General features: G+C 45.0%; 50 protein-coding genes and 1 other annotated feature (2 of these 51 cut by a window edge). Of the genes, 32 read left to right on the forward strand and 18 right to left on the reverse strand.

Annotated elements, in window-relative coordinates; genetic code table 11:
- Nucleotides 1-1,275, forward strand: the 3' portion of a protein-coding gene (gene brnQ / locus L3V31_RS16355; RefSeq protein WP_237317440.1) for a branched-chain amino acid transport system II carrier protein. The gene continues 36 nt to the left of window position 1, outside the view; 1,275 of the gene's 1,311 nt are visible here — the last part of the coding sequence; its start codon lies beyond the left edge, outside the window; the stop codon is at nt 1,273-1,275.
- An 81-nt stretch (nt 1,276-1,356) separates the two neighbouring features.
- Here the strand turns inward: brnQ and fldB are convergent, their stop codons facing one another.
- Entirely contained in the window at nt 1,357-1,875 is a 519-nt protein-coding gene (gene fldB, locus L3V31_RS16360; protein WP_237317442.1) for a flavodoxin FldB, read from the reverse strand.
- Nucleotides 1,876-2,043: 168 nt separating this feature from the next.
- Between fldB and xerD the strand changes: the two genes are divergently transcribed.
- From xerD to L3V31_RS16395, 7 genes are all read left to right on the forward strand, one after another.
- Complete coding sequence (gene xerD / locus L3V31_RS16365; RefSeq protein ID WP_237317444.1) at nt 2,044-2,961, forward strand: site-specific tyrosine recombinase XerD; 918 nt, start codon at nt 2,044-2,046, stop codon at nt 2,959-2,961.
- Between the two features lie 58 nt (nt 2,962-3,019).
- The gene (gene dsbC / locus L3V31_RS16370; RefSeq protein ID WP_237317445.1) at nt 3,020-3,808 is read left to right on the forward strand and encodes a bifunctional protein-disulfide isomerase/oxidoreductase DsbC; all 789 of its coding nucleotides are present in this window, start codon (nt 3,020-3,022) and stop codon (nt 3,806-3,808) included.
- Nucleotides 3,809-3,852: 44 nt separating this feature from the next.
- Entirely contained in the window at nt 3,853-5,592 is a 1,740-nt protein-coding gene (recJ, locus tag L3V31_RS16375) for a single-stranded-DNA-specific exonuclease RecJ (RefSeq protein ID WP_237317448.1), read from the forward strand.
- 161 nt (nt 5,593-5,753) lie between these two features.
- A protein-coding gene (gene prfB / locus L3V31_RS16380; RefSeq protein ID WP_237317450.1) for a peptide chain release factor 2 occupies nt 5,754-6,852 on the forward strand; the annotation gives its coding sequence in 2 pieces (ribosomal slippage) (nt 5,754-5,828 and nt 5,830-6,852; 1,098 coding nt in all).
- A 42-nt stretch (nt 6,853-6,894) separates the two neighbouring features.
- Entirely contained in the window at nt 6,895-8,427 is a 1,533-nt protein-coding gene (gene lysS, locus L3V31_RS16385; protein ID WP_237317452.1) for a lysine--tRNA ligase, read from the forward strand.
- Between the two features lie 244 nt (nt 8,428-8,671).
- Entirely contained in the window at nt 8,672-10,006 is a 1,335-nt protein-coding gene (gene vpsR / locus L3V31_RS16390) for a cyclic-di-GMP-binding transcriptional regulator VpsR (RefSeq protein ID WP_237317454.1), read from the forward strand.
- Between the two features lie 524 nt (nt 10,007-10,530).
- Complete coding sequence (locus L3V31_RS16395) at nt 10,531-10,782, forward strand: DUF1127 domain-containing protein (RefSeq protein WP_237317456.1); 252 nt, start codon at nt 10,531-10,533, stop codon at nt 10,780-10,782.
- A gap of 132 nt (nt 10,783-10,914) precedes the next feature.
- On the opposite strand, the gene L3V31_RS16400 is transcribed toward L3V31_RS16395, so the two are convergent.
- The gene (locus L3V31_RS16400) at nt 10,915-11,949 is read right to left on the reverse strand and encodes an NADP(H)-dependent aldo-keto reductase (protein WP_237317459.1); all 1,035 of its coding nucleotides are present in this window, start codon (nt 11,947-11,949) and stop codon (nt 10,915-10,917) included.
- A gap of 153 nt (nt 11,950-12,102) precedes the next feature.
- Here L3V31_RS16400 and L3V31_RS16405 point away from each other — a divergent pair, with 153 nt between their 5' ends.
- Nucleotides 12,103-12,414, forward strand: a complete 312-nt coding sequence (locus tag L3V31_RS16405) for a DUF6482 family protein (protein WP_237317460.1) — start codon at nt 12,103-12,105, stop codon at nt 12,412-12,414.
- Nucleotides 12,415-12,430: 16 nt separating this feature from the next.
- Here L3V31_RS16405 and mutH read toward each other — a convergent pair whose 3' ends face one another.
- Nucleotides 12,431-13,111 (reverse strand): DNA mismatch repair endonuclease MutH, encoded by a 681-nt coding sequence (mutH, locus tag L3V31_RS16410; RefSeq protein ID WP_237317462.1) that lies wholly within the window; start codon nt 13,109-13,111, stop codon nt 12,431-12,433.
- 618 nt (nt 13,112-13,729) lie between these two features.
- Between mutH and rppH the strand changes: the two genes are divergently transcribed.
- Genes rppH through L3V31_RS16435 form a run of 5 tightly spaced genes read left to right on the forward strand, consistent with a single transcriptional unit; the run spans nt 13,730 to nt 19,023 of the window.
- Nucleotides 13,730-14,251, forward strand: a complete 522-nt coding sequence (gene rppH / locus L3V31_RS16415) for an RNA pyrophosphohydrolase (RefSeq protein WP_005381953.1) — start codon at nt 13,730-13,732, stop codon at nt 14,249-14,251.
- A gap of 2 nt (nt 14,252-14,253) precedes the next feature.
- Entirely contained in the window at nt 14,254-16,500 is a 2,247-nt protein-coding gene (ptsP, locus tag L3V31_RS16420) for a phosphoenolpyruvate--protein phosphotransferase (protein ID WP_237317465.1), read from the forward strand.
- Between the two features lie 9 nt (nt 16,501-16,509).
- Nucleotides 16,510-17,301, forward strand: a complete 792-nt coding sequence (locus L3V31_RS16425) for a sulfite exporter TauE/SafE family protein (protein ID WP_237317467.1) — start codon at nt 16,510-16,512, stop codon at nt 17,299-17,301.
- 39 nt (nt 17,302-17,340) lie between these two features.
- Nucleotides 17,341-18,162, forward strand: a complete 822-nt coding sequence (lgt, locus tag L3V31_RS16430; protein WP_237317469.1) for a prolipoprotein diacylglyceryl transferase — start codon at nt 17,341-17,343, stop codon at nt 18,160-18,162.
- 9 nt (nt 18,163-18,171) lie between these two features.
- Nucleotides 18,172-19,023: a thymidylate synthase gene (locus L3V31_RS16435; protein ID WP_237317470.1), complete on the forward strand. Its 852-nt coding sequence runs from the start codon at nt 18,172-18,174 to the stop codon at nt 19,021-19,023.
- A gap of 63 nt (nt 19,024-19,086) precedes the next feature.
- On the opposite strand, the gene L3V31_RS16440 is transcribed toward L3V31_RS16435, so the two are convergent.
- A complete protein-coding gene (locus L3V31_RS16440; RefSeq protein WP_237317532.1) occupies nt 19,087-20,244 on the reverse strand; it encodes a flavohemoglobin expression-modulating QEGLA motif protein in 1,158 nt (385 codons plus the stop codon).
- A 188-nt stretch (nt 20,245-20,432) separates the two neighbouring features.
- The gene (locus tag L3V31_RS16445; RefSeq protein ID WP_346014860.1) at nt 20,433-21,581 is read right to left on the reverse strand and encodes a Na/Pi symporter; all 1,149 of its coding nucleotides are present in this window, start codon (nt 21,579-21,581) and stop codon (nt 20,433-20,435) included.
- A gap of 379 nt (nt 21,582-21,960) precedes the next feature.
- On the opposite strand from L3V31_RS16445, the gene nhaR reads away from it, so the two are divergent.
- The gene (nhaR, locus tag L3V31_RS16450; RefSeq protein WP_237317472.1) at nt 21,961-22,851 is read left to right on the forward strand and encodes a transcriptional activator NhaR; all 891 of its coding nucleotides are present in this window, start codon (nt 21,961-21,963) and stop codon (nt 22,849-22,851) included.
- Between the two features lie 296 nt (nt 22,852-23,147).
- Complete coding sequence (locus L3V31_RS16455) at nt 23,148-23,444, forward strand: metalloregulator ArsR/SmtB family transcription factor (protein WP_237317474.1); 297 nt, start codon at nt 23,148-23,150, stop codon at nt 23,442-23,444.
- 198 nt (nt 23,445-23,642) lie between these two features.
- Here the strand turns inward: L3V31_RS16455 and rpsT are convergent, their stop codons facing one another.
- Nucleotides 23,643-23,903, reverse strand: a complete 261-nt coding sequence (gene rpsT, locus L3V31_RS16460; RefSeq protein WP_014230864.1) for a 30S ribosomal protein S20 — start codon at nt 23,901-23,903, stop codon at nt 23,643-23,645.
- A 294-nt stretch (nt 23,904-24,197) separates the two neighbouring features.
- Between rpsT and murJ the strand changes: the two genes are divergently transcribed.
- From murJ to ispH, 6 genes are all read left to right on the forward strand, one after another.
- Nucleotides 24,198-25,760, forward strand: a complete 1,563-nt coding sequence (murJ, locus tag L3V31_RS16465) for a murein biosynthesis integral membrane protein MurJ (protein WP_237317476.1) — start codon at nt 24,198-24,200, stop codon at nt 25,758-25,760.
- Between the two features lie 70 nt (nt 25,761-25,830).
- Nucleotides 25,831-26,766: a bifunctional riboflavin kinase/FAD synthetase gene (gene ribF, locus L3V31_RS16470; RefSeq protein WP_237317478.1), complete on the forward strand. Its 936-nt coding sequence runs from the start codon at nt 25,831-25,833 to the stop codon at nt 26,764-26,766.
- Nucleotides 26,767-26,830: 64 nt separating this feature from the next.
- Nucleotides 26,831-29,674 (forward strand): isoleucine--tRNA ligase, encoded by a 2,844-nt coding sequence (gene ileS, locus L3V31_RS16475; protein ID WP_237317480.1) that lies wholly within the window; start codon nt 26,831-26,833, stop codon nt 29,672-29,674.
- A gap of 217 nt (nt 29,675-29,891) precedes the next feature.
- Nucleotides 29,892-30,392 (forward strand): signal peptidase II, encoded by a 501-nt coding sequence (lspA, locus tag L3V31_RS16480; protein WP_237317481.1) that lies wholly within the window; start codon nt 29,892-29,894, stop codon nt 30,390-30,392.
- Between the two features lie 195 nt (nt 30,393-30,587).
- Nucleotides 30,588-31,019, forward strand: a complete 432-nt coding sequence (gene fkpB / locus L3V31_RS16485; RefSeq protein ID WP_237317483.1) for an FKBP-type peptidyl-prolyl cis-trans isomerase — start codon at nt 30,588-30,590, stop codon at nt 31,017-31,019.
- A gap of 24 nt (nt 31,020-31,043) precedes the next feature.
- Nucleotides 31,044-32,009: a 4-hydroxy-3-methylbut-2-enyl diphosphate reductase gene (ispH, locus tag L3V31_RS16490; RefSeq protein WP_237317485.1), complete on the forward strand. Its 966-nt coding sequence runs from the start codon at nt 31,044-31,046 to the stop codon at nt 32,007-32,009.
- 288 nt (nt 32,010-32,297) lie between these two features.
- Here the strand turns inward: ispH and btsR are convergent, their stop codons facing one another.
- The 3 genes from btsR to L3V31_RS16505 all read right to left on the reverse strand — a co-directional run bounded on the left by btsR (nt 32,298) and on the right by L3V31_RS16505 (nt 36,361).
- Nucleotides 32,298-33,026, reverse strand: coding sequence for a two-component system response regulator BtsR (gene btsR / locus L3V31_RS16495; protein WP_237317487.1), 729 nt, complete (start codon nt 33,024-33,026; stop codon nt 32,298-32,300).
- Nucleotides 33,027-33,058: 32 nt separating this feature from the next.
- Nucleotides 33,059-34,729, reverse strand: a complete 1,671-nt coding sequence (locus L3V31_RS16500) for a sensor histidine kinase (RefSeq protein WP_237317489.1) — start codon at nt 34,727-34,729, stop codon at nt 33,059-33,061.
- A gap of 147 nt (nt 34,730-34,876) precedes the next feature.
- Nucleotides 34,877-36,361 carry a carbon starvation protein A gene (locus L3V31_RS16505; RefSeq protein WP_237317491.1) on the reverse strand — a complete coding sequence of 495 codons (1,485 nt, stop codon included), beginning with the start codon at nt 36,359-36,361 and terminating at the stop codon, nt 34,877-34,879.
- Nucleotides 36,362-36,692: 331 nt separating this feature from the next.
- Between L3V31_RS16505 and L3V31_RS16510 the strand changes: the two genes are divergently transcribed.
- Together L3V31_RS16510 and L3V31_RS16515 are read left to right on the forward strand one after the other, a co-directional pair.
- Nucleotides 36,693-37,034, forward strand: a complete 342-nt coding sequence (locus L3V31_RS16510; RefSeq protein ID WP_237317493.1) for a DUF2799 domain-containing protein — start codon at nt 36,693-36,695, stop codon at nt 37,032-37,034.
- A 110-nt stretch (nt 37,035-37,144) separates the two neighbouring features.
- Nucleotides 37,145-37,474: a hypothetical protein gene (locus L3V31_RS16515; protein WP_346014861.1), complete on the forward strand. Its 330-nt coding sequence runs from the start codon at nt 37,145-37,147 to the stop codon at nt 37,472-37,474.
- A 55-nt stretch (nt 37,475-37,529) separates the two neighbouring features.
- Here L3V31_RS16515 and murQ read toward each other — a convergent pair whose 3' ends face one another.
- Together murQ and L3V31_RS16525 are read right to left on the reverse strand one after the other, a co-directional pair.
- Nucleotides 37,530-38,456, reverse strand: coding sequence for an N-acetylmuramic acid 6-phosphate etherase (gene murQ / locus L3V31_RS16520; RefSeq protein ID WP_237317536.1), 927 nt, complete (start codon nt 38,454-38,456; stop codon nt 37,530-37,532).
- 16 nt (nt 38,457-38,472) lie between these two features.
- A complete protein-coding gene (locus L3V31_RS16525; protein WP_237317496.1) occupies nt 38,473-39,585 on the reverse strand; it encodes an anhydro-N-acetylmuramic acid kinase in 1,113 nt (370 codons plus the stop codon).
- Between the two features lie 89 nt (nt 39,586-39,674).
- Here L3V31_RS16525 and nagZ point away from each other — a divergent pair, with 89 nt between their 5' ends.
- The 3 genes from nagZ to tyrA all read left to right on the forward strand — a co-directional run bounded on the left by nagZ (nt 39,675) and on the right by tyrA (nt 43,105).
- The gene (nagZ, locus tag L3V31_RS16530) at nt 39,675-40,658 is read left to right on the forward strand and encodes a beta-N-acetylhexosaminidase (RefSeq protein ID WP_237317498.1); all 984 of its coding nucleotides are present in this window, start codon (nt 39,675-39,677) and stop codon (nt 40,656-40,658) included.
- Nucleotides 40,659-40,878: 220 nt separating this feature from the next.
- Entirely contained in the window at nt 40,879-41,952 is a 1,074-nt protein-coding gene (locus tag L3V31_RS16535; protein WP_237317500.1) for a 3-deoxy-7-phosphoheptulonate synthase, read from the forward strand.
- Between the two features lie 25 nt (nt 41,953-41,977).
- Nucleotides 41,978-43,105 (forward strand): bifunctional chorismate mutase/prephenate dehydrogenase, encoded by a 1,128-nt coding sequence (gene tyrA / locus L3V31_RS16540; RefSeq protein WP_237317502.1) that lies wholly within the window; start codon nt 41,978-41,980, stop codon nt 43,103-43,105.
- Between the two features lie 53 nt (nt 43,106-43,158).
- On the opposite strand, the gene L3V31_RS16545 is transcribed toward tyrA, so the two are convergent.
- Nucleotides 43,159-44,160, reverse strand: coding sequence for a M23 family metallopeptidase (locus L3V31_RS16545; protein ID WP_237317505.1), 1,002 nt, complete (start codon nt 44,158-44,160; stop codon nt 43,159-43,161).
- Between the two features lie 418 nt (nt 44,161-44,578).
- Nucleotides 44,579-46,246: an energy-dependent translational throttle protein EttA gene (gene ettA, locus L3V31_RS16550; RefSeq protein WP_237317506.1), complete on the reverse strand. Its 1,668-nt coding sequence runs from the start codon at nt 46,244-46,246 to the stop codon at nt 44,579-44,581.
- A gap of 442 nt (nt 46,247-46,688) precedes the next feature.
- On the opposite strand from ettA, the gene sltY reads away from it, so the two are divergent.
- Together sltY and trpR are read left to right on the forward strand one after the other, a co-directional pair.
- Entirely contained in the window at nt 46,689-48,626 is a 1,938-nt protein-coding gene (gene sltY, locus L3V31_RS16555; protein WP_237317508.1) for a murein transglycosylase, read from the forward strand.
- A 13-nt stretch (nt 48,627-48,639) separates the two neighbouring features.
- Complete coding sequence (gene trpR / locus L3V31_RS16560) at nt 48,640-48,942, forward strand: trp operon repressor (protein WP_237317510.1); 303 nt, start codon at nt 48,640-48,642, stop codon at nt 48,940-48,942.
- 68 nt (nt 48,943-49,010) lie between these two features.
- On the opposite strand, the gene yjjX is transcribed toward trpR, so the two are convergent.
- The 5 genes from yjjX to L3V31_RS16585 form a co-directional block, all read right to left on the reverse strand.
- Nucleotides 49,011-49,544 carry an inosine/xanthosine triphosphatase gene (gene yjjX / locus L3V31_RS16565; RefSeq protein ID WP_237317512.1) on the reverse strand — a complete coding sequence of 178 codons (534 nt, stop codon included), beginning with the start codon at nt 49,542-49,544 and terminating at the stop codon, nt 49,011-49,013.
- A 21-nt stretch (nt 49,545-49,565) separates the two neighbouring features.
- On the reverse strand, nt 49,566-50,747 hold the full coding sequence (gene pheA / locus L3V31_RS16570; RefSeq protein ID WP_237317514.1) for a prephenate dehydratase: 1,182 nt from the start codon (nt 50,745-50,747) through the stop codon (nt 49,566-49,568).
- A 12-nt stretch (nt 50,748-50,759) separates the two neighbouring features.
- Nucleotides 50,760-50,881, reverse strand: a sequence feature (Phe leader region).
- A 108-nt stretch (nt 50,882-50,989) separates the two neighbouring features.
- Nucleotides 50,990-51,325, reverse strand: coding sequence for a ribosome-associated translation inhibitor RaiA (raiA, locus tag L3V31_RS16575; RefSeq protein ID WP_237317516.1), 336 nt, complete (start codon nt 51,323-51,325; stop codon nt 50,990-50,992).
- 329 nt (nt 51,326-51,654) lie between these two features.
- Complete coding sequence (locus L3V31_RS16580) at nt 51,655-53,136, reverse strand: lytic transglycosylase F (RefSeq protein ID WP_237317518.1); 1,482 nt, start codon at nt 53,134-53,136, stop codon at nt 51,655-51,657.
- A gap of 142 nt (nt 53,137-53,278) precedes the next feature.
- On the reverse strand, nt 53,279-54,007 hold the full coding sequence (locus tag L3V31_RS16585; RefSeq protein WP_237317520.1) for an outer membrane protein assembly factor BamD: 729 nt from the start codon (nt 54,005-54,007) through the stop codon (nt 53,279-53,281).
- A 136-nt stretch (nt 54,008-54,143) separates the two neighbouring features.
- On the opposite strand from L3V31_RS16585, the gene rluD reads away from it, so the two are divergent.
- The 3 genes from rluD to clpB form a co-directional block, all read left to right on the forward strand.
- Nucleotides 54,144-55,121, forward strand: coding sequence for a 23S rRNA pseudouridine(1911/1915/1917) synthase RluD (gene rluD, locus L3V31_RS16590; RefSeq protein ID WP_182009428.1), 978 nt, complete (start codon nt 54,144-54,146; stop codon nt 55,119-55,121).
- 1 nt (nt 55,122) lies between these two features.
- Nucleotides 55,123-55,851 carry a peptidoglycan editing factor PgeF gene (gene pgeF / locus L3V31_RS16595; protein ID WP_237317522.1) on the forward strand — a complete coding sequence of 243 codons (729 nt, stop codon included), beginning with the start codon at nt 55,123-55,125 and terminating at the stop codon, nt 55,849-55,851.
- A gap of 149 nt (nt 55,852-56,000) precedes the next feature.
- Nucleotides 56,001-57,671: the 5' portion of an ATP-dependent chaperone ClpB gene (clpB, locus tag L3V31_RS16600; RefSeq protein ID WP_237317525.1), read on the forward strand. 903 nt of this gene lie beyond the right edge of the window; only the first 1,671 of its 2,574 coding nucleotides appear in the window; its start codon is at nt 56,001-56,003; its stop codon lies off the right edge, out of view.

Consider the following 57,671-nt stretch of genomic DNA (forward strand, 5'->3'; position numbering starts at 1 on the left):
GTAGGCTTTATGCTGTTTGCGTTCTTTTTAGGTGCTGGCAACATCATCTTTCCACCACTGGCAGGTCAATTGGCGGGTGAAAACCTGATGCCAGCAATGTTCGGTTTCTTGCTAACAGCGGTAGGTCTACCTCTTATCACTATCGTTGCTATCGCTGTGGCTGGCGGAACTTGGGATCACCTAACGCAAGATCTACCGAAAAAAGCGGCGGTTGTCATGGCGGCGTTGATCTTCATTATTATTGGTCCGGCATTTGCGGCCCCTCGTACAGGCCTTGTGGCATATGAAATGGCCGTTAAGCCATTTTTGATTGAAGCGTCTCAAACAAACCTGACTGCATTCTCTGTGCTTTTCTTTGTTGTCGCGATGCTATTTTCATGGTTCCAGGGCCGCTTGATCGACCTGATCGGTAAGGTACTGACTCCAGTCTTGTTCCTTGGTCTGATGGTCCTTGCTCTGGCAGTGTTTATTGATCCTCAGGGTGAAATGATCGGCGCAACAGGCGAGTACTTGACTCAACCACTGACGAAAGGCTTTTTAGAAGGTTACAACACCATGGATACCTTCGCGTCACTGATGTTCGGCATGCTGATGGTGGATGCGCTTCGTGGTAAAGGCATTACAGAGCGCGCGGCGACGACGAAATACCTGATTTTTGCTGGTTGCATTGCGGCGGCAGGCTTAGCGTTCGTATACATTTCGCTTTTCTACTTAGGCGCAACAAGCGCAACGGTAGCGGCGGGTGCAGATAATGGTGGTTTGGTTCTGAGCCAATACGTTCAGGCTCTGTTTGGTCCTTATGGTCAAATCGTTCTTTCAGTGATCGTATTACTGGCATGTTTAACTACGGCTATTGGCCTTATCTCTGCGTGTTCTGATTTCTTCAGTTCAAAAACATCGCTTTCATACAAGCACTGGGTACTGATTAATGGTTCTGTGTGTGCGTTGGTTGCAAACGTTGGTCTTGCACAGTTGATTTCTTTGTCAGTCCCTGTGTTATTCGCACTTTACCCTGTTGCGATTGCACTGGTTGCGCTAACGTTTGTTCGTAGCAAACTTCCTAATACTCGCTTTGCATACCGTGCGGTCTTGCTTGTTTCTCTATTGTTCGCGTTACTGGATGCAGCAAAAGTGGCAGGCATGGACGTATCTGCTTTCAACATGCTACCTCTGTTTGAAATCGGTATGGGTTGGGTTCTGCCAACGCTGGCGGCGATCGTTTGTATGTTCTTCATTGCTAAGCCTCAGAATGAGCTGGTCGAAGAAACTGCGTAAGTGCCCTTAACGACGAATAACAAAAAGCCCGATGAAGTGATTCATCGGGCTTTGTTTTTTAAAGCGAAAGTCGAATAACGATTAAAGTGTATCGTGGAACTCTACCAGCACTTGCTCACACCATTTCTCAATACGTTCGTCACTCAGTTCGTACTGTGAATCTTCATCTAATGCCAGACCTACAAATTGGCTGCCATCTTCGGTTAGTGCTTTAGATGCTTCGAACTCATAGCCTTCGTTAGGCCAGTAGCCGATAAATTGTGCACCTGTTTCTTTCAGTTCATCATGGAGCAGACCCATGGCATCTAGGTACCATTCACCGTAGCCTTCTTGATCGCCCAGACCAAATAATGCGACCACTTTCCCTTTTAATGGCGTCGTTGCGATGTCTTGCCAAATTGCACTCCAGTCCTCTTGGATTTCACCAAAGTCCCAGGTAGAAATACCAATGAGCAATAAATCGTAATCAGCCATCAAAGATAGCGGTGTCTCTTTCACATTGTGAATGTCGACAAGATCTTCTCCAATGATGGAACGAATTTTCTCTGCTGCCATTTCGGTATAGCAGGTCGTAGAGCCGTAAAAGAGTCCGATTTTCATTATATTCGTCGTATTTTATGTTGCTGTTGTCGAGGATTTTAACCTTAAACTGCCTGTGAATGCAGCGAATATCGTTAGATTAACGCACTAAGTTATTTTTTTATGGCATTCAAACAGGGGCTGTCTTACCCTCAGAGGCTATATAAAAAAACAAAAAAGGAAGCGGGAATGACAGCACAGCTGCCTGTCAATCAACAAGATTTTGCTTTTGTAGAGCAATTCTTAGACGCGATGTGGATGGAGCGAGGACTGTCTGAGAACACGTTAGCTTCATATCGAAATGATCTGATAAAACTTCTCACTTGGATGGATCAACAGCGTTACCGTCTTGATTTTATTAGCTTAGCTGGCCTTCAAGAGTATCAAAGCTACTTGGTCGATTTAGATTACAAACAAACTTCCCGTGCTCGTATGCTATCGGCGATTCGTCGTCTGTTTCAGTATCTTCATCGTGAGAAAGTGCGCGCCGATGACCCAAGTGCACTGTTAGTCAGTCCAAAGCTACCACAGCGTTTACCGAAAGATATCAGTGAAGAACAAGTTGATGCTTTGCTGGATGCGCCTGACCCTAATGACCCGTTAGAGTTGCGTGATAAAGCGATGTTAGAGTTACTTTACGCAACAGGGCTTCGTGTTACTGAGCTGGTGAGCCTAACCATGGAAAATGTCAGTTTGCGTCAGGGCGTGGTTCGCGTTACGGGTAAAGGTGGCAAAGAGCGCTTGGTACCGATGGGTGAGAACGCTGTGGATTGGATTGAAACCTTTATTCAGCAAGGTCGGCCTGCATTGCTAGGTGAGACCTCTTCGGATGTGGTTTTTCCGAGTAAGCGCGCACGGCAAATGACTCGTCAGACGTTCTGGCATCGGATTAAGTACTATGCTGTGATAGCGGGGATCGATACCGAGCTATTATCGCCGCACGTGCTGCGCCACGCGTTTGCAACACATTTACTGAACTATGGCGCAGATCTCAGGGTCGTACAGATGCTACTAGGGCATAGTGACTTATCGACCACGCAAATTTATACTCATGTGGCGACTGAGCGATTGAAGCAAATCCACAGTCAACACCACCCAAGAGCATAATGATGGTTTATTCATCCCTTCTCCTTGGACGAAAGAACGTATTTTTAAGGTGATTTTAATGAGCGTATTACGCCGACTAACTCTGCTGACTTTACCCTTTTTTGTAACCGCTTGTGGAGCGGAAGAAAGTCAGGCTAAAACGGAAGCTCCTGCACAGCAAGTTGCTTCTGCGGAGCAACAACACTTTGATGAAGCTGCATTAAAAGCAAAGTTTTCGAAGCTAGGGTTATCTATTGTTGATATCCAACCATCGGACGTGACAGGTTTACTAGAAATCCAAACCAATGGCGGTGTTTTGTTTTCTTCTAATGATGGTAATCACTTTATCGCTGGCACCTTGTATGCGATTGATGAAAATGGTGGTTATAAAGATGTGCTGGCCGAACGTCAGGCCCCACTTAATGCGGCTAAAATTGCAGAATTTTCTGACAGCATGATTGAGTTCAAGGCTGACAATGAGAAGTATGCAGTGACAGTATTTACCGACATCACGTGCGGTTACTGTGTACGTCTGCATAATCAAATGCAGGGCTACAATGACTTAGGCATTACAGTACGCTACATGGCTTACCCACGCCAAGGCGCGACGGGGCCAGTTGCCGATCAAATGGCGACAATTTGGTGTGCAGACGATCCGAAAGCGGCAATCCACAATGCGAAAGTAAATCGTACTTTTGATAGCCCAGTGAAAGACTTGAACCAGTGTAAAGAAACGGTTCAGGCGCATTACAATGTAGGCCGTCAGCTTGGTATTTCTGGTACGCCAGCAATTTTCCTGCCGACTGGTGAAATGGTGGGAGGCTACCTACCGCCAGCAGACCTACTCAACCGTTTAAAGCAACAATAATCCTTTAGGAGCAGAGCCAGCAGCACTGCTGGCTCTTTTCAAGCATGATAGAAATTCAACGACGTCCCGAACCGGATCTTTCCCTGCTACCGGATTCCATTCCTCCAATCTTAAAGCGCATTTATATCAATCGTGGCATCACGGATCAGGCACAACTGGAAACCTCTGCGCGTGGTTTACACTCTTACCAAAAGCTGGGCGGTATTGACGAGGCGGTCGCGCTGTTATTCCAGGCTATTAATGAACAAAAGCGCATTATCGTCGTCGGGGATTTTGACGCCGATGGCGCGACCAGCTCGGCGTTGTCAGTGCTGGCACTGAGAATGCTAGGCAGCGCCAATGTGGATTACTTAGTACCAAACCGTTTTGAAGACGGATACGGTTTGAGCCCTGAAGTGGTTGATCAAGCGCTGGAACTTGGTGCTGAGATGATCATGACAGTGGACAACGGAGTTTCATCGATTGAAGGGGTTCGCTATGCCAAAGAGAATGGCATTACAGTACTGGTAACTGACCACCACTTGCCAGGACAAGTCCTTCCTGATGTGGATGCGATGGTTAACCCAAATCTGGAGAGTTGCGCGTTCCCATCCAAAGCTTTAGCGGGAGTTGGTGTTGCATTCTATTTGATGATGGCATTGTGCGTTCACATGCGCAAACTAGACTGGTTTGCCGAGCAAGGAATGCAAGAGCCAAAACTAATGGAACTGATTGATCTTGTCGCATTAGGCACCGTTGCTGACGTGGTGCCACTGGACGAAAACAACCGCATTCTGGTTCATCAAGGTCTGCAACGCATTCGTGCTGGTAAAGCACGCCCCGGCATTCAGGCTCTGATTGAAGTGGCGAAGCGTGATGCCCGCCGTCTGGTTGCGTCTGATTTTGGATTTGCTCTTGGCCCGCGGATTAACGCCGCAGGTCGTTTGGATGACATGTCTTTTGGGGTTGAGCTGTTGATGTGTAACAACATCCATGCAGCGCGCCGAATGGCCAGCGAGCTTGATGGACTCAACCAAACCCGTAAAGAGATCGAAGAAGGAATGAAACAGGAGGCCATGGCCTTTTGTGAGCGCCTGCAGTTTGGTGAGAACAGCGAGTTACCTTATGGCTTAGCTCTGTTTCAGCGCGACTGGCATCAGGGTGTGATTGGTATTCTGGCTTCACGCATTAAAGAGAAGTTTCATCGTCCTGTTATCGCGTTTGCGGATGGTGGCGAAGGGACGATCAAAGGATCTTGCCGTTCTATTCCGGGGCTGCATATGCGTGATGCGCTCGATTTTATCGATACACAAAATCCGGGATTGATCATCAAGTTTGGTGGCCATGCAATGGCGGCTGGCTTAACGATTAAAGAGCAGGATTTTGAGCGTTTTAGCCGTTTATTCGATGAGGTGGTTAAGAAAGAGCTTGATGACGCAGCGTTAAAAGGCGTAATCCTTTCGGATGGCGAACTTAAGCCAGAAGAATTTTCGATGCATGTCGCTGAGTTGCTGCGTGCTGGCGGCCCGTTTGGACAGGCATTTCCTGAACCGGTTTTTGATGGTGAGTTTAAGGTATTACACCAAAAGCTGGTGGGAGAAAAACACCTTAAATTGATGCTGGAACCACTCTATAAAGATCATCCAACTAACGTGATGATTGATGGTATCGCGTTCAATGTTGATTTGCGTCGCTGGCCGGACGCATCGGTAAAAACAGTACGATTAGCATACAAACTGGATGTGAACGAATTCCGCGGAAATCAATCTCTGCAACTTATGATTGATCACATTGAAGCTAAGTAAGAACTAAGTTCTTCTCAGATATCAAGTACGGTCTCCTTTACGCTGGGGACCGTACTTTTTCTTGACTTAATCTGCCCTTTCATTCGAAATTTTCCTGTATCTCCGTCACATTTTTCAGTAGAATTCCTCGGTTAAATTCTATTCTAAAATGTTGAGTAAACATGTTTGAAATCAATCCAATTAAAAACCGTCTACAGGACGTGTCTGAGCGCACAAATGTCCTGAGGGGGTATCTTTGACTATGACGCTAAGAAAGAGCGTCTAGAAGAAGTAAACGCAGAACTAGAACAACCAGATGTATGGAACGAGCCTGAACGTGCGCAAGCACTAGGTAAAGAGCGAGCATCGTTAGAAGCGGTTGTTGAAACCATTGATCAACTAGAGCAAGGTGTGGAAGATGTTGAAGGTCTTCTGGAACTTGCAGTTGAAGAAGAAGATCAAGAAACGTTTGACGAAATCGACCCAGAACTTGCTGAGCTAGAAGAGAAGCTAGAGCAGCTTGAGTTCCGTCGTATGTTCGCTGGCGATCACGACAGCTCAGATTGTTACATCGATTTACAAGCAGGCTCGGGCGGTACAGAAGCTCAAGACTGGACCAACATGATGCTACGTATGTACTTACGTTGGGCTGAAGCTAAAGGCTTTAAAGCGGAAGTAATCGAAGTATCTGAAGGTGAAGTCGCAGGTCTGAAATCTGCAACAGTTCGTATTTCTGGTGAGTACGCTTATGGTTGGCTACGCACAGAAACGGGCGTTCACCGTTTAGTTCGTAAATCGCCATTTGATTCAGGTGGCCGTCGTCATACCTCATTTGCTTCTGCGTTTGTTTACCCAGAGATTGATGACAACATTGATATCGACATTAACCCGTCCGACCTACGTATCGACGTTTACCGAGCGTCTGGTGCGGGTGGTCAGCACGTTAACACCACAGAATCTGCGGTACGTATTACCCACGTTCCGACCAACACTGTGGTTCAGTGTCAGAATGACCGTTCTCAGCATAAGAACAAAGATCAAGCAATGAAGCAGCTTCGTGCAAAACTGTTTGAACTTGAGCTTCAGAAACAGAATGCAGAGAAGCAAGCAAATGAAGATGCGAAATCTGACATCGGTTGGGGCAGCCAGATCCGTTCTTACGTACTGGATGACTCGCGTATCAAAGATTTACGCACTGGCGTTGAAAACCGCAACACTCAGGCGGTTCTTGACGGCGACCTAGACAAATTTATTGAAGCTAGCCTGAAGTCAGGTCTTTAAGCTTTTCACCGACACTCAAATCGAAACAGGATACATCGAAAAATGACTGATGCTGTTCAAAACGACAACGCACAAGAAGCCTCTACACAAGAAGAGAATAAGCTGATTGCTGAACGCCGCGCGAAACTGGACGAGATCCGTAAGAGCTGCAAAGCAAACGGCCACCCAAACGACTTCCGTCGTGACGCACTAGCGGGCGACCTTCAAAAAGAGTTCGGTGAGAAGACGAAGGAAGAGCTAGAAGAGCTTAACCACGTTGTTGCAATCGCTGGCCGTATCATGGCTAAGCGTGGTCCTTTCCTAGTAATTCAAGAGACTTCTGGCCGTATTCAAGCGTACGCTGCAAAAGACGTACAGAAAGAGCTTAAAGCTAAATACCAAGGTTTAGACATCGGTGACATCATCGGTGTGAAAGGTGCGCTGCACAAGTCTGGTAAAGGCGACCTATACGTAAACATGGAAGAGTACGAACTGCTAACTAAAGCGCTGCGTCCTCTACCAGAAAAATTCCACGGTCTGACTGACCAGGAAATGCGTTACCGTCAGCGTTACGTAGACCTAATCGTGAACGAAGATTCACGTAAAGCGTTCATCATTCGCTCTAAGCTAGTGTCTGCGATTCGTAACTTCATGAGCTCAAAAGGCTACCTAGAAGTGGAAACGCCGATGATGCACGTGATTCCTGGTGGTGCGACTGCACGTCCATTCATCACTCACCACAACGCTCTGGACATCGACATGTTCCTACGTGTTGCTCCTGAGCTGTACCTGAAGCGTCTGGTTGTAGGTGGTTTTGATCGCGTATTCGAAATCAACCGTAACTTCCGTAACGAAGGTCTTTCTCCTCGTCACAACCCAGAATTCACTATGATGGAATTCTACCAAGCTTATGCTGACTACAAAGATCTGATGGATCTGACTGAAGAAATGCTAAGTACGGTAGCGATGGAAGTTCTAGGTTCAACGTCAATGCCTTACGGTGAAGAGACCGTTGAATTTGGCGGTACTTACGCGCGTATGAGCATGTTTGATGCGATCAAACACTACAACCCAGAACACGCAGAAATCCAGGCGCTAACTGAAGCGGATCTGCAAGACCGTGAGAAGATGGTTGCGATTGCGAAATCAGTACACGTTGACGTGGAAACATTTTGGACGTGTGGCCAGCTACTTGAAGAGATCTTTGGTGAAACCGCTGAGCCTCAACTGATTCAACCGACGTTCATTACTGGCTACCCAGCGGACATCTCTCCACTGGCGCGTCGTAGCGATGACAACCCATTCTTCACTGACCGTTTCGAGTTCTTTATCGGTGGTCGTGAAGTAGCGAACGGTTTCTCTGAGCTTAATGATGCAGAAGACCAAGACGCACGCTTCAAAGCGCAAGTTGACGCGAAAGACGCGGGTGATGACGAAGCGATGTACTACGATGCAGATTACATTACTGCACTAGAGCACGGCCTTCCGCCAACAGCAGGTCAAGGTATCGGTATCGACCGTCTGGCAATGCTATTTACCAACACGCACACAATTCGTGACGTGATTCTGTTCCCAGCGATGCGTCCACAAGCGTAATCGAGTGATGAACATACAAAACCACCTTCGGGTGGTTTTTTTTTGCCATTTATTTAAACAAATTCAAATGATTGCATTTAATTCTTTATGAGATATGCAAATAAACATTCGCCAAAACTCAATCTATTGCATAGTCTTAATATTGAGACAGACTTGGGCGGTAGGAGTCTCGATAATGTTACCCGTTCGCAAAGATGGGCTTATCACACATATTTTTTCAACAATAAATAATAAGGGTTAGAGAATGGCTGGGCAGTTTAAGATGGATTCCATTCCGGGGTCGCTTGTCGTCGTAGGCGGCACGTATGAGCCTTGGTTATCAGTATTGGAGCAAGTCGGCTGGAAGTGTCATCAAGTAGGTGATTTACGTAAAGCTAATGCGTTGTTGGAAGATATTGGTCCATGTATTGGTATCGTCGACCTCAGTAATGATGAGTTCAGTTTAAACGGTTTGGCTAATTTAGTGAGCTCTCATAAACATGTGCGTTGGCTAGCGTTCATTAGAGAGTCGCAGCTAGGTGCCGATACTATCTGCCAGTTTATCGTCAACTTTTGTATCGACTTTTTCACAGCTCCAATTCCTGACGCGCAACTGTTAAGCACCATCGGTCACCAGCTTGGTATGCTTAAATTAGAAAAGAAAGTGTGGCCAAGTTTTGGTAACAGTCTCGATATGGGTCTATTGGGAGAATCAATCCCCATGAAACGCTTGCGAGATCAGGTGAAGCGTATCGGCCCAACAGACGTCAGTATCCTTATTTCTGGAGAAAGCGGTACAGGAAAAGAAGCGGTTGCCCGAGCGATTCATAAGGTATCTTCCCGTTCTCACAAACCGTTTATGTCGATTAATTGCCGAGCTTTGAACGAGCAGAGGTTCCAAGCTGAAGTGTTTGGTATGGCTGCGAACAGTGCTGTAGGCCCAAGCTTATTGGAACAGGCTGATGGTGGTACCGTTCTGTTTAGTGACGTGCTTACCATCTCTAAACAACAACAAATGAACTTGTTGAGGTTTTTGCAAGAAGGCACAGTGGAAACTGCTGATGGTGTGAAAAGTGTTAACGTTCGTATTCTTGCTGCGAACTCATCCGATGTAGAAAAAGCGCTGATTAACGGTGACTTTAACGAAGAGCTTTATCATTACATTAACGTGTTGCGAATTAGTGTTCCTAGTCTGAAAGAGCGTGCTAGTGATATTGCGTTATTGGCGCGTTATTACTTGCAAGAGTTTTCAAAAGAGTACAACTCGCAAGCGAAAAGCTTCTCTGAAGATGCCCTAAAAGCCCTGACGCGTTACTTCTGGCCGGGCAACGTGCGCGAGCTGATGAATCAAGTTAAACGTGCAGTATTAATGTCTGACAGCGTTGTGATTGACGAGCATCATTTAGATCTACCTCAACGCAATGACTCCAAACGAAGCTTGAAATCGATTCGCGAAAAGAGTGAACGTGATGCATTGCTCGTGGTTCTGGAGTCGCACTCTGGCCAAGTGTCGAATGCCGCTAAGGAGTTAGGTGTTTCGCGTGCAACGATGTACCGTCTTCTCAATAAACATAATTTAATTTCCGACCAAACTATCTAGGCAAATATGTCTTAATTGATTTTAGGTAGATTGAAATAACAAGAGCGGCCAAGCGCCGCTCTTGTCTTTCTATATTTATGATTTATAAAATTCGAAGATTCATATATTCCCTAGATGAATATGTTATTCAAAAAAGCATATGCAACTAGAATTCAGGTTATTGATTTGTTTTTTATCTTGACGGTAAAAAATTGTTTGATAAATAAACGCTAGAGCTTACAATTTAACCGTAACTCAAAGAGTTACATCACTTCATAAACGGATTAATTTTTTAGCTAGGAGGCGCAAGATGAAACATTACGTTGATAACAACATGACTTGCGCTGATCGTATTTCTATCGCACCGACACTTCTAAAATCGGCAGATACCAATACCACTGGCTCACGAGATAAAAATTAACCCGTAACCTATCTTATTTTTTACTAGGCTGCGGAAAGATGGCGGCTTAGTACCACAGATCAATCTGTTTCTCTGCGCACTATTTTTCCCAGTCGACCTTTATCGATAATTGGAGAAAATTATTATGCGTCACTCTATTTACTTGAAACTTGCCACTCTACTTTTGAAAGCAGACTTAAGACGTGAAGAAAAGGAATGGCAACGAAAAGTTCGTCGCTCTGCTCATGATATTCCGTGGACTAATGTGCACTTATTGAAGGATATTGGTCTGGATCCGGAAGGTCGCTCTACACGCGCAAGTGTTCCCGATACTGTGAAAGTAGAACGTCGAGCTCGTCATCTTCGTCGTGTTTTAACTGCGCGAATACCGACGTAATCTATAGCGTGTTGGGCTTAGTCTATTTTTACAAATGAGACACGCGTTCAGCACGCTATAGATACAGAACTTCGAAAGAGTTAATCCCAATAGAACGAGACAGGCTGACCTTGATGGTCAGCCTGTTTGCATTTACGGGCAAGGATTGGAGTAGGTTGTACCAATTGCCTGAATCTCAGTTAACAGTTCTTCACTGAGTTGGAGATCAATACTATCAATGTTGGTTTTTAACTGATCCAGGTTAGTGGCGCCAATTATATTTGAAGCGACAAACGGACGCTGATTAACGAATGCCAGTGCCATTTGAGCTGGATCTAAACCGTACTCTCTCGCCAGATTAACATACGCTTCGGTTGCTTTAATACCTTGAGGAGTAAAGTAACGAGCAAAGCGCTCCCATTTAGTACAGCGAGCGCCTTCTGGCTTCGCTCCGTTGAGGTATTTACCGCTCAGGCAACCAAATGCTAGAGGGGAATAAGCCAGTAGTTGGACACCTTCGTAGTGGCTAATCTCAGACAAGCCTACTTCAAAGCTGCGGTTGAGTAGGTTATACGGGTTTTGAATGGAAACGATACGTGGCAAGTCGTGCTTTTCCGCTAAGCGTAGCAGTGACATGACGCCCCAAGGCGTTTCATTTGAGACACCAATATAGCGAACCTTACCCGCGTTAACCAACTCGGTTAATGCTTCTAGTGTTTCGATCAAGGTGACTTCTTCTTGCTTGTCTGGGTAAGGGTAATTCAGTTGTCCGAAGCAGTTAGTTTGACGTTGTGGCCAATGCAATTGGTATAGATCAATGTAATCCGTTTGTAGTCGTTCAAGACTTGTATCAATGGCATCGTGAATATTGCGACGATTCAGGCTCATGTTGTCGCGAATATGAGGAACGCTTCTTGGTCCGGCGACTTTTGTTGCCAGTACGACTTTTTCTCGTTTGCCTGATTTTGCTAGCCAATTTCCAATGTATTGCTCGGTCAGTCCTTGTGTCGATGCTTGTGGTGGCACAGGGTACATCTCAGCGGTATCGATGAAGTTCACCCCATGATCTAAGGCAAAGTCGAGCTGCTCAAACGCTTCTTTTTCTGTATTTTGTTCACCGAACGTCATAGTCCCGAGGCAAATCTTACTTATCTCGAGCGATGAGTGCGGTAGTTTGGTGTATTGCATTTCACTTCCTTGAGAGTTACCGACTTAATAAGTTCTTCCAATATAGGGGATTTTTAGGCGCTCTCGCAAATGATTTACGTTTAATGGTGTCGATGACTCGAAAGCTATTCATACCGTAACTACACTTAGAACAAGTGGTAAAGGAGGTGAATCATGCAGAAACATCAATTGGACATGTGGTTACATGGTCAGCACAAAGACAGCTATAAAATGCCTAAGGTCTTTGTGATCGGGTGTTCTGATGTCTCTGACTATTTGCTAGCAGTGGAATACAAACACCAACTAGAACCGATCAAAGATGGCGAAGAACCTATTCATTTCGGATCGTTAGAATTGGTGAAAGAAGAGCTGCTCAGGTTAGGGGTCGACAAAGCATATCTGAGGTTACACAATGCATACGATGAGTGCGGCAGTGATGAGGTTGCTTCATATTGCGATATTGAATTGTCACTCATCACACACTAAAGTTCGGTGAATTGCCTTACTCCGGTTGGGCGTTAATGTAGTGCTTTAACAGAATTTGCTCAGTAAACTGTGTTCGGAGGTAGAAACCTCGGGGCAGAGTTTTTATTGGCTTACCATTTGAGCTGTAAGCTTCTGTTTGTGCTTTGGCATTGGCTGCTTTTGGTCGTAGATGCAGCGCCTCTCCGTGTCTGGCGGAAATTTGATCAAATTTTCCCAATACGATCATTTCCATTAACTCTTCCCAGTCATTACGTAGAATGCGCTCTTCTTCTTCATCGGGTGACCAAATTAAAGGGCTGCCTACACGGCGCTCTGCAAGGGGGATTTCTCGCTCCCCTTCAACGGGTACCCAAAGTACACGAGAGAGCTTGTTTCGTACGTGGCTTGTTTCCCAGGTAAGGCCTTGCACGCCGGTCAGAGGGGCGACACAGACGAAAGTGGTTTCTAACGGTCTGCCCGAATAACCAATCGGAATACTTTTTAGTTCGATCCCCAGTTTGGAAAAATCTTGTTGGGGTTTGCTTCCTGCTGGCGCTCCTAAATGCCACTCAAGTAACTGACCCACCCAACCTTTATCCCTCTTTAAATTTTCAGGAACGATCATATCGGCTTCTGCTGCGAGTTCTGCAAAACTTAGGCCGGCAATATCGTGAGCACGCTCCATGAGCTCCGATTCTGTTTGTGGTTCTGGTTTCATAATGATTGGGGATTATTTCAAAACATACAGTCTAACAAATTACGCAAAAAAGCACTGTTTAAGATTTCATCGAGGTGGATTGAGAATGATCAATTCATAACTTATCCACAGGTGGGGAAGGTAGTGGTTGGATCCAAGTCGGTGCTGGATGAATTAACAGGGGTTTTAAACGGTTTTTAGGCTTGATTTTATTATGATGTCGTGAAGTCATGCTGGATGAGTGTGGATAAATTGTAGGTTGGTGGATCTTTGACCGATCTGTTTTTGGTGAAAAGATCATCAGTTGGTTCGTGATCATTTAATCATCGTATTTATATTAAAAATTATATTAATCATGTATTTATTTTTAGTGTGTATTAATATTGCCGATGTGGTTTGCAATTGTTTTGAACAGAAATATTTTTTACTATCGAATTCTTCACAAAGTTATTCACAGAAAAGGTGAATAAATGTGGGCAATGTCTCACTCTTGTGTTGATAAAGTATTTTATGGCTAAAAGATATCCAATGACGGTGGAAAAGTAATAAATCTTGCTCATATCACATCAGTAAGTTTGCTAGTCATGGGGATATGTGGAAAAATCACGGTAATAAAAAATTATTCATAGAGGTTAGCCAGTGATAGATGGCGATGGTTACCGACTGAATGTTGGTATTGTGATATGTAATAACCATGGTCAGGTCTTCTGGGCTAAACGATACGGGCAACACTCATGGCAATTTCCACAAGGTGGAATTGACGAAGGTGAAACACCTGAGCAAGCAATGTTCAGGGAGTTATATGAAGAAGTCGGTTTAACGAAAAAAGACGTTAAAATCATTGCAACAAGTCGTCATTGGTTAAGATATAAACTACCAAAGCGACTGGTGCGTTGGGACTCCAAGCCTGTTTGTATCGGCCAAAAACAGAAATGGTTTCTGTTGCGATTGGAATGCGATGAATCTCGCATCAATATGCAACGTGGGAAATCCCCTGAATTTGATGGTTGGCGGTGGGTAAGTTATTGGTACCCGGTTAGGCAAGTTGTTTCTTTCAAGCGAGATGTTTACCGTCGTGCGATGAAAGAGTTTGCTTCTTTAGCCATGCCTTTTCGAGAAAGAAAAGCGAAAGGGAAAAGAAAAAAGCAACGTAGAGGATAGTCATGCTCAGCCAGCTAAGGGAAATAGTTGAAAAAGTCTCCAGAGTCGACGATGTGCATCTGGCCCTCGATATATTGGTTAAAGAGACTTGTGCTGCCCTTCGCACAGAGTGTTGTACTATTTATCTTGCTAATGAAGAGATGCAGCGCCTTGAGTTAATGGCAACTCAAGGTCTGATTTTTGAAGGTGATAGTATCCATATCAACTTCAATGAAGGCTTGGTTGGGTTAGTTAAGCGCAGTGCTGAGCCGCTCAACCTTGCTGAAGCTTCCAAACATCCCGAGTTTAAATTTTTCCCTCAACTCGGAGAACAAATTTTCCACTCCTTCCTTGCCACTCCGGTTATCCATCGCAAGCAAGTATTGGGTGTTTTAGTCATTCAACAGAAAACGCCGCGCTTGTTCAGCGAGATGGAAGAGTCATTCCTCGTGACGCTATCCGCTCAGTTAGCGGTATTGATTGCTCACGCACAAAGTCTTGGCCATTGGCAGTTAGCTTCTAAGCCTACTGTTCTTAAAGGCGTACCAGCGTCTACTGGTGTGGCGATTGGCGAGTTCTGGTTTGATAACACGCAACCTAGCTTGTCCGATGTTTTTCCTGCTTCTACGTTAGACAAAGAGCGAGAATATGAACTCTTGCTGGTAGCGATTGAACGAGCCTTAAATGATTTCCGCCGAATGCGTAAGAAGCTAGATAGCGAAATCAATAAAGACGCGTTAGCCATCTTTGACTTATTTACTCACTTGTTGAACGACCCGATGTTGCGCGGTGATCTAAAGAAACAAATTGAGAAAGGCGATAGAGCTGATTGGGCGTTGCGCCAAGTTGTGGAGTCGTATTCAAATCGTTTTGCCCGGATGTCTGATGTGTATATGCGCGAGCGAGCGCAGGACATCAGAGAGCTCGGTCAAAGGTTGCTTTATTTCTTGCATAATAGTGAGCAAGAGAATTCTGCCATTGACCGACCTGTCATTATGGTGGCGAATGAGCTTACCGCTACGTTACTTGCTTCTGTTTCTAAAGAACACTTATTGGCGGTTGTTTCGCTAGAAGGGGGAGCAAACTCTCACGCGGCAATTCTATCTCGTGCATTGGGTGTGCCTGCGGTTATGGGCGCAAACATCAACACGGAAGTGGTCAATGGTAAGTTGGGCATTGTTGATGGCTATACCGGAGAGATTTTCCTCGAGCCAAACCGCCAGTTATTGCGTGAATACCGCAGTTTAGTCAGCGAAGAGACTGAGCTCACAGCGATGGTGAACAAAGATCTCGCACTACCTGCGATTACGCAAGATAATCACCCGATTGAAGTTATGCTCAATGCGGGTCTCAGTGCGGACAGCAATATTGCGATCAATACCGGTGTGGATGGTGTGGGGTTATATCGAACTGAAATCGCATTTTTACTTCAGCATCACTTTCCATCCGAAGATGAGCAGTATCATCAATACAAGGCGATACTGAACAGCTACGCACATCAGCGTGTGGTAATGCGTACGTTAGATATTGGTGGTGATAAACCACTACCGTATTTACCCATTGATGAAGACAACCCATTTTTAGGTTGGCGGGGCATCCGCTTTACCTTAGATCACCCGGATATTTTTCTTATCCAGTTGCGCGCTATGTTAAGAGCAAGCGCCGATAGTGGTAACTTAAGTATCTTATTACCAATGATTTCCGGTGTGAAAGAGTTGGATGATGCGGTTACCTTAATTAATCAGGCGTATACTGAAGCCGTTTTAATTGATGATCGTATTCAGGCTCCGAAAGTCGGGGTTATGATCGAAGTACCTTCGATGGTGTATTTGTTACCGACCATCGCGCATCGTGTTGACTTCGTTTCAGTCGGCACCAATGACTTAACACAGTATTTATTAGCCGTGGACCGGAACAATTCCCGTGTTTCTGATGTCTATGAATCCATGCACCCAGCCGTGTTACTGGCGCTGAAGCAGATTCATGACGTTTGTCAGCAATATCACGTGCCGGTTTGCATCTGTGGTGAGCTAGCTGGTGATCCGTTTGGTTCGCTCCTGTTATTGGGCTTAGGCTATACATGTCTGAGTATGAACACGTCTAATGTTGCTAAGGTTAAGTATTTGATTCGTCACAGCCAACAAGAAGAGCTTAAAAAATTAGCGGAACAAGCTATGACACTTTCATATGGAGAGGAAATTCATCAAATGATGCATGATTACTTTATCCAACAAGGATTCGCTGGCTTTATTCGGGCTGGCAAGAAGTAGTAGGTAATTGTGACTGTCTTTTTATTTTTGTTATTGCTGGTATTGGGTGCGTTTGTCGGTGTCATGGCGGGGCTGTTGGGTATTGGCGGCGGGTTAATTGTGGTACCTGCTTTGCTGTATCTTCTTCCTTATGCTGGTATTTCGCCTGAACTGAGCATGCATATTGCTCTCGCTACTTCATTGGCGAGCATTATTATTACCTCTGGCTCATCGGCCATGCATCACCTGAAACTAGGTAATGTCGATATGTTTGTGGTCAAGTGGTTGATGCCTGGAGTCGTGATTGGTGGTTTTGTTGGTGCCAGCTTGGCGGAATTAATTCCCTCTCATTATTTGCCAAAACTCTTTGGTGTGATCGTGTTGCTTCTTGCGGTACAAATGTTTCGCTCAATAAAAGTACTGAAATCCAAACCGATGCCGAGTAGCCCGGTTACCGTAATGTATGGCGCTGGGATTGGTGTCGTATCCAGTTTGGCAGGAATTGGCGGAGGTTCGCTGTCAGTTCCTTTCCTTAATAAGCACGGTATCGAGATGCGAAAAGCGGTAGGCTCCTCTTCGGTCTGTGGCTGCGTGATTGCTATTTCAGGTATGATAGGTTTTATTTTGCACGGCTACAAAGCTGATAATTTACCAGCGTACAGCGTTGGATATGTCTACCTTCCCGCTTTGTTAGCGATTGCCATGACGTCGATGCTCACCACCAAAGTTGGTGCGAAGTTGGCGACCAGTCTCCCTACGGCAGTACTAAAAAAAGTCTTTGCCGTATTTTTGATTGTTATTGCGGCGACTATGCTGCTGTAAATTTCATCCGATTTATTTGTTATAAGAAGAGAATGATTTATGTCTCAGGGATTCATTGAATTTCCCAATATTGATCCGGTTTTAATCTCTATTGGTCCTGTCTCAATTCGCTGGTACGGCTTAATGTATCTGGTTGGCTTTATTTTTGCCTTATGGCTGGCGAACCGCCGTGCGGACAAACCGAACAGTGGCTGGACGAGAGAACAAGTATCCGATCTATTGTTTGCAGGTTTCCTCGGCGTAGTGATTGGTGGCCGAGTTGGTTACGTCATTTTCTACAATTTTGAGCTGTTCCTGGACGATCCTTTATACCTCTTTAAAGTCTGGACGGGCGGCATGTCATTCCATGGTGGTTTGCTGGGTGTGATTGCTGCCATGTTCTGGTACGCACGCAAAAACGGCCGCACCTTCTTTGGCGTGGCTGACTTTATTGCCCCACTTGTGCCGTTCGGCTTAGGAATGGGACGCTTGGGTAATTTCATGAACAGTGAACTGTGGGGACGTGTGACCGATGTGCCTTGGGCGATTATCTTCCCTAACGGTGGTCCTCTACCGCGTCACCCATCCCAGTTATATGAAATGGCGCTGGAAGGTGTGGTTCTATTCTTCATTTTGAACTGGTTCATCAAAAAGCCGCGTCCTCTCGGTTCAGTATCAGGGCTATTTTTAGCTGGATATGGTACATTCCGTTTCCTAGTAGAGTTCGTGCGCGAACCGGATGCTCAGCTTGGTCTGTTTGGTGACTTTATTTCGATGGGACAGATCCTGTCTACACCGATGATCGTGCTGGGAATCCTGATGATGGTTTGGGCGTACAAACGTGGTCTTTACCAAGATAAAGCCCCAGTTAAAACGAAGTAAGGTATTGGTGTGAAACAGTATTTAGATTTGTGTCAACGCATCGTTGACCAAGGTGTTTGGGTTGAGAATGAACGTACAGGCAAGCGTTGTCTGACGGTGATCAACGCGGATTTGACCTACGATGTTGCGAACAACCAATTTCCTTTAGTGACGACACGTAAAAGCTTCTGGAAAGCCGCAGTTGCGGAGCTACTGGGTTACATCCGTGGTTATGATAATGCAGAAGACTTTCGCAATCTGGGTACAAAAACCTGGGATGCAAATGCCAACCAGAATGAAGCATGGCTAAATAATCCTTACCGCAAAGGTGAAGACGACATGGGCCGTGTATACGGTGTTCAAGGTCGTGCATGGGCCAAGCCTGATGGCGGTCATATCGATCAATTACGTAAGATTGTCGATGATCTAACGCGCGGTATTGATGACCGTGGTGAGATCCTAAACTTCTACAATCCTGGTGAATTCCATATGGGTTGTTTACGTCCGTGTATGTACAGTCATCACTTTTCACTATTGGGTGATACTCTGTATCTCAATAGTACACAACGCTCATGTGACGTGCCGCTTGGCCTGAACTTTAATATGGTTCAAGTCTATGTTTTCTTAGCTATTATGGCGCAGATTACGGGTAAGAAACCGGGTCAGGCATACCATAAAATTGTCAATGCCCATATTTATGAAGACCAGCTTGAATTGATGCGTGATGTGCAACTGAAACGTGAGCCGCTTAAAGCGCCAACTTTCCACATCAATCCTGAAATCAAATCTCTGGAAGATTTAGAAACGTGGGTAACGTTAGATGACTTCTGGGTTGAAGGTTACGAACACCATGACCCAATTCGCTACCCATTTTCTGTGTAACCAGCGCAGTCTGCTCTGAATTGTAAAAAGCTCCTAAATGGAGCTTTTTTCGTTCTACAGGGGTTATTTTAAAGCGCTGACAATATATCTGTGTATCGGGTCAGTTTGCTGTGGATGAGACAGTGCAGGGCTGATAAGTTCCGGTCGAGTAAAGATCCCTTTATCCACCAGTGAGCGGATTACATCGAAATATTTCAACTCTGTTTTACCGCACAAGAGTAATGAAAAATCGTCACCCAAGTTATCGTACGCGTTGAGCACTTCTCGGAACCCACGTAGATATAAGTAATCTTTTGTTAGACCACCACCTCGGTAAACACGAGCAGTAATGGTGAATGCTTGTGTATCGGAAGTGTGGTATTGCTCTTTAAGCAGCCTGAACGTCTGGCGGAAATCACGTTCTTTGATCATTGATTCCACCGCCAGTACCCGCAGAGCCAATGTTCGTAACCGCTTGATACTGAAATGCCCAGAAAGGTACTCACATAAAATAGCTAAACCTTCCTGCGTATTAGTATTGGCAGGGCAACCTAAACTTAAGACGTTAAGAGGTTGTCTACGGCCGTTTAAGGTTGTCAACAAATGCACCCCCATCTCATGATGTGCTAATGCTTCTAGCTCGTCTGTCGTTATGTAGGCAGCACCGTTTATTTTTACTCGTAGGCCAGATACAAGGGCATTTGCTAGCATGCCATCAAGCACCTGTATTTCACAATCATAGCCATGCTTATGTGCAAAACTTCCCATGAACTGCGCAATAGAATGGCTGTCATGCTCTGGTTTGCTTTCTTCTTCCGTTGGTAGGTGCAAGATGAAGTGTGCATTGGCGATATCTTTTGCACTAGGCTCACCGTAGTAACGCAAGGAGTTATAGAGGAAATCTTGGGTACCAATGGTATCCACCTGATCAAGCTTATCGGCATAAGATTGAATCACATCCGCATAAAGTTTTTGCAGCTGTGTATCCTTGATATTTTCTAATGGTAACTCATACAAAAGACGTTTGGATTGATGAGTGACAAGAGGCGACTTTTGGTATTCAAAGTTAGGCTCTTTAGAATACTTGTTGTTGATGAAGCGTTCTCTTTCTCGTGCGTAATTGAGAGGGTTTACGCTACTGAGGATATCTATGTCACTAACCAATTGGGTTAGTTGTTCGTCTATTGCTAATAGCTGGCTGGAAATCGGTTCGTGAGTTTGAGCCATACTGTTTAACTCCATATAAAGGCGACACCAACCAGAATCTTGATTGATTTGAGGTGTATGGCTCAAATTATCACCGTGAACGTATATTGAACAACAAAAATTTCTATTCGAAGCCTCTTTGACAAAAGGGAGATGTAGTTAGCGAGCACAAAAAAGGCTCCACGTAGTGGAGCCTAAAACAATGCGATGGTATTTCGTTTTGATTATGCTGTCAGAGCTAGAATTACACCTGGCAAAATAATGAATACAGACATTAGGTAGCCACCTACAACGGCTTTATTCTTAATTGCCATCTCTGAAATCATGTCAGCGCCTTTCAGTGGAAGCTCACGCAGGAACGGGATACCAAAGATAAGTAGTGTCGCTGCGACGTTGAATACCAAGTGTACCAGGGCAATTTGTAGTGCGAATACCGCGAACTCACCAGAAACTGCCGTTGCTGCTAAAAGAGCTGTGATACATGTACCAATATTAGCACCTAGTGTGAATGGGTAGATATCACGAACTTTTAGTACGCCAGTACCCACAAGTGGAACCATTAAGCTAGTCGTTGTTGAAGAAGACTGAACAAGCACCGTTACGATAGAGCCAGAAACGATACCGTGGATAGGGCCACGACCAATCGCGTTCTTAAGAATATCACGTGCACGACCGACCATCAGGCTCTTCATCAGTTTACCCATCACCGTGATAGCAACGAAGATAGTTGCGATACCAAGGATGATAAGCATCACGCCACCAACAGTGTCACCAAATGTTGAAAGAGGCTCTTTGATTGCGCTAACAACAGGCTTAGTCATCGGCTTAATGAAGTTTAAGCCTTTGATGCTCATATCACCGGTTGCGAGCAATGGTGAAACAAGCCAATGAGAAATCTTTTCTAGGATGCCGAACATCATTTCCAAAGGCAGGAAAATAACCACAGCAAGCAGGTTAAAGAAGTCATGGATCGTCGCGCTAGCAAAAGCGCGTTTGAACTCTTCTTTACAACGTACGTGTCCTAGTGAAACCAGTGTATTGGTGACCGTTGTGCCAATGTTAGCGCCCATTACCATTGGAATAGCGGTCTCCACAGGCAGTCCACCTGCAACTAAGCCCACAATAATAGAAGTTACAGTACTAGAAGATTGGATTAGGGCGGTTGCTACTAGACCGATCATAAGACCAGCTACGGGGTGAGATGCAAATTCAAACAGTACTTTGGCTTGATCGCCAGTGGCCCATTTAAAGCCGCTACCAACCATAGATACTGCTAGAAGAAGCAGGTATAGCATGAATGCCAAGTTAGCCCAGCGTAACCAGCGAGTTGTACTCGAGATCGGCACCGCTGTTGAAGTAGCTTGGTTCATCATAATTTTCTCCGTGACCTTTCAGTTCTTTTGGGGTCTTTAGTTGAAACTGAGGGCGATGTTAGAGAAGAAATATTTCAGTAATATTACAGATTGATGGCTGTTGATGTTTTTTATTGTCATTTTTGACAATTGCAAATTTGCAACTTTTTTGGTGTTTATAAGTGGTTGTTATTTAAGTGGTTTTCTGTATTTCTTATAGAGTGTTTAGTTGAGGGGAATTTTGCGAAAGTGCGTTTTATCTCAAGTTTTATGACAATATGAATCTTAAATATTCGGTAAAACCTAACTAAAAATGTTGTTTGGGTTGGTTTTGTCGAGTTAATTGTCTATCCCTGTCACATTTGATATAAAAACATCACCATCATTTCGGGAAATGGGTATGTCACATCTAAATTATAATCATCTCTACTACTTCTGGATGGTCTGTAAACAAGGCTCTGTCACTAAAGCTGCTGATGCGCTTTTCCTCACGCCGCAAACCGTGACAGGGCAGATTAAAGCGTTTGAAGAGCGCATGAAGGGAAAACTGACCAAGCGAAATGGGCGAACCGTTGAACCGACAGAGCTAGGGCAACTCGTGTTCAAATACGCTGACCGAATGTTCGGTTTGAGTTATGAGATGTTGGATATCGTGAATTATAGCCAGCACTCCAATATTTTGTTTGAGGTCGGTGTTGCTGATGCATTGTCAAAACGCCTAGTTAGTAAAGTGCTCATGATAACCGTTCCTGAGGATAACAGTATCCATTTGCGCTGTTATGAATCGACCCATGAACTTTTATTAGAAAGGTTATCTCAACACAAACTGGACATGATCTTATCTGACTGCCCAGTTGACTCTACTCAAAGCCCTGGTCTCTATAGTAAAAAGCTCGGGGAAAGCAGTATGAGTTTCTTTGCTTCTTTTGAAATTGAAGAGGTGAACTTTCCCGAAATATTGGAACAGAAGAAGCTGTTGATTCCCGCTAGTCGCACTGCCATGGGGCGTAAAGTACTTCAGTGGTTTGATCGACAAGGTTTGCAGCCTGATATTTTGGGTGAGTTTGACGATGTCGCCTTGATGAAAGCATTCGCACGATACCATGATGATGTGATACTTCTGGCTCCGACGATGTACATGTCCGAAGTTGAAGACGACCGCAAGTTACAACTAATTGCTCATGTGGATGATTTAAAAGAAGAGTATTATGTTATTTTTGCTGAGCGCATGATTCAACATCCCGCAGTTAAGAACGTTTGTGATGCTGATTTTAGTCAAATGTTTGAATAAACACGTATCGTTGCGCAACTAAATAGATTACTATCGACAAAAATATAACCATAAATGTAAATGAGACTTAAATAACTTCTGAGCTTAGGTTTGAACAGGTAAATTGGCGTGTCGCTACTGGGGGAAATGAGTGCTAGTGGCTAAGGCGCATTTGATTTGAGTTTCAACCGAAAACCTACAGCAAAGTTATCAATATTGAGACTCTCTTTATTTATCTGGATGTCACGAGAGAATTTTTGCATCGCAACTAGCTAGCCCGAGTTGGAATAAGTAAGTTGTAGCTAGAGGTCCAACACATGAATTTACAAGACATGGAGAAAAACTCCGCTAAAGCTGTCGTATTGCTTAAAGCGATGGCTAACGAAAGACGCTTACAAATTCTTTGTATGCTGCATAACCAAGAACTGTCCGTTGGAGAGTTGTGTGCAAAACTGGAGCTAAGCCAGTCGGCTTTGTCACAGCACCTTGCTTGGTTGCGCCGTGATGAGTTAGTGGCAACAAGAAAAGAAGCGCAAACGGTGTATTACACATTGAAGAGTGATGAAGTAAAAACACTAATCAAAACTCTTCACGGCCTTTACTGTGCCAGTTAATCACTTTGATTAAGTAATATGACGTGATGATTACACAATAGGTGCGCTAAGTAACGTTCGTCTTTACTGTGGTCATCAGAAAAAGAAAAGCTGGCACTGCCAGCTTTTTTAATATCTTTTTATCGAGTTTGACGAATTTCAGATATAAAAAAACCGACATAAAGTCGGTTTTTTCTTCACTGTAAAATCAGGACTCTATTAAAGAGCTTTGATTTGTGCAGTAAAACGAGACTTATGGCGAGCTGCTTTATTCTTGTGAATAAGGCCTTTAGTTGCCATGCGGTCTAGGATAGGTGTAACTACAGCGAATGCAGCAGTTGCAGCTTCTTTGTCGCCTGCTTCGATAGCAGCAACAGTTTTCTTCATGTAAGTACGCATCATTGAGCGACGGCTAGCATTGTGCTGACGACGTTTCTCAGCTTGGATAGCGCGCTTCTTAGCAGATTTACTATTTGCCAAGGGTCTAACTCCCAAAAACTTAGTTCTGTGACAATTTAAGGGCGAGGAATATCCCTCATTTGCGCTTAAATGTCAAATGATTTGTGCAAAAACCGTTCTAAACCAAAACAAGTTTTGGTAAGAGAGGTCATCGCGGTTAAGATGGCGGGGATTCTAACAGCATTTTTATACCAATGCTAATAATTATCCACTTAGAACTAACAATAGGTGGATAAATTTTTGACGTCTATTTAGAGCCTCCACGAGCTTAACGGTATAGGGTTGGCTGTCTTATAGTGATATTCCGAGGTTACAGTGAGTAAACGACTACTCAAGTCAGGCATGATAGTCAGTGCTATGACTCTTATTTCGCGCGTTTTAGGCTTAGTCCGTGATGTGGTAGTGGCGAATTTAATGGGGGCAGGAGCAAGCGCAGACGTCTTTTTCTTTGCTAATAAAATTCCAAACTTCTTACGTCGTTTGTTTGCAGAAGGTGCATTTTCTCAAGCATTTGTTCCGGTATTAACCGAAAGCCACGCTCAAGGAGATATGGACAAAACACGGGAGCTCATCGCCCGAGCTGCGGGGACTCTTGGGGTCATCGTTTCGGTGGTGACGCTGTTTGGCGTACTTGGCTCTGGCGTTGTCACGGCACTGTTCGGCTTCGGCTGGTTTTTAGATTGGCTGAATGGTGGACCATCCGCAGAAAAGTTTGAGCTTGCCAGTATGCTGCTCAAAATCACGTTCCCTTACTTGTGGTTTATTACTTTCGTCGCACTTTCTGGCGCTATCCTCAATACACTCGGTAAATTTGCCGTTTCGTCGTTTACCCCCGTATTTTTGAACGTGATGATCATACTGTCGGCTTGGTTTATTTCGCCGCAGATGTCACAGCCTGAAATTGGTCTTGCGATCGGTGTCTTCTTAGGCGGATTAGTTCAGTTCCTATTTCAAATCCCTTTCCTTATTAAAGCAGGCGTGATGGTCAAACCTAAATGGGGTTGGCGTGCCCCGGGGGTCGTAAAGATACGCACCTTGATGATCCCAGCTTTGTTTGGTGTGTCAGTCAGCCAGATCAACTTGTTGTTTGATACCTTTATTGCCAGTTTTCTACAGACAGGGTCAATTAGTTGGCTGTATTACTCAGACCGCTTGCTGGAGTTTCCGCTTGGACTGTTTGGTATCGCGATTGCAACCGTGATACTACCCGCACTTTCTCGCAAACACGTTGACGCTCATAGCGAAGGGTTTGCTCATACCATGGACTGGGGAGTACGCATGGTCACGCTACTCGGTATTCCAGCCATGTTGGGATTGATGGTGTTGGCTAAACCAATGTTGATGGTGTTATTTATGCGTGGTGAGTTTTCGCCACAGGACGTACACCAAGCCTCACTTTCTCTTTTTGCCTACGCATCTGGCTTATTGAACTTTATGTTGATCAAGGTGCTAGCGCCTGGCTACTACTCTCGTCAGGATACCAAAACGCCTGTGAAATACGGCATCATAGCTATGGTGACCAATATGGTGTTCAACGCGATCTTCGCTTATTTCTATGGCTACGTCGGCTTGGCTATCGCAACAGCCTTATCTGCATTCGTCAATATGGTGTTGCTATACCGAGGTTTGCACTTAGCTGGGGTTTATCAAATAACTAAGCGCACTGTCTTATTTATTACGCGCTTGATGGTTGCCGGGGTTGCGATGGTCGCTGTGATTTTGTGGCAACTGGAAGACATGTCTGTCTGGCTCGAGTGGAGTTTCGCATACCGCAGCGGTGTGTTAGGAATGTTGATCGCTTTAGGGGCGGCAGTTTACCTAGTCGTTCTATTTTTAACAGGCGTGCGCTTAAAAGACCTAAAAGCTGGGACAGAGTAAGGGTGATTAGTATATAATCCGTCAGTTTGACACAGTGCAAAGTAAAAACAGAGGCAAAAAGCAGTATCCAATGGAACTGATCAGAGGCATTCACAATATCACATCGCGTCACTATGGGTGTGTTCTGACTATTGGCAATTTCGATGGTGTCCACAGAGGTCATCAGCAAGTGTTGCAACAAGTGTCTGAACAGGCAAAGGAACTTTCGTTACCTTCGGTTGTGATGACCTTTGAACCTCAACCAATGGAGCTGTTTGCTAAAGACAAGGCACCAGCAAGGTTGACACGATTGCGCGATAAGTTTGTCCAGTTAAGTAAACTCGACATTGATCGACTGCTGTGTGTCAATTTTAACCGACATTTTGCCAGCTTGACGGCGGAAGAGTTTATCCGTGACTTGTTGGTAGAACGTTTGGGTGTTAAGTTTCTTGTCGTTGGTGATGACTTCTGCTTTGGTAAAGGCCGCAGCGGGAACTTTGCCATGTTGCAGGAAGCCGGGGAAAAGTACGGCTTTGAAGTCGTCAGTACCCAAAGCTTTTGTTTACAACAATTACGAGTTAGCAGTACCGCTATTCGGGAAGCCCTAGCTCGTGATGACTTACACTCCGCACACGAGATGCTGGGAAGAAATTACAGCATCAGCGGTCGTGTTTCTCATGGAAGAAAGCTAGGTAGGACCATTGGTTTTCCTACCGCGAATATTCCATTGAAACGATGTGTATCTCCGGTTTCCGGAGTGTATGTTGTTCAAGCGCTAGGCATAGGTAATAAGCCAATTGGTGGCGTGGCTAACATAGGCCAAAGACCAACGGTAAATGGCGTTCGCCAACAGTTAGAAGTACACTTATTTGACTTTCATGCCAATTTGTATGGAAAGCAACTAGAAGTGGAACTTTTGCACAAACTTCGAGATGAGCAAAAGTTTGAGTCGTTTGAAGCACTTAAACAACAAATCGAATTGGATGCTGAGGCAGCAAGGGTGTGGTTGCGTCAGCTTAAGGGTTGAGCGGTTTATTCCACCGTTCAACATAATGTCTAATTTTCGCCCAATATAACGGAATTAAGAATCGATGAGTGAGTATAAAGATACCCTGAACTTACCTGAAACAGGGTTTCCAATGCGCGGCAACCTGGCCAATCGTGAGCCAGAAATGCTTAAGCGTTGGTACAAAGAAGATCTTTACGGTGAAATCCGTAAAGCTAAGAAAGGCAAAAAGTCATTCGTACTGCACGATGGCCCTCCTTACGCAAATGGTGACATTCACATTGGTCACGCACTAAACAAGATTCTTAAAGACATTATTATTAAATCCAAAACACTTTCAGGTTTTGACGCACCTTACATCCCAGGCTGGGACTGCCACGGTCTACCTATCGAATTGATGGTAGAGAAGAAAGTAGGCAAACCAGGCCAAAAAGTGACTGCAGCTGAATTCCGCGAAAAATGTCGTGAATACGCAGCAGGCCAGGTTGAAGGTCAAAAAGAGAGCTTCAAGCGTCTTGGTATCTTGGGTGAGTGGGACAAGCCTTACCGCACTATGGATTTTGATACTGAAGCGAACATTATTCGTGCGCTTGGTAAAATCGCGAGCAAAGGTCATCTGCTAAAAGGTTTCAAACCTGTTCACTGGTGTACAGATTGTGGTTCTGCTCTTGCTGAAGCAGAAGTGGAATACAAAGATAAAGTTTCTCCGTCTATCGACGTACGTTTTAAAACTGCGGACGAAGCGGCACTTTTATCTAAGTTTGAGCTGACCGAAGGTCATGAAGGTAAGGGTGAAATCTCTATTGTTATCTGGACAACAACACCTTGGACTCTGCCAGCAAACCGCGCTGTATGTCTACGTGATGATCTTGAGTACGTGCTAATCCAAGTTGAAGGTGATGATTCATCAGAACGTAACCCAGAGCGTATCATCGTTGCGGCTGAACTTGCGAAAGACGTAATGGATCGCGCTGGTATCGAGCATTTCCACAACCTTGGCTTTGCTAAAGGTGCGGATCTAGAGCTTTCTCAGTTCCAACACCCATTCTACGATTTCACTGTACCGGCGATCCTTGGCGATCACGTTACGACTGACTCAGGTACGGGTGTTGTTCACACTGCGCCTGGCCACGGTCAGGAAGACTTCGCAGTTGGTCAAAAATACGACCTAGAAGTAGCAAACCCAGTGGGCTCAAACGGTGTTTACTTACCAGATACTGAGCTATTCGCTGGTCAGCATGTATTTAAAGCGAACGATGCTGTGGTTGAAACGCTAAAAGAAAAAGGCGCGCTACTGCATCACCACGCTTACGAGCACAGCTACCCACACTGTTGGCGTCATAAGACTCCAATCATTTTCCGTGCAACACCTCAGTGGTTCGTATCTATGGACCAAGCTGGCCTGCGTGCAAAAGCACTAGAAGCAATCAAAGGTGTTCAATGGATGCCTGAATGGGGTCAAAGCCGTATTGAAGGTATGGTTGAAGGTCGCCCAGAGTGGTGTATCTCTCGTCAACGTACTTGGGGTGTGCCAATCGCTCTGTTCGTACATAAAGAGACAGCAGAACTTCATCCAAATACGCTTGAACTGATCGAAAAAGTAGCGAAGTTGGTTGAAGAGAAAGGCATTCAGGCTTGGTGGGATGTAGACGCAGCAGAACTACTAGGCGACGAAGCAGAGCAGTACGAAAAAGTACTGGATACGTTAGACGTTTGGTTTGATTCAGGTGTTACGCACTTCTCTGTTGTTGATGCTCGTGAAGAGTACAACGGCCACAGCGCAGATTTATACCTAGAAGGTTCTGACCAACACCGTGGTTGGTTCCAGTCTTCTCTGATTTCATCTATCGCGATGAAAGACGAAGCGCCATACAAACAAGTTCTGACTCATGGCTTCGTTGTTGACGGTCACGGCCGTAAAATGTCGAAATCTATCGGTAACGTTGTTGCGCCAAAAGACGTAACCAACAAACTAGGTGCAGATATCCTGCGTCTATGGGTTGCTTCTACAGACTACACTGGTGAAGTTGCGGTTTCTGATGAAATCCTAAAACGCAGTGCAGATGCGTACCGTCGTATCCGTAACACATCACGTTTCTTCCTAGCGAACCTAAATGGTTTCAATCCAGAAACTGACTTGGTTCCAGCCGACGAAATGGTTGCTCTGGATCGTTGGGCTGTAGGTCGTGCACTTGCCGCTCAAGAAGAGATCGTGAAAGCGTACGGCGAGTACAACACGCATGCCGTAATGCAGCGTCTAATGCACTTCTGTTCAATCGAAATGGGCTCGTTCTACCTAGACGTAATTAAAGACCGTCAGTACACAGCAAAACGTGGCGGTCATGCGCAACGTAGCTGTCAAACTGCGCTTTACTACATCGTAGAAGCTTTGGTTCGCTGGATGGCGCCAATCATGTCGTTCACGGCTGACGAAATCTGGAATGAAATGCCAGGTAAACGTGAGAAGTTTGTACTTTGCGATGAATGGTACGAAGGCTTGTTTGGCCTGAATGAAGGTGAAGAGCTAAACAACGACTTCTGGACTGAAATCCAGAAAGTTCGTGGTGCGGTGAACAAACTACTAGAAGCAGCACGTGCAGAGAAAACTATCGGTGGTGCACTGCAAGCTGAGTTGACGCTATTTGCTGATGACGCGCTAGCGGCGAAAATCAACAAGCTGGAAGATGAACTACGTTTCGTTCTAATTACTTCAGCAGCTACTGTGAAGCCACTTAGCGAGAAGTCAGATGCAGCACAAGCGACTGATATCGAAGGTTTGTTCGTTGAAGTGAAAGCAACAGAAGCTGAAAAGTGTGACCGTTGTTGGCACCACACTCCAGACGTAGGCACCATCGCTGGTCACGAGAAAATCTGTGGTCGTTGTGTGTCAAACGTTGAAGGGGAAGGCGAAGTACGTAAATTTGCTTAATTCGCAAAGTGACGACTGAACTTTTTCGCAATTCTATAGCCCCAGTATCTACTGGGGTTATTTTTATTGCCCAAGTTCGCATTATCTTTGCAAGGGGATAACGAGCGAATTAAAACTCTTTGGTATTAATGACGGATTAGGTTCCTTATCGTACTCGTTCCCTATTTTAGGGAACTGTGTGAGTGCAATGGGTTAGTTGATTGAGATAGGGATAGAAATGAGTCATATTCCATTAAAGCAATCTGGTGTGCGTTGGCTATGGCTGGCGATTGTGATTTTTTTAGCTGATATTGGCATCAAGTACGTTGTGATGAACAACATGGGGTTCGGTTGGGCAAACCGCATTGAAATTTTGCCTTTCTTCAACCTGCTATATGTCCACAACTATGGTGCAGCATTTAGCTTCTTGAGTGATCAAGCTGGCTGGCAACGTTGGTTCTTCACTGGCATTGCTTTTATTGTGTCAGGCCTTCTAACTTACTGGATGAGTAAGCTACCAGCGAATGAAAAGTGGAATAATATTGCGTATGCCATGATTATTGGCGGCGCGGTAGGTAATGTCTTCGACCGAGTTGTTCACGGCTTTGTGGTCGATTATCTTGATTTCTACTGGGGCAATTACCATTGGCCTGCATTCAACCTTGCAGATATGGCGATCTGTGTTGGTGCTGCGATGATCATCCTTGATGGTTTTCGTAAAAAAGAGTCTGAGAAGTAACGTTTGCCGACAATATTAAAATAACCCTAAGCGTCGCCCGTTGATTCGAGCGGCGCTTTTTATTATGTTGGAGCGCAACTCAGTGCATCTGAGTATATAAGACAAAAAAGCGCATGAACGCGTTGTACCAATCTGGATAAATCGATGTTCCATAAAATTTAGGTTGGTATTGCCCAAGAATAAGGAAGCAGTAACGTGACAACAATTACTAAAGACTCTGTAGTAACTCTGCACTTCACCATTAAAATGAAAGATGGCTCAGTCGCAGACAGTACCCATAATATGGGCAAGCCAGCTAAATTTGTGATGGGCGATGGTAGCCTGAGCGAAAACTTTGAACAATGTCTGGTAGGACTGCAATCAGGTGAGCAAAAAGCCATTGAACTCAAAGCGGAAGATGCGTTTGGTATGCCAAATCCGGATCATATTCACTATATGGATCGCACCAAGTTTGTTGGCGATTCTGAAGTCGAAGTGGGTACTATCATGGCATTCAGCGGCCCAGATGGCATGGAAATCCCTGGCATCATCACTGAAATTGCCGGTGATTCCGTGACGGTTGACTTCAACCATCCTCTGGCAGGACAAGACGTGACTTTCGAAGTTGAGATTTTGTCAGTAGAATAGCGAACCCAAGTAAAGATAACTTCCATGAGCAATGAAATGAAAATCCTATTAGCTAACCCGCGTGGTTTTTGTGCAGGCGTTGACCGTGCGATTAGCATCGTAGAGCGTGCGCTTGAGATGTATCAGCCACCGATTTATGTCCGTCATGAAGTGGTGCACAACCGTTTTGTGGTGGAAGGGCTAAAACAACGTGGTGCGATCTTCGTAGAAGAGTTGCATGAAGTGCCTGATAACAACATTGTGATTTTTTCTGCTCATGGTGTATCGCAAGCGGTTCGAAAGGAAGCAAAGAAACGTGATCTCACCGTATTTGATGCAACCTGTCCTCTAGTGACCAAAGTCCATATGGAAGTCGCACGAGCCAGCCGACGTAATATGGAAGTGGTGCTGATCGGCCACGCAGGGCACCCTGAAGTAGAAGGCACAATGGGGCAGTATGCCAGCGACACTGGCGGTATGTACCTAGTGGAAACACCAGCTGACGTGGAGAAGTTAAAAGCGATCGTTAAAGATCCTTCCGATCTGCATTACGTCAGTCAAACCACGCTTTCTGTTGACGAGACTGCCGATGTGATTGAAGAACTGCGTCGCGTATTCCCTGATATTCAGGGACCACGAAAAGATGATATCTGTTACGCGACTCAAAACCGTCAGGATGCCGTTCGTGAAATGGCAAGTGAAGTGGATGTGATGGTCGTCGTCGGTTCGAAGAACTCATCAAACTCAACTCGCCTAAAAGAGCTTGCTGAGAAACTAGGTACGCCGGGTTATTTGACGGATTGCCCTGAAGACATTAAACCTGAATGGTTTGAAGGCAAAATAAAAATTGGTGTGACCGCAGGCGCTTCAGCGCCAGAGGAACTGGTTAACCAAATTCTTGATCGCATTAAAGAGATGGTCGGTGCGCGCGCTGTGGACGAAGTCTTAGGCCGAGAAGAGAACATGTTCTTTGAAGTGCCGAAAGAGCTGCAAATCAAGCAAGTGGACTAATATCAATATTCAGTTATCGAATATTCAAAAGGCGACCTCAGGGTCAATGCCAATCGTTTAATGATCTTATCCGAGTCATTCCAGCGAGCCCTTGCGAGACTAGGAATCTAATAGCAGCGCGCTGAGCAGCTAATGAAATAACTTTGGCCATAAAGTGCTCGGAAGTTAGATCCTGAATCACGCTCCTTCGTCGCTGTTCAGGAAGACGGGAGACTTAAACATGCCATTCGCTGTTAAGCGAATGGCATTAACCTCAGGGTCGCCTTTTTTGATTGCTTTGCTGGGTGCTTAATGGCTGATGCCCAACAACTCTTTTAGTACTTTCAGATAGCGGCGACTCACTGGGATCTCAAAGTCGGTTTTGGTAATGATTTCCGCTAAGCCATTCTCTAATAATTTTATTTCGCTAATGGCTTTGATGCTGACCAGGTACTGTCGATGACAGCGCACCAGTGGCGTTTTTTCTTCCAGTGTTTTCAGGGTTAGCTGCGTGCTGGCAGTTTGGTTGATTGAACGAACGTGCACGCCGCTGATGTCACTATAGGCGCATTCAACCGTATCGGTTGCCATGATCACTATTCGGTTATGACCAATACAAGGAATTTGGTCTAACTTATCAGGCGTAATCGCGGAGAGTTGCTGGGTCAGTGTCGACTGGCTAATGGTCTTATGCAGACGCTTCACGGTTTTGTTGAGCCGATCCGGATCTACGGGCTTCAATAAATAGTCAAACGCATTATCTTCAAACGCCTGAATCGCATATTGGTCATACGCTGTGACAAATACCACATAGGGCATGGTTTCAGGGTCAAGCATGCCTAGCAGCTCTATGCCTGTGACTTGTGGCATTTGAATATCTAAGAACACCACATCAGGTTTAAGTTCATTGATTGTCTTCAGACCAAGAATGGCGTTTGAGGCATCACCTATCACCTCGACTTGGCCTGTTTCGGACAACAATTCGGCTAACTCTTCACGAGCAAATTGTTCATCATCAATGACGAGTGCGGTTAACATCCATTCTTACCTTGTAGTATTACGACTGACCTTTACGAAGTTGTGGGAATAATAAAACTCATTTTAGTAAATTGATGCTTCTCGCACGCAATTTTTAGCGCTGAATCACGCCCAAATTGATTTGTGAGACGTTTGTCGACAATTTCCATACCTAAACCAGAGTGGTTGTCTTTAGGAGGCTCAAAACTGCCTGCATTGTCTTCCACGGTAATCAGATGACCTTGTGGATGCGCTTGGCTGTATATTCTCACCTTGCCGCCTTCCAGCAGATTAGAAACCCCGTGTTTAATGGCATTTTCTACCAAGGGCTGGAGTGTAAAGCTTGGTAACTTGATGTCCAGTAATTCTGGTTCAATATCTATCTCGACTTCGAGTCGGTCAGTAAAGCGAGCCTTCTCAATACTTAGGTAAGAGTTCACATGAGCAAGCTCTTCTTTTAGCGTTACCGTGTTGATGTTCTGTTTTAAGTTGCTGCGGAAGAAATGCGATAGGTTTTGGATCAATTCACGAGCTTTATCCGGGTCACGTCGCGTGATTGCACTGATAGTATTGAGTGCATTAAATAGAAAATGCGGATTAACCTGAGCGTGAAGTAATTTGATTTCTGCTTGTGCTAATAAGGTTTGTTGTTGCTGGTAATCGCCATATAAAATCTGGCTGGATAACAGCTGTGCAATCCCTTCTGCCATTGACATGTTGACGGTGGAAAACAGTTTTCGCTTCGGCTCATACAGCTTGATAGTACCTATCACTTCCTTACCCGCACGAAGAGGAATGATAAGCGCAGAGCCCAGCTTACAGTCTTTCGCAATGGAGCACTGGTAAGGGCGCTCGGAACCATCGAGATAAATAATGTCATTCTTTTCCATCGAGTCTAAAGTACTTTGCGATGAAATCGGGGTGTTTGGTTTATGGTGATCATCGCCGATACCAACAAAGGCGAGGATTTTTTCCTGATCGGTAATCGCAACCGCCCCGACTTTTGTCTCTTCATAAATAATACGAGCGATCTTTTCTGCATTTTCAGTGTTAAAACCATTACTTAAAATACCCACTGAGCGGTCGGCAATGGTTAACGCTCGACGCGAGAAAGTCGCGGAGTATTTTTCAAAAATGGTTTTTCTATCTTGAAGAATACTCATGAACAGAGCAGCGCCGAACGAATTGGCAATGATCATCGGAGCGGCAATCGCCGATACCAACTCATAAGCCTGGTCAAACGGTTTTGCGACCGCGAGCAGCAAGATCATCTGCACCACTTCTGCCACAAAGGTAATACTGAATACCACGCTTGGGTTAAATAATAGAACGCCTTTGTTACGCTTGATTAGGTACACATGGAGCAGGCCACCGATAACCCCTTCCGCAGTTGTAGATATAGCACAAGCCAGATCGGTAAAGCCACCAAGCGTATAGCGATGAATACCGCCGGTAAGACCCACAGCAAAGCCAACCACTGGCCCGCCAAACAAGCCTCCCATCACCGCACCGATAGCACGAGTATTGGCTATCGCATCATTGATATGCAGGCCAAAGTAGGTGCCGAGAATACAAAAGCCCGAAAAGAGTACATAGCAAATTAAGCGATGGCTTAAGCGTTTAGAAATGCTCAGCAAAGGTAGAATAATCGGTGTTTTACTCAGCATGTACGCCAGTACCAAGTAAACACACATTTGCTGTAAGAGAGAAATAACCAGTTCCATAGTGAACCTAACCTGAAATCAATGCTGTTATTGTATACCTAAACAACCTCAAGGTTTTATCAGCCTTTAAAGTCACTTGGGTATAAAACAAAAAGAGCCTGCATGGGGCAGGCTCTTAATCTTAATCATTCAGTGAATGTGCTGAGATTAAGCAGTCTCAGATACCGCTTGTGGTTTATCTTCGTCAGCCAGTTCAGTTTCGCCTTTACCTTTAGAGCTTTTGATAACGTAGCCTGTAACAACGAGTGAGAAGATGATACCTGCGATAGTTGACACTTGCATTGGCAGACCAAAACCTAGTGAGCTGTTGTTCAGAATGAACGTTGCACACACTGTTGTCATGAACATTGCAGGGATAGTCGTAATCCAGTGCAGTTTGTTGTGACGTAGTAGGTAAGCCGACGCAGTCCAAAGCATCATTACTGCTGTCGTTTGGTTTGCGAAACCGAAGTAACGCCAGATGATACCGAAGTCAACTTGAGTCAGGATACCACCGATAACGAACAGCGGAAGCGCCATCAGTAGTCGGTTGCGCAGTGTTTTCTGTTCCATGTTGAAGTATTCAGCAAGGATCAGACGGCTTGAACGGAACGCAGTGTCACCTGAAGTGATAGGCAGGATAACCACACCTAGGAACGCGATGATACCGCCGAACACACCTAGTAGACCAAATGATGCGCTGTATACCACGTTACCAGGACCACCGTTCTTCACTGCTTCTGACAGTGCGTCTAGAGAGCCGAAGAATGACAGAGCGATAGCACACCAGATTAGAGCGATAACACCTTCACCAATCATTGCACCGTAAAATACGAAGCGACCATTTTTCTCATTTTCCATACAGCGCGCCATCAGTGGAGACTGAGTCGCGTGGAAGCCAGAGATTGCACCACATGCGATTGTGATGAATAGCGCTGGCCATAGAGGCATGTCATTCGGGTTTAGGTTGCTGAACATGTCCGATACTTGGAAGTCACCCATTACAGTGTGCTCGCTAGAGAATGCTACAGCAGTCATCAGGCCAACAGACATGAAAATTAGTAGTGCGCCAAATAGTGGGTAGAAGCGGCCAATGATCTTATCAACAGGGACGATAGTCGCAATGATGTAGTAAGCAAAGATAGCGATAACCATTGTGGTCATGCTTACGTTTAGGCTTGTTTGATCGTTGATTAGGTTTGTGATCATGCCAGCCGGTGCTGATACGAATACCACACCAACAAGAAGCAATAAGACAATGGCAAAAATGTTCATAAAGTGTTTTGCGCCATTACCTAGGTAACGTCCAGTAATGGTTGGTACAGAAGCACCGCCGTTACGAACAGATAGCATACCTGAGAAGTAATCATGTACCGCGCCTGCAAAAATACAGCCGATAACAATCCATAGCATTGCCGCTGGGCCGTACAGCGCACCCATAATTGGGCCAAAGATAGGACCTACGCCAGCGATGTTAAGTAGCTGAACTAGGTAAACTTTCTTGGTTGACATTGGAACATAGTCAACACCATCTGCTTTAGTATGAGCAGGCGTTTGGCGTTTTTCATTGATGCCGAAAATTTTCTCGACGAAAGCGCCGTAGATGAAGTATCCGCCGATTAGGGCTGCGACACAGGTTAGAAACCACATCATAACTATTGTCCTTAGTTAGTAGGATAGGGTAATTGTTTTTAATTTCAGGATGCATGTTAAGGGTTGCTTTTGTTAATTGCATTCGCTTAGTCGATGAGCGGTCGAATAGGGTTACGAGTGGTCGATATGGCCTTTGAGTGGTTTTTAGTGCTGCTCAGTGGTTGCTCTGAGCAGTAAGTGGTATTTGTGTCGGGTGAGAGGTACTGATTTCACTGTTAGCGGTTGGTTGTCACCGTCAGCAGCTAAATGCGCAGATAAACGGTCAAAGTGAGAATTTAGTGGTAAGCTTATTTTGAAAACAAATTTTTAAAACAAAGAGTTAAGGAAAAATATGAAAAAGGCAACGTTAGGGTTAGCGCTGGCTTTACTGGCAGGATGTTCCGCTACTACAGAAGATCTCGCTCAATCAGGGAACTGGTATCAAATCGGTTATCAAGATGGCGTCGCAGGTCATACATCACGCACAGTGAAAGAGTTAAGCACCATGGACAATGTAAAACAAGGAGACTACGACCAAGGTTATCTCGAAGGTTTGTCTGAATACTGTAACCCTAATTTTGCGTATCAGATTGGATTATCTGGCCAGTATTACGAGGGGGTATGCGAAGGGACGAAACAAGCACAAAAATTCCGTATGGAATGGCAACGTGGCTGGAACGAATACAGTAACTAACACAGTTTCATAATCAAGACGACCGTCTGACTTGTTCATCTTCTGACAAATAGGGGCAGTTTGTTTAGTTTACTTTTGTCATTGAAGTTGAATTTAGAGTGATTCCGATGATAAAAAAGTACTTCCTGCTTACCTTAGTTCTATTACCTCTGACGGTTAGTGCGTCTAATGCCCTAAAGGATACGATTAAAGCGAAACGTAAGTACGAGCATAGCAAAAGTCATATAACTAATACGCTTGATAATACTAAACGTGATATCGAAGAGATCACCAGTGGAACTTACGTGCAGAATCAGGCCAAGCGTGAGGTTAAGAAAGCGACCAGCAAGTACACCAACAAAGTGGAACACGTCAAAAATGCCACTGATCCCGAACATATTAAGCGCAAAGCGAACAATGAGCTCAATCGCCAGGTTGATGAATGGCTCTATGAAGATTAACGAGTAATAAAAAAGGTGACACCCAGTCACCTTTTTTATGCTTACTTATTTATGATTACTTGGGCTGGTGTTTTTCTACTGCTTTACGCAGGAAGCCATCCTGGTGAGCCAGTTGCTGGCGGGCTGAATCGATATCTAGATCGGTGAGGATCATTAAGATCGCCAGTTTTACTTCATAGTTTGTCTGTTTGAGCACGGCTGTTGCCTGATCTTTACTGCAGTCCGTCGCCTGCATCACGATACGAGCTGCTCGAGCAACCAGTTTGTCATTGGTGGCTTTTACATCCACCATTAAGTTTTGGTAGCTCTTACCAATGCGGATCATGCTTGCTGTTGTCAGCATGTTCAGCACCAGTTTTTGTGCCGTTCCTGACTTTAGACGGGTAGAGCCTGTTAATGCTTCGGGACCGACAACCGGACTGATAGCGATATCAGCGATGTCGGCAATAGGAGAATCTGGGTTACAAGACAGTGCTACTGTTGTCGCGCCAATATCATTTGCATACTCTAAACCGCCAATTACATAAGGTGTTCTGCCACTTGCTGCGATACCGACAACCACATCACTCTTATTGAAGTTGAGTTTCTTTAAATCTTGCTCGCCGAGCAAAGGAGAATCTTCAGCGCCTTCTTTTGCTTTGAGGATAGCTTCTGGTCCACCTGCTATTAGGCCAATGACCATTTTGTCGGATACCCCAAACGTTGGTGGACATTCTGATGCATCCAGTACACCTAAGCGACCACTGGTACCTGCACCCATATAAATCAGCCTGCCGCCCGCTTTAAATGCTGCTGTGATCTTATCGACCGCCAATGCTATCTCAGGAAGGACCTTTTCTACGGCAAGAGGAACCAGTTTGTCTTGCTGATTAATGCGCTGAACAATATCCAGTGAAGGCAGTAAGTCGATATCCATTGTTTCTGGGTTACGACCTTCAGAAACGAGCTGTGATAAAGCAGCAATAAGTGCGTCGTTTGTCATCATTAAGCCTTCATTATTAATTTTTTGAATACAGTACACCGAGTGAAGCCAGTCGATTTGCCCCGGTGACTTCCGGTAAATTGCTCGGCAAACCGTGAATATAGCGTTGAGCCAACCACGCAAACGCCATTGCTTCCATATAGTCTCCATCAACGCCTTTTTCGTTTGTTGTGGTCACTTGCCACTGAGGCATTAATTCGTTCAACCGTTGCATCAGCAGCGGGTTTCTTGCGCCGCCGCCACAAACCAGCAGTTGCGGAGATGTGCCATAAGCGAATTTCTCTACTTCATTGGCGATGGTAACAGCTGAATACTCACATAATGTGCGCTGAACATCTTCTGCAGAGAGTGGATGCTTGGTTAGTTGGGATTGTAACCAATCGATATTGAACAGTTCTCGGCCGGTACTTTTTGGTGCTGAGCGTGTTAAATAAGGCTCTTGCAGTAACTGATTGAGTAATTGAGGGTTTACGCTGCCTTGCAGCGCAAATTGTGCGTCTTTATCGAACCCTTGAGCTGTATGCTTCTCACACCATGCATCCATCAATATATTACCTGGCCCCGTGTCGTAGCCGAGCACTGGTTGCTGAGGGTGTAAAATAGAAACATTCGCAATGCCACCTATGTTTAAAACCACGGTTGTCGAGTCTTGCATCGCGAATATGTTTTTATGGAAAGCCGGGACAAGAGGAGCGCCTTGCCCACCGAGTGCCATATCCTTACGACGAAAATCTGCCACCGTGTCGATGCCGGTTTTCACCGCGATGATATTGGCATCACCCAGTTGAGTAGTAAAAGGATGCTTGCCAGTTGGCTGGTGGAATACGGTTTGACCGTGATTGCCGATAGCTCTTATTTGTTTAGCGGAATAGCCCGATTTATCCAATAGTTGCAGAACTGCGTCGGCAAACAGGTGACCAAGCTGGTGGTCGAGTTCACCAATGGTTTTTAAGTTAGTGGCTTGTCCGGTGCAAACGGATAATAAAGCCTCTTTTAGCTGGGCAGGCATTGGATAATCATCGTGCGCAATAAGCTGAATTCGGTTTCCTTCAATTTCAACCAAAGCCGTATCGACACCATCCATACTCGTGCCAGACATCACGCCAATGTAAAGTTCGTTAAAATTCACAGCTGAGCTCGTCAATTCTTCATTCGCTTATTGTAAAGCAAATCTGAAGCGAATAACCTCATTTGGTACCAGATATTTGAGGAGAAAACATGGGTCCGTTATGGGTTGACGTTGCAGGCTATGAGTTGACTGCTGAAGACAAAGAAATTTTGGAGCATCCAACGGTTGGTGGCTTGATTCTGTTTACGCGTAATTATCATGATAGTGAGCAACTTCAGGCGCTTACCCAGTCTATCCGCAAAGCGGCGAAACGTCCGCTTCTGATTGGTGTCGATCAGGAAGGAGGGCGAGTACAGCGATTTCGCGAGGGCTTCTCTCTGATCCCTGCTGCTGATGAATATGCCAAACATCAAAATAGTGAAGAGCTTGCTCGAATGGGCGGATGGCTTATGGCAGCGGAGCTTATTGCTCATGACATTGATTTGAGCTTCGCCCCTGTATTGGATAAAGGCCATCAATGTAAAGCGATTGGTAACCGAGCCTTTGGGGAAGACGCAGATACCATCCTTCGTCATAGTACTGCGTATATGCAAGGGATGAAAAGTATTGGTATGGCGACAACAGGCAAACACTTTCCCGGACATGGTGGCGTGATTGCGGACTCTCACTTGGAAACACCTTATGACGAGCGCAGTGATATATTTGAGCAAGACATGGCGATTTTCAAAGCTCAAATCGAGGCGGGTATTTTGGATGCCATGATGCCAGCTCACGTAATTTTTCCGAACTACGACTCTCAACCAGCCAGTGGTTCCGAATATTGGCTGAAGACAATTCTACGTCAGCAACTTGGTTTCAAAGGTTTGATCTTCTCTGATGATTTGACCATGGAAGGCGCGGTTATCATGGGAGGACCTGCAGAACGCTCAATTCAGGCTTTGAATGCTGGGTGCGATATGCTGTTGATGTGCAATAAAAGAGATGCTCAGGTCGAAGCTCTGGATAACTTACCTATCACGAATGTGCCGCAAGCCAGCGCGCTACTGAAAAAACAGAACTTTTCTCTGAGTGAGCTTAAGTTGTCACAAGAGTGGAAACAAGCCAGCGAAGTGATGAAGCGTTTAATTCCATAAACTTCAGTATTTGCAAGCACGTAAACTGCTAAAAACATCGAACTCAAGCCAAACTTAAGTTAAGTTTGGCTTTTATTTTTAATGTAAACTTAAATTTACATTAAATGTTTTTTAAAATGTACACTTGTTTTTATCATTTAGCCTGTTATCTTGTCGTTAAAGCTTAGTTGTCTCACCAAGGATTTGGTTGGGTGTAAAAAATAATATACAGGTCAAGGTTATGAAAAAAAGTGAATTAAGCGACATTAACATCGTCGAAGAACAGGTTCTTATCACTCCTGATGAGTTAAAAGCAAAGCTACCTCTGAGTGAAAAAGCACGTCGCTTTATCCAAGAATCTCGTCAAACCATTGCTAACATCATTCATAAGAAAGATCACCGTCTGCTTGTTGTGTGTGGACCTTGTTCTATCCACGATATTGATGCTGCGAAGGACTACGCAAAACGTCTTAAAGCGCTTTCAGAACAACTAAGCGACCAACTGTATATTGTAATGCGTGTTTACTTTGAAAAGCCTCGTACTACCGTTGGCTGGAAAGGTTTAGTTAACGACCCACATCTGGATGGCAGTTTTGATATCGAACATGGTCTGCATGTCGGTCGTGAATTACTGGTTGACCTGGCAGAGATGGAAATTCCGCTAGCAACAGAAGCTCTTGATCCGATCAGCCCTCAGTACATCGCAGATACCTTTAGTTGGGCAGCGATTGGTGCGCGTACTACGGAATCGCAAACTCACCGTGAAATGGCGAGTGGCCTGTCTATGCCAATTGGTTTTAAAAACGGTACTGATGGTAGCTTGGCTACAGCAATCAATGCGATGCAAGCAGCATCATCTAGCCACCGTTTCATGGGTATCAACCGTGAAGGACAAGTTGCACTGCTCACGACTCAGGGCAACCCGAATGGTCACGTGATTCTGCGTGGCGGTAAGCAGACGAACTACGATTCAGTATCCGTGACTGAGTGTGAACAAGAAATGGCGAAGTCAGGCCTTGACGCATCACTGATGGTGGACTGTAGCCACGCTAACTCACGTAAAGACTACCGCCGTCAGCCTCTGGTTGCTGAAGACGTGATCCATCAAATTCGTGAAGGCAACAAGTCTATTATTGGCCTGATGATTGAAAGCCACATCAACGAAGGCAATCAATCTTCTGACTTGAAACTCGAAGAGATGAAATACGGTGTATCAATCACCGACGCATGTATCAATTGGGAGTCAACTGAGGCACTATTACGTCATGCACACGAAGAGCTGGTGCCTTTCTTAGAGAATCGCCTAAAAGGCTAAACGGAACTTATTTAAAGGAACATCAATGGCAGTTGAACTTAACGCATTACGCGATCAGATTGATGCAGTCGACAAGCAAATGCTTGAGCTTCTAGCCCAGCGTTTAGCGCTGGTAGAAAAAGTGGGTGAAGTAAAAAGCGAACACGGTTTGCCAATTTATGCCCCTGATCGAGAGGCTGCAATGTTAGCGTCTCGTCGAGCTGAAGCTGAAAAAATTGGGGTACCCCCACAGCTGATCGAAGACATTCTTCGTCGTACTATGCGTGAGTCCTATGCCAGTGAGAAAGATTCCGGTTTTAAGTGTTTGAATCCAGAATTGCGCTCAGTTGTGATTATCGGCGGTAACGGGCAACTGGGCGGTCTGTTTAGCCGAATGTTCAAACTGTCGGGTTACCAGGTCAAAGTTCTGGGCAGTAAAGACTGGGATCGTGCGGATGAAATTCTAGACAACGCTGGTTTAGTCGTGGTCACGGTACCGATTCATCTGACGGAAGGGGTTATCGAGAAACTTGGTAACTTGCCAGAAGATTGCATTTTGTGTGATTTAACGTCGATTAAGTCGAAGCCACTGCAAGCGATGCTTAATGTGCACTCTGGACCTGTGGTTGGCCTTCACCCGATGTTTGGCCCTGATGTTCCTAGCCTTGCGAAGCAGGTTATCGTGTACTGTGATGGCCGTGGCAACGAGCATTACCAATGGCTACTACAACAATTTGGTATTTGGGGCGCAAGCTTGTGCCAGATTGAAGCAGAAGAACACGACCATGGCATGACACTGATTCAGGCACTGCGCCACTTTACGTCGTTTGCTTACGGCATGCACTTAAGTAAAGAGAACCCGAATATTGAACAGTTGCTGAAATTAAGCTCGCCAATCTACCGACTTGAATTGGCTATGGTTGGGCGACTGTTTGGTCAGGACCCGAACTTGTACGGCGATATTATTTTCTCTTCTCAAGAGAATATCGATATGATCAAGCGATTCCATCATCGTTTGGGTGATGCGGTGGCGATTCTGGATAGCAAAGACAAAACGCGATTCATCGAAAGTTTCAAGCAGGTGAGTGATTGGTTTGGCTCCTACTCTCAACAATTTATGAATGAGAGCCAGAACCTACTCAAGCAAGCCAATGATAATATCCATCGTGGTTAATTACCTGATATGAAAAAGAGCAGCGTTGGCTGCTCTTTTTTATTGGATGACAATCAGTTAACCGCTGTCTCTTTACCTTCTTCACTGGATACGGTGTTGATGCTGGTATCTCGGTATGGTGAGTTAGTTAAGTTGATTTGCAGACGAACGACGTTATCAATCAACTGAACTAATGGCCCCCATTTCACTTTGTTTTCTTTTTCGAACACGTAGTTGAAGTTCTCTGGTGTCCAGTCCATCAAGTATTGAGGGTTCAATGCTCGTCCGAGGAAGCGCACTTCATAATGCAGGTGAGGGCCGGTCGAATTACCAGAGTTACCACATCGAGCGATAACATCCCCTTTGCTGACAAATTCCCCGCTTTTCACGTTGAAGTGTTTTAGGTGCGCATAAGAGCTCATAAAACCAAACGAATGGCGCAAAGTGAGGTAGTTGCCATACCCTCGGTTACCTGGACGAACCGTCTCTACAACACCATCTGCAGGGGCTAGTACTTCTTCACCACGCTTACAGGTTAGGTCGATACCAGTATGAACGTGTCTTTTCCCTGATATCGGGTTGATTCGACTGCCATAAGAGGACGAGATGCGTTGATAAGTGATAGGGCTGTCGTTAGGGATAAGGCGGAACATCGTTGCACGTACCGCAGAGTCTATTGCTGCAGCATCAATTCTCTCTTCCAGTGCTAAATTGTTTTCATCAAGCATCAGTTCTTCATCGGCTAACCCAAGTACCGACTCGACATCAAATACGCGTTTACCCAGCAGCTGAATTTGGTTATTTCTGTCAGTTAAAGATTGAGAAAGTGAGTGATTGGTATCGAGCTGTTCTTCGTAAAGCGCAGTGATTTCATTTTTCTCACTCTCCAGTTGAGCGACGGCTTTCACCAGTGCATCCTGGTCATAGCGTTGTTGTTGGTTTATATACCATGCACCACCAATAACGGCAGGTAACGCGATGACTGAAGCCAACACGGTAACGACCGAAATGCGGCCAAGGTAAAACTGCTGATCGCCGTTTTTTGTCGGGATCTGAATGATGATTTTTTTAGACATAGTGATAGTTACTTAAGTAGGCATTGATTATTTATTTCCTAAAGCGAAAGCAGCGTTAACTTTCGTGTGGAAGGTCGTTATAGCCTACATTCAATTCTGAAAATTACTTTGGTTAGACGTACTTTCAATAAGCATCAGCCTAATTAACTGGTTCGATTGGCAGAGGAACTTGGTCGACAACCGATGAAAAAATCGTCTCTCCGCTTTATTATTTTTATTACCAATTACTCGAACGGACTGAATCATATATCAAAAAGCACAAAAAGTGTGCGATTATTGTTTGAAAGTTCGAGATGGCTAAAAAGTGATATTGGTTCAGCCTTAAGAAAACGAAAGGCCGCTATGATAGCGGCCTTTGTTCAAATTACAATCAGACTCTCCTGACTATGTCAGGTAGCGACTATAAAACCTGTACAAATTACTTCGCGATACGCTTGTATTTGATGCGATGAGGTTCTGCAGCTTCAGGGCCCAGAGTCTTCTTCAACCAGTCCATGTACTCGGTGTAGTTACCTTCATAGAAGTTAACCTGACCTTCGTCGCGGTAGTCGATGATGTGCGTTGCGATACGGTCAAGGAACCAACGGTCATGCGATATAACCATCGCACAGCCCGGGAATTCCAGCAGCGCTTCTTCTAGTGCACGTAGTGTTTCAACGTCAAGGTCGTTGGTTGGTTCGTCGAGTAGCAGTACGTTGCCGCCCGCTTTAAGCAGTTTCGCAAGGTGTACACGGTTGCGCTCACCACCAGATAGCTCACCAATGACTTTCTGTTGATCAGAACCTTTGAAGTTGAAACGTGAACAGTATGCACGTGCAGGGATTTCGAAGTTGTTGATCTTGATGATATCAGCGCCTTCAGAGATCTCTTGGAACACAGTGTTTTTGTCATTCATTGAGTCACGGAACTGCTCAACCGATGCCAGTTTCACGGTATCACCCAATTCGATAGTGCCTGAGTCTGGTTGCTCTGTGCCACTTAGCATCTTAAATAGCGTTGACTTACCTGCACCGTTGGCACCAATGATACCCACAATCGCACCTTTAGGGATGCTGAATGACAAGTCATCAATCAGGACACGGCCGTCGAACGATTTCGTCAGGTTATTCACTTCGAGAACCTTATCACCTAGGCGTTCACCTGGCGGGATAAATAGTTCGTTGGTCTCGTTACGCTTTTGATGGTCAGTGTTTTGAAGTTCTTCAAAGCGAGCCATACGCGCTTTCGATTTTGCCTGACGGCCTTTAGGATTCTGACGAACCCATTCCAGTTCTTTCTCGATGGTTTTCTGACGAGCTTTCTCTTGAGACGCTTCTTGTTGTAGACGCGCATCTTTTTGCTCTAGCCAAGAGGTGTAGTTACCTTCCCATGGAATGCCTTCACCACGGTCAAGTTCAAGAATCCAGCCAGCCGCGTTATCAAGGAAGTAACGGTCGTGGGTAATCGCTACAACAGTACCTGTGTAATCAACCAGGAAGCGTTCCAACCAAGCTACGGATTCAGCATCCAGGTGGTTGGTTGGTTCGTCGAGAAGAAGCATGTCTGGGTTTTCTAATAGAAGACGACAGATAGCGACACGACGACGCTCACCACCCGATAGGTGTGCAATTTTTTGATCCCACTCAGGAAGACGCAAAGCATCCGCTGCACGCTCTAGAGCATTATCCAGATTATGGCCATCTTTCGCTTGAATCAGCGCTTCCAGTTCACCTTGTTCTTTTGCCAGTGCATCAAAATCGGCATCTGGTTCAGCGTATGCTGCATATACCGCATCCAGACGTTTCAGAGCGTCAGCGACGTCTGATACGGCTTCTTCTACGATCTCACGAACGGTTTTTGATTCATCAAGTACCGGCTCCTGAGGAAGGTAACCCACGTTAAGCCCAGGTTGTGGACGTGCTTCACCGTCGATATCCGTGTCGATACCCGCCATGATACGTAGCAGAGTCGATTTACCTGCACCGTTCAGACCTAAAACACCGATTTTCGCACCAGGGAAGAAGCTCAGAGAGATGTCTTTAAGAATTTGACGCTTAGGTGGCACAATTTTACTCACCCGCGACATGGTATATACGTATTCAGCCATTGCCGATCGTTCCTAAATTAACTGTTATTCAAACCCACTATTTTATACCAACTGCCTGATATACCCAAATGACTTCAGGATGTCGGATTCAGAGCATTGTCACTGACACGAATAAATAGTTTGCCTGGGGTTATTTGTTACCGCCCTGCAAGAATTTCACCTGTTATACGATTTCTTATTCTCAGCTGACCGGAAACTTACATGGTTACGGTATACACTTTTGTTATTCGCTTGAAGTGGAGAATGGATTTCTTCGCGCATTATGAACTTCTCGTCCTCATTGCCGCAAAAGTTCACGAGTATAAATTTTAATACATCAATTCACTTTACATTGGTTGCATATTTCTGTGTAAATGTATGCATATAGTTAAAGTGCCTTTGAAACATAAACTCTAAGAAAACTAGGCTTTGAGGCAATAAATGTCTGGGGAAAATTATACAAATGAGATTCAACGTTACGGAATTGGCTAAAAGTGCATGTTGGGCTACCGCTTTATGTGCGGTTAGTCTGACAGCGAACGCCGCGCTTAGCTTAGAAAAACAGCGCGAAGTTTATGAGCAGGCCCAAAATCTATTAGATAAAAATGACATTGACGGGTACTTAGTGATCCGTCCTAAAATCGCAGACTACCCGCTAACGCCTTATGTGGACTACCGTACTTTCATTCGACAGTTACCGAGTAAGTCCCCAAAACAAGTTAACGATTTTATCTCCGAGTACGAGACTTTTCCTTTTTCTCGTCGAGTGAGCGCACCTTATCTAAATCATCTCTACAAAGAGAAAGATTGGAAGGCCATTACTGCGTTTCAAAAAGTGATACCCAGTGGCGAGCGTTACCAGTGCATTTTTTACCAGGCTAATTTGAAGCAAGGTAAACAAGTTGCGGCGTTCAAAGGCGCGGAAGATATGTGGTTAAGCGGCTCAAGTATTGCTTCTGAGTGTGACCCGTTATTTTCTGCATGGGATAAAGCGGGCGGAAGAACTGACGATTTGATATTGCAGCGGATGTTACTGGCGTTTGATGCACGTAACGGCAGCTTGATGAGTTATCTGCAAAAGCTACCAAAGTCGGCCAAAGCGAAACAACAAGCCCAAGATATGAAGGCGTTGTTTGATAAGCCAGCCACGGTCGCTGAATTTGCCAAGAAAAAGCCCGCGAACGATTTTAATCGTGCTCAGAGTGAATATGCGTTAGAAAAGTTAGCTCGCATGAATATCGAGCAGGCACAACAAGCGTATGATTCAGTGGTAAAAGGGCAGAAGTTTTCTCCTGAAAAAGCACAGTCATTGGCAGATTACATTGCATTTAGGTTGACGCGCACAGAGTCGGCCAATCTGGCTAAGTGGCGAGATGACAAGACAAAAACCAGTCAGGACCTGCCTCTCATCGAGACTCGTATTCGCCTAGCGGTGCAAAATGCAGACTGGAAAGGGGTTCAGGATTGGATAGCGGTTCTTAACAAAGAAGAGCAGGCGACGCTGCGATGGCAATATTGGTTGGGCCGAAGTGAGATTGCGTTGGGAGATGACATTGCTGGTAAGAAGCGGTTAGCAACATTGGTTGGAGAGCGTAACTTTTATAGTGTCGCAGCCGCAAACGCGATAGGGCAGTCGATCAAATATCCCACTCATAGAATCAAATTAGACAGTAAGGTAATTCAGCCTTACCACGATGCTTTGGCTCGTATTTCAGAGATGATCGCGACAGATAAGATTTCTGCCGCGAAGAGTGAATGGGCACATTTGCTCCGTCGAGTGAATAAAGACGAAAAAGCCATGCTAGCGGCTTATGCCTCTTCAAAGCATTGGCATCACCTGACCGTTACCGCAAGTATTCAAGCTCAGATGTGGGATAATATTGAATTACGGTTCCCTGTTGCACATAGCTGGTGGTTTAATTTCTATGCTAAGAAGCATGATATCGACCCGGTTACGATGATGTCTTTAGCAAGGCAAGAAAGTGCGTTGGATGTAGAGGCGCGTTCACCTGTTGGTGCTCGCGGTATCATGCAGATAATGCCTGCAACGGCCAAATACACCGCACGAAAGTACAAGCTAAAGTATCAAGGTACTGAAGAGTTGTATAACGTCGGTAAAAACATCGAGATTGGCAGCCATTATCTGCAAGGTTTATTGGAGGATTACGATAATAATCGTATTTTTGCTCTAGCGGCTTATAATGCTGGCCCTAACAGAGTGAAAACGTGGCGAGAGCGAACCCAGGGAAAAGTGGATGCTTATGCCTTTATTGAGGCGATTCCATTTAAAGAGACTCGTGGCTATGTTCAGAACATCTTAATGTTTGAAACTTACTACCGTGATCTTTTGGGTATCGATGGCGCGTTCTTGAATCAACATGAGATCAATACCAAGTATTGAGTGAGGTAACTTGATGTCACACGAACCCGAGTACACAGACTGGCAGCAGATTCTTGAGCTAATTCGAACAAGCGTCGATAGTCAGCAGCATGAAATGTTTTTAACGATGCTGATGACACCTGATGAACGAGATTCATTAATTGCCCGAGTGAACATTCTTAATGAACTGCTCAAAGGCGAGTTATCTCAACGTCAGATCAGCCAGATGCTGGGCGTGGGCATTGCAACTATCACACGTGGCTCAAATGAGTTGAAATCCAAATCGGATGAAGAGAAAGACCAGCTCAAAGCATTATTAGAGCCTGCGGATCAATAAGGTAACCAGTTAAGCAAAAGGGCGGAGATTCCGCCCTTTTTAATTTCATTAGTATGGCAAGTGGAGCCTTAAAGGTTCGCTGGAAAGTGTTCAGTGTTGGTAAAAGGTATCAAAGCCAGAATCAAGGCTTGATGGTATACCGAGCTGCGAGTTAATTGGTTTTGCGTCAACAGGCTAATTGCGCCGCCTTTTTGTTTAATATTCTCTGTGCCAAATACGTTGTCCATGACATCGCCAAGTTCATTGGCATGTTCAAGTTGAGCCAATACTTCTGGCGGTAACATCAAACTCGCTGAGCGGGACTCACCACGATGAGTCTGAGACTCAATCACCATCCAGGCGAAGGTGACATTGCCTTCAATACCAGCTTCTAGTCCAACATAAAAATCCCCGCCTAGTGCTTCGACTTTGGCGTTTTTTACTCTATTCAATGCGCCCGTATACGTTTCTGTGTTGCTCATCGGCTGATCCGCAACTTCGCTGGGTACACTTACTCCCTCAAACTCAAAAGCTTGATTTGGAAATGCACTTTGAAAAGCACTCTTAACCGCATTGATTTTTGCTGGGTTTAAAGAGGCAATAACGACTTTTTGGGTTGCCATGATCTTTTTGCTCACTGGTGTCTAATAACTCAATTTAACTTGGGTTGGTTTTACGTTTTCGCTAGGGTAACAACCCAGAACTTTCAGATGCTTAGTGATCTTGGTGAGTTCTTGTAACGCTTGCTGCATCGCTTGTGAATCCAAATGAGATTCTAAGTCAACATAGAACATTTCTTCCCATGGATTGCCCATAATAGGACGAGACTCAAGCTTGGTCATATTGATGCCATAACGTTGCAGCACGAGTAGTGTTTCAACCAGTGAGCCTGCTTGTTGAGACGTGGACATAATGAGAGTCGTCTTGGCTGGTATTTGCGTAGAAACCTCAACCGGTTTACGAGCCACTACGATAAAGCGAGTATGGTTTTCTGTTTGATTTGCGATGTTACCCTGAATCGCTTGAAGACCGTATAACTTACCGCTTGAAGCATTACCGATAGCAGCTACGTCATTACGGCTCAGCTCTTGGACTTTTTGCATTGCATCTGCAGTGCTAGCGCAAGATTCCAGTTTTACGCCTTTCATGCGGCTCAGGAACTCACTGCATTGTTGATGAGGCTGAGGGTGAGAATAGAGCGTTTTGATGTCTTCGAGACGAATGTCTTTTGTCGCCACCAAGCAATGCTCAATTGGCTGTGTCAGCTCACCGACAATGTACAACGTGGTGTGTTGCAGTAAGTCATATACTTCGTTAATCGAGCCTGAGCTCGTGTTTTCAATCGGCAGGACACCGTAGTCGGCATGACCTGACTCTACCGTTTGAGTCACTTCTCTGAAGTGCTCACAGTTCAGTTCAATCAGCTCAGTATTTTTACGGCTAAAATATTCGCGGCTTGCCAGATGTGAATATGAGCCTTTTGCACCAAGGAAAGCAACACGTGCGAGAGGTTTACGGCTTTGCTGTGGATTGACGAGGTTCTGGAGATAACTTTGCTGCAGAAGAACGGAGTCTTCAATAATCGTGTGGAAAAGTTTGGTAATGTACTGAGCGTCTAATTCATATTTTTCGCGACCATTAGAAATTAGCTTCACCAACAATTGTTGTTCACGAGCCGCATCGCGAACTGGCTTTGAGGTTTGTACTTTGCTTTTGGCTACTTCAATGCTGAGTCTACGGCGTTCAGACAACAAGCTAAGTAGCTCGTCATCAAGTTCGTTTAAACGTGTACGAATATCTTCCAGAGAAATAGATTGGTCAGTCATCAATTCTTTCCTTATAAAAAAGCCTCCCGTTTTGGGAGGCTTTCTGTTTGTTTTTGACTTTTCTTTCACAAACGAGCTCGCCCCTCCATCTATGGGAGGAAAAAGAAGTCAAAAATAAACAGAGGGGTTAAATGCATAATTAGTGCGCAATTTATGAGTGTTTAAACACAATAAGCAAGCAGGCCTAGAGCGTCAAGCAAAAAAATAGCGCCTTACGGCGCTATTTCCTCGATCTTGTCTATTTACTCTTCTTCGACTTCTTCCACGTCAGGTACTGGCTTGTTAGCTCGGCGAGCTTCAGGCTTGTGGGTCAGCTTATTCAATTGTCGTTCTAGTTTTTGCTCCACTTCGTTGATAGCTGCGTAAAGATCTTCGTGAGTGGCTGAGGCGATCAGTTGGCCTTTTGGAACCTTAACAACCGCTTCGAACTTTTTCTGTTTGTTTGGTTCCTCACTGAACGTTGCTTGGCATCCAATTAGGTCGACTTGCCATTTCTCCAGTTTTTTAAATTTGCTCTCAATATGAGCACGGATTGCAGAGGTGATTTCGATGTTTTTGCCAGTGATATTCATTGTCATAAGTGCGTTTCCTCTGTTGCATCCCTCATGGGTTAAGTTCAGATTACTGCTTTATGGATAAATAAATGTGACATAGATCACTATTCTGTTCGGGATTTTTATAATGAAAAATGAATGTGATCTCACTCAAGAAGTATCGAGATTTATCGATAAATAGCTTGTTATCGATTAGCAAATCATTAGATTGGATAGAGTACTCAGCTGAAAACCACTTCGTTTTTAGAGGCGTTGTACAGCCTATAATTTAGATTGATTAAAAATTAACAAAATAAAATGCGTGATCGTTGTCACCATACAATGTGCAAGCAGAGAGAATTTTGAAAAGCCGCTTAGTTAACGAGCGGCTTTTTGGTTTCTGGTGTTTGACTAACCTTGAGTAATGGAGTCGTGAAAACCGGATCGCCCGGAACCAACAGAACATTTTTTAATGATTTTGCATGGTCCAAACTCTCTAATTGTTTGTATATGACGTAGTAACGGTTGATGGTGGTGACATAACCGACGGTTGCACTGATATTCTTTCTCATCACGACTTCAACATTATTGAACCACACATTTGGGTTATATCCTTGTCTAGCGGCGAGCTTACGAATTCTCTCCACATTTCCCGGCCCTGCGTTATAGGCGGCCAAAGTGAAATAGATTTTGTTTTCGGCAGATATGGTTTTGTTGTTGAAGTATTGCCGACGTAAAAATGCCATGTACTTCACGCCTGCATGAACGTTGTTTTCCAATTGTCGAACATTTTTGATGTTGATATTCGGATCTTGTGCGGTACTGGGTAGGATTTGCATAATGCCCACAGCGCCTCGACTGCCGACCAAGTTATTATTAAAGCCCGATTCTTTATAAGCGACGGCTGCTATCAGCAGATAGTCAAAGTCGTACTTTTCACCGTAGCGCGAAAATAACGCGGACAGTTTTTCTAACTGAGCAATTTTTTTTGGGTTGAGTGCTTTGTTTAGCCAGTTGGTATTGTCAATGTACTTGCCGTAGATGACGTTTCCGAGCAGGGTCCCGGAGCGTGATTTCTTGATGAACTTATTGACGACCGCTTTCAGTTTCGGGCTGTCTTTACGCATTGCCCAACCGATTTTGCCACTTTTACGAAGTGGAACCTTTTTGTGTACCCGAATGTCATCCATAACCTTGAGCCAAAGGCTTGCTTTGTGGCTATCTAACACGATGGCTTTGACATAGCCATTATTCAGCATGCCAACCAGTTCGTAGTCTTGAAGGGTTTCTTCAACAAAGTGGACAATGACGGGCGGTAATCCTTTCTTGTTTAAAGTTTTATTAAGAGCTTGAATACTTTCAAAATAACTGGAGCTAGCTCTTACCCATATTTCTTTTCCACTCAGTTGCTCTAGCTTTGTGATGGCAGGTGTTTTTTTGTTTGTAACGACCCACTCTTGAATTCCCGAGGTTATTGGAGAACTAAAATCGACTTTTTCTTTACGGCTATCAGTAATCGTCAGGTTTGCAACAATTAAGTCGCCAGAGCCTTTGTTTAGCGCGGGAATCAACTGGTCAGGAGCAAGAGGAATAATTTGTACGTTTATTTTCGGTTTGATTTTGCGTAAATCTTTCTCGAAATGAGCCAGAAGCTCTGCACCAATTCCTTTAGGCGTACCGCCTTCAATGTAGTAAAAACCCAAGTCAGCAGAGACAAGCACGCGTAGTAAGTTTTTTTCTTTTATGACATCTAAATCACCGGTATACGGCGGCTGCTTCAACGGTGAAATTTGCAACGCGTAAACGGATGTTGAAAGCAGGATCAGTAATATTGCCCATAGCTTAGATAATGTCACGTTCACGTCCAGGTTAATGGTGGGAGAACTTTAAGCATATATTGTGCTCAAAAAACCATCAAGTTAAGCGTCGAAAGTGGCTTTAGATAGAAAAACGCCACAGTTGCTGAGACTGTGGCGAGTAATTGGAGGGCAGTTAGCTTTAGTTGATCGGGTTAAGCTTAATCAACTCTTCCGTTCTGGCGATTGCGTCTTCAAGACCAAGTTGCTTGTAAGCTTCTAGCTGTATCTTCAGCGATTTACGCGCTGCTTCTGTATCTGGAAAGGTCTTTTGCAGTTCTTGGCTGCGGTTGATCGCTGCAATCCACGCTTCACGACGTAGATAGAAATCTGCAGTCGCCAGGTCATAATTGGCCAAACGGTTTTTCAATGCGATCATGCGCTTTTGCGAATCTTCAGCATAGTGGCTGTTTGGATAACGTTGAAGCAGTTTTTTGAAATCATCAAATGCTTGTTTAACTGGCTCGGGATCACGGTCACTACGATCAATATTAAACAAATCGTGCATAAAGTTGCGGTCTTGCGCCATGTGAGTTAAACCACGCATATATAGCACCCAATCCATTTTTTCATGAGTTGGGTTTAGGCGCATAAAACGAGAGATGGTTGCTAAGCCAAGAGCTAGGTCGTCGTTTTTGTAGTACGCATAAATGAGATCAAGTTGTACCTGTTCAGAGTAGGCCCCAAATGGGTAACGTGAATCTAATGCTTCTAGCTTCTCAATGGCGGTTAGCCAGTTACCAGTTTGAAGTGAAGTTTGTGCGTCTGCATACAGTTCCGAAGGTGGCACATCAGGAACGATTTCTTCTTTGCTTGCACATCCAAACAGAAGGGATACCGCTAAAAGGCCTGTTAAAGTCTGACGTTTCATATCAGGAGTCTGTTCCTTGAATCTAAATATTTCTTAAGCTGCCGTTACTTTCTTTCCAGTAACAGATACAATGACGTAATAGTCTATTTTTCCACAGTCGTGAGCATTAGTCTCACAGTTTTTAAAAAAGTTCGATATGGCTCAGCAGATAGTATTAACAAATACCGTAAAAGATAGCCAGTTAGGTCAGCGTTTAGACCAAGCTATCGCAGAATTATTCGCGGACTTCTCTCGCTCTCGCCTGAAAGAATGGCTTCTTGAGGGGAAAGTTCAAGTGAATGGTGAAGTTGTCACCAAACCTCGCACCAAAGTCATGGGCGGCGAGGAAATTACATTGCAAGCCGAGCTGGAAGATGAAGAACGCTGGGAAGCGCAAGATATCCCGCTGGATATCGTCTATGAAGATGATGACATCATCGTAATCAACAAGCCTCGTGATTTTGTTGTACACCCAGGTGCGGGTACACCTGATGGTACGGTGCTAAATGCATTGCTCCATCATTACCCGGATATTGCCGAAGTACCGCGTGCAGGCATTGTTCACCGTCTGGATAAAGACACTACGGGTTTGATGGTGGTAGCGAAAACGGTACCAGCGCAGACGCGTTTAGTTCGCGCACTGCAAAAGCGTAATATCACTCGTGAATACGAGGCGATTGCTATTGGTCGCATGACTGCTGGTGGTAAAGTCGATCAACCGATTGGCCGTCACTCGACGAAGCGTACCTTAATGGCTGTAGCTCCAATGGGTAAACCAGCCGTTACTCACTACCGTGTTGCGGAGCACTTCCGTGAGCACACGCGTATTCGCTTGCGTCTTGAGACTGGTCGTACTCACCAGATCCGTGTTCATATGTCTTACTTGCAGCACCCATTGTTGGGCGATACGGCTTACGGTGGTCGCGCACGTATTCCTACTGGGGCATCGCAAGAGCTGACAGATATGATTCGTGGCTTTGATCGTCAAGCGCTTCATGCTGTGATGCTGCGTTTCGAACACCCTATTACTGGTGAAGAGTTAGAGTTCCATGCTCCTGTGCCAGACGATATGGTGGCAATGACCGAAGCACTGCGCAAAGATACTGAAGAATACGGTTTACCGGACGAATTCTAAGATGAAGATCATTGTTCCTAACTGGCCAGCGCCTAAAAATGTAAAAGCGTTTGCTTCCACGCGAGTGGGAGGCGTTTCGACGGGAGCCTATCAAGGGCTTAATCTGGGCGCTCACGTTGGGGACGATTTGTCATTAGTAGAACAAAACCGTGACTGGTTGATGAAGCAGGCCGAAATGCCAAGTGCACCGGTTTGGTTGAATCAGACTCACTCTACCGTTGTCACTCAGGTTTCGAAACCGACATCTAAAGTGCTTGATGCTGATGGTGTGTTCACCAATTCTGGCTATGTTGTATGTTCTGCGATGACCGCAGATTGTCTGCCGGTGATTTTAACCAATAGCCAAGGCACACAAGTTGCGGCAGTCCATGCTGGCTGGCGAGGTTTAGCCAATGGCATCGTCGAAAATGCTTTAGAGATGTTTTCTGGTGAAGTGATGGCATGGCTTGGACCAGCTATCGGTCCAGAAGCATTTGAAGTCGGTGAAGATGTTCTGCAAGCTTTTGTTGATTTTGATCCTAAGGCTGAGCAAGCATTTACCCCACGTGATATCGACGGCAAGTGGTTTGCCGATATGTCAAAGCTTGCAACGCAGCGTCTAAACAAAGCTGGAATCTCCCAAGTCTTTGACTCGGGTTTGTGTACATACCAAAACGGTGATGATTTTTACTCTTATCGTCGTGACGGGGTGACTGGACGCCAAGCGACCTTTATCTGGCTGGAAGATTAGGTTTTAACCAGTAATTGAAATGGGTGATGCATTCCTTGAGTTTGCATCACTGTTTATATTTATTTACATCCTCCCTTGAAATTCCCCTACTGAGTATCCATCTTTCTACTGTTATTAGTATTCTCTTATATGAGGTTAGGAAGGTCGATATGCGTCTTGATAGATTCACAAGTAAGTTTCAAATCGCTATCTCTGATGCTCAATCACTAGCGTTGGGGCGCGATCATCAATATATAGAGCCAGTTCACCTGATGGTGGCTTTGCTTGATCAAAATGGCAGTCCAATTCGTCCATTGCTGACAATGTTGGATGTGGATGTGACACATTTGCGCTCTAAGTTGAGCGAAATCCTTGATCGATTACCAAAAGTGAGCGGCATTGGTGGTGATGTGCAGCTTTCGGGTGCTATGGGGACTCTGTTCAATCTTTGTGACAAAGTCGCTCAAAAACGCCAGGACTCTTATATTTCGTCTGAAATCTTCCTCCTAGCCGCCATTGAGGACAAAGGTCCGCTTGGTCAGTTATTGAAAGAAGTCGGGTTAACCGAGCAGAAAGTAAGCCAGGCGATTGAAAAGATCAGAGGTGGTCAAAAGGTCGATGATCCGAATGCTGAAGAGCTTCGCCAAGCTTTGGAAAAGTTCACCATAGACCTTACCGAAAGAGCAGAGCAGGGTAAGTTGGATCCGGTGATTGGCCGTGATGATGAAATCCGCCGTACGATCCAAGTTCTGCAACGTCGTACCAAAAATAACCCAGTAATCATTGGTGAGCCTGGTGTGGGTAAAACGGCGATTGTTGAAGGACTTGCTCAACGCATCATTAATAACGAAGTTCCGGAAGGCCTTCGTGGTCGACGTGTATTGGCGTTGGATATGGGCGCGTTAGTTGCGGGTGCAAAATACCGAGGTGAGTTCGAAGAACGCTTGAAGTCAGTATTGAATGAGTTAGCTAAAGAAGAAGGCAACATCATTCTGTTTATTGATGAGCTGCATACCATGGTGGGCGCTGGTAAAGGTGAAGGTTCTATGGATGCGGGTAACATGCTGAAACCAGCATTGGCGCGTGGTGAACTTCACTGTGTTGGTGCGACAACTTTGGACGAATACCGTAAGTACATTGAGAAAGATGCGGCATTAGAGCGCCGTTTCCAAAAAGTGCTGGTGGATGAACCAACCGTTGAAGATACGGTCGCAATTTTACGTGGTCTGAAAGAGCGCTACGAGTTGCACCACCATGTAGAAATTACCGATCCGGCTATCGTTGCGGCAGCAAGTTTGTCACATCGATACGTTTCCGATCGTCAATTACCTGATAAGGCGATCGACTTAATCGATGAGGCGGCATCAAGCATTCGTCTGCAAATCGATTCGAAGCCAGAGTCTTTGGATAAGCTTGAGCGTAAAATCATTCAGTTAAAGATTGAGCAGCAAGCGTTGAGTAACGAGCATGATGAAGCGAGTGAAAAGCGTCTGACTACTTTAAATGAAGAGTTGACTGAGAAAGAGCGCGAATATGCTGAATTAGAAGAGGTATGGAATACAGAAAAAGCCGCACTATCGGGTACCCAACACATTAAATCCGAGCTTGAGCAAGCGCGGATGGATATGGAGTTTGCTCGCCGTGCCGGTGATCTAAACCGTATGTCTGAGTTGCAATACGGTCGTATTCCTGAGCTTGAAAAACAGTTGGACTTGGCTGCACAAGCAGAAATGCAAGAGATGACGTTGTTACGTAACAAAGTTACTGATAACGAAATCGCGGAAGTGCTGTCCAAACAAACTGGCATTCCTGTCTCTAAGATGCTTGAAGCAGAGAAAGAA

It is taken from the genome of Vibrio sp. J1-1, assembly GCF_021728395.1.
Taxonomy (GTDB): Bacteria; Pseudomonadota; Gammaproteobacteria; order Enterobacterales; family Vibrionaceae; genus Vibrio.

What these genes read in the sequence shown, in the direction of transcription:
- lgt (WP_237317469.1), top strand. Translation starts at nt 17,341, where the DNA reads ATGTCTCAGGGATTCATTGAATTTCCCAATATTGATCCGGTTTTAATC.
- ptsP (WP_237317465.1), top strand. Translation starts at nt 14,254, where the DNA reads ATGCTCAGCCAGCTAAGGGAAATAGTTGAAAAAGTCTCCAGAGTCGAC.
- tyrA (WP_237317502.1), top strand. Translation starts at nt 41,978, where the DNA reads ATGGCAGTTGAACTTAACGCATTACGCGATCAGATTGATGCAGTCGAC.
- vpsR (WP_237317454.1), top strand. Translation starts at nt 8,672, where the DNA reads ATGGCTGGGCAGTTTAAGATGGATTCCATTCCGGGGTCGCTTGTCGTC.
- L3V31_RS16500 (WP_237317489.1), bottom strand. Translation starts at nt 34,729, where the DNA reads ATGGAACTGGTTATTTCTCTCTTACAGCAAATGTGTGTTTACTTGGTA.
- xerD (WP_237317444.1), top strand. Translation starts at nt 2,044, where the DNA reads ATGACAGCACAGCTGCCTGTCAATCAACAAGATTTTGCTTTTGTAGAG.
- lysS (WP_237317452.1), top strand. Translation starts at nt 6,895, where the DNA reads ATGACTGATGCTGTTCAAAACGACAACGCACAAGAAGCCTCTACACAA.
- raiA (WP_237317516.1), bottom strand. Translation starts at nt 51,325, where the DNA reads ATGACAATGAATATCACTGGCAAAAACATCGAAATCACCTCTGCAATC.
- L3V31_RS16585 (WP_237317520.1), bottom strand. Translation starts at nt 54,007, where the DNA reads ATGAAACGTCAGACTTTAACAGGCCTTTTAGCGGTATCCCTTCTGTTT.
- L3V31_RS16395 (WP_237317456.1), top strand. Translation starts at nt 10,531, where the DNA reads ATGCGTCACTCTATTTACTTGAAACTTGCCACTCTACTTTTGAAAGCA.
- L3V31_RS16440 (WP_237317532.1), bottom strand. Translation starts at nt 20,244, where the DNA reads ATGGAGTTAAACAGTATGGCTCAAACTCACGAACCGATTTCCAGCCAG.
- fldB (WP_237317442.1), bottom strand. Translation starts at nt 1,875, where the DNA reads ATGAAAATCGGACTCTTTTACGGCTCTACGACCTGCTATACCGAAATG.
- ileS (WP_237317480.1), top strand. Translation starts at nt 26,831, where the DNA reads ATGAGTGAGTATAAAGATACCCTGAACTTACCTGAAACAGGGTTTCCA.
- lspA (WP_237317481.1), top strand. Translation starts at nt 29,892, where the DNA reads ATGAGTCATATTCCATTAAAGCAATCTGGTGTGCGTTGGCTATGGCTG.
- ettA (WP_237317506.1), bottom strand. Translation starts at nt 46,246, where the DNA reads ATGGCTGAATACGTATATACCATGTCGCGGGTGAGTAAAATTGTGCCA.
- btsR (WP_237317487.1), bottom strand. Translation starts at nt 33,026, where the DNA reads ATGTTAACCGCACTCGTCATTGATGATGAACAATTTGCTCGTGAAGAG.
- L3V31_RS16535 (WP_237317500.1), top strand. Translation starts at nt 40,879, where the DNA reads ATGAAAAAAAGTGAATTAAGCGACATTAACATCGTCGAAGAACAGGTT.
- nhaR (WP_237317472.1), top strand. Translation starts at nt 21,961, where the DNA reads ATGTCACATCTAAATTATAATCATCTCTACTACTTCTGGATGGTCTGT.
- L3V31_RS16545 (WP_237317505.1), bottom strand. Translation starts at nt 44,160, where the DNA reads ATGTCTAAAAAAATCATCATTCAGATCCCGACAAAAAACGGCGATCAG.
- mutH (WP_237317462.1), bottom strand. Translation starts at nt 13,111, where the DNA reads ATGAAACCAGAACCACAAACAGAATCGGAGCTCATGGAGCGTGCTCAC.
- L3V31_RS16455 (WP_237317474.1), top strand. Translation starts at nt 23,148, where the DNA reads ATGAATTTACAAGACATGGAGAAAAACTCCGCTAAAGCTGTCGTATTG.
- recJ (WP_237317448.1), top strand. Translation starts at nt 3,853, where the DNA reads ATGATAGAAATTCAACGACGTCCCGAACCGGATCTTTCCCTGCTACCG.
- yjjX (WP_237317512.1), bottom strand. Translation starts at nt 49,544, where the DNA reads ATGGCAACCCAAAAAGTCGTTATTGCCTCTTTAAACCCAGCAAAAATC.
- L3V31_RS16445 (WP_346014860.1), bottom strand. Translation starts at nt 21,581, where the DNA reads ATGATGAACCAAGCTACTTCAACAGCGGTGCCGATCTCGAGTACAACT.
- L3V31_RS16505 (WP_237317491.1), bottom strand. Translation starts at nt 36,361, where the DNA reads ATGATGTGGTTTCTAACCTGTGTCGCAGCCCTAATCGGCGGATACTTC.
- nagZ (WP_237317498.1), top strand. Translation starts at nt 39,675, where the DNA reads ATGGGTCCGTTATGGGTTGACGTTGCAGGCTATGAGTTGACTGCTGAA.
- dsbC (WP_237317445.1), top strand. Translation starts at nt 3,020, where the DNA reads ATGAGCGTATTACGCCGACTAACTCTGCTGACTTTACCCTTTTTTGTA.
- ribF (WP_237317478.1), top strand. Translation starts at nt 25,831, where the DNA reads ATGGAACTGATCAGAGGCATTCACAATATCACATCGCGTCACTATGGG.
- L3V31_RS16510 (WP_237317493.1), top strand. Translation starts at nt 36,693, where the DNA reads ATGAAAAAGGCAACGTTAGGGTTAGCGCTGGCTTTACTGGCAGGATGT.
- rluD (WP_182009428.1), top strand. Translation starts at nt 54,144, where the DNA reads ATGGCTCAGCAGATAGTATTAACAAATACCGTAAAAGATAGCCAGTTA.
- murQ (WP_237317536.1), bottom strand. Translation starts at nt 38,456, where the DNA reads ATGACAAACGACGCACTTATTGCTGCTTTATCACAGCTCGTTTCTGAA.
- ispH (WP_237317485.1), top strand. Translation starts at nt 31,044, where the DNA reads ATGAGCAATGAAATGAAAATCCTATTAGCTAACCCGCGTGGTTTTTGT.
- pgeF (WP_237317522.1), top strand. Translation starts at nt 55,123, where the DNA reads ATGAAGATCATTGTTCCTAACTGGCCAGCGCCTAAAAATGTAAAAGCG.
- L3V31_RS16405 (WP_237317460.1), top strand. Translation starts at nt 12,103, where the DNA reads ATGCAGAAACATCAATTGGACATGTGGTTACATGGTCAGCACAAAGAC.
- sltY (WP_237317508.1), top strand. Translation starts at nt 46,689, where the DNA reads ATGAGATTCAACGTTACGGAATTGGCTAAAAGTGCATGTTGGGCTACC.
- trpR (WP_237317510.1), top strand. Translation starts at nt 48,640, where the DNA reads ATGTCACACGAACCCGAGTACACAGACTGGCAGCAGATTCTTGAGCTA.
- pheA (WP_237317514.1), bottom strand. Translation starts at nt 50,747, where the DNA reads ATGACTGACCAATCTATTTCTCTGGAAGATATTCGTACACGTTTAAAC.
- L3V31_RS16400 (WP_237317459.1), bottom strand. Translation starts at nt 11,949, where the DNA reads ATGCAATACACCAAACTACCGCACTCATCGCTCGAGATAAGTAAGATT.